The organism is Streptosporangium subroseum, from assembly GCF_900188345.1.
GTDB classification, from domain to species: Bacteria; Actinomycetota; Actinomycetes; order Streptosporangiales; family Streptosporangiaceae; genus Streptosporangium; species Streptosporangium subroseum.
The window spans coordinates 1-45,519 of record NZ_FZOD01000076.1 but is presented as its reverse complement, the minus strand read 5'-3'; the positions used below and the strand labels follow the sequence as shown (position 1 = coordinate 45,519).

The window sequence follows — 45,519 nt, the reverse complement described above, 5'->3', positions numbered from 1 at the left end:
CCCATCTGGAACTGGATCGGGTCGCCGTAGCCGGGCGGGACGATGATCGATCCCCAGTGGTAGAAGGTGTTGTTCAGCGCGACGATCGTCGTCTCCTGCCCGCCGTGCGACGTGGCGCTGGCAGCGAACGACGAGACGATCTTGTCGACCAGCTTGCCCTGCGCCCACAGGCCGCCGGCGGTGTCGATGAACTGCTTGAGCTGCGCCGACGGCAGCCCGAAGCGGGTAGGCGTACCAAAAATGATCGCGTCGGCCCACTCCAGGTCGGCCAGGGACGCCTCCACGATGTGCTGCGTGGCGCCGACGTGGTCACTCCAGCCCCGGTTGGTGGCGATGGCCTCGGCGGGGGCCAGCTCGCGCACCTTGCGCAGCCGGACCTCGGCGCCCGCCTTCTCCGCGGCGGTGGCGGCGGCCTTGGCGAGCTCGAAGACGGTTCCCGTCGCCGAGTAATAGACGACGGCTACCCGGACATTCTCATTCAGGGACATGGCTGATCTCTCTCGTTTCCGGTCTGGACCAAAAAGAGAACCTATGCCGGGCCATCGGAGCGCACATCGGTCATCGCATCGGTCATCGCATCGGTCGGCGTCGGCTCTCAGCGACCGAGCGCCGCCAAGCGAACGCAGCAGGCGGGCCGGTCACTCACTCCGCGTCGCGTGGTGGTAGTCCGCGGCCAGTCGAGGGCGTAGCGCCGCGGCCAGCAGCAGGTCATCCGTCGAACTCGCATAGACAACAGGCGCGGTGGGGGTCGCACGTTGGGTCGGCCCACCGGGGAGTGAGCTTGTGCCGCCCCGGCGGGCACCATCGTTGTGGCGGTTCGGCCGCTGCGGCGGCCTCGTAGTCGGCAGAACCACTGCAGCCCAGATTGCTGCGCGCAGCTGCGCAGGTCGTACCAGCCGAGATTCGCTCGAAGATCGCGACGTGGGGGCCGCTCACTGCATTTGAGGACGGCGAAGTACGTCGCGGGAGCGGAAGCCTCCGCCGATCCCCCGTGGAATCCTTGACCCGCGGTCAAAGGGCGCCGGCCGCGCCGGAGCCAGACGATCGTGGTCCCCAAATGCAGTCAGGGCTGACCCGATTCCTCGGATCAGCCCTCCGACATGCGTCGGGACGACAGGATTTGAACCTGCGACCCCTTGACCCCCAGTCAAGTGCGCTACCAAGCTGCGCTACGTCCCGGTCTGTCCTGCGCCCTATCGGGCTGGACGTCACTAACCTTAGCGCAGATCGGAGGGACCTGTGCACGCCACAACGTCCGCCGAAACATGCGATCAGGCGAAGGGGCTGGGAGACGTGGGGCGTAAGGCACTGATCGACCCGGAGGAGCTGCGACGACTGGCGGAGCGAGGATTGACGAACGCGGAGCTGGCCGCGCGGTTCGGAGTGAGCGAGTCCGGGATCTTGCAGGCGAAACGGGCCGCGGGGCTCTCCAAACCGATGCTCGACCACTCCCGGGCGATCCCGTGGAAGCTGAACCGCGCGCACAACCAGTCTGGTCCCGCGACGAACCTGCGCAATCTGTCGTCCGTCGCGCAGGGGCGTGCGATCTCCGCCGAGAAGCTCAACACGGCGCTGCGCTGGGCCGGCCGGCTGGTCTCCGGCGAGCTGGACATCGCCTACGAGCCCGAGCGGGGGTTCTTCGAGATTCCCGCCTCCCCCGACGGGTCGCTTGTCGCGACGGTCCTGGCCGAGGCCCGGAGAGCGTTGGAGCCCGCCCAGGACTAGGCACGGACGGTCATCACAGGGCTTGGGACCCGCCCACGGGTCGCGACCCGTGGGCATCGAACGCCGGGTAAAGAAGAATCTAAAAAAGCATTCGTTCCTTGATAAGGACCGACAAAAGGCGACATGCGGTTTGCCTAGCGAAAAATCACGGACGTGGATAGGCGGTTTCGAGCCCTGACCCTGGGGCAGCGCACGGAAACAACCGCTTACACAACCGGAGGCAGACATGTCCACCGTGATCTGGGTGGCCGTCGTCGTGGCCGCGGTGGTGGCGATCATCGCAGTCGGCTATTTCGTACTGCAGCAACAACGCCGGCACCGACTTCGCGACCGATTCGGCCCCGAGTACGAACGTACCGTGCAGGAGCGTGACACCCGGCGAGAGGCCGAGCAGGAGCTCGCCGCCCGTGAGCAGCGTGTCAACTCGCTCGACATCCGCCCGCTCGACTCCGAAACGCGCGAGGCCTATGCCAAGAAGTGGATGGAGGTCCAGGAGCGCTTCGTGGACGCCCCGGGCTTTGCGGTGACCGAAGCCGACCAGCTCGTGACCTCCGTGATGGCTGAGCGAGGTTACCCGACCGAGGACTTCGAGCAGCGGCTCTCCGACCTTTCGGTCGTGCACGGCCGCACCCTCGGCCACTACCGGCAGGCCCATGAGATCAGCAGTCGCGCCGCCCATCAGGAGGCTTCCACCGAGGAGCTCAGGCAGGCCATGGTGCACTACCGCGCCCTGTTCGAGGAGCTGCTCGCGGACTCCGGGGGCGCCGTCACCGGTGACCAGTCCCCCAGGCACGCCGCCGACGCCGATCACCAGGAACCCATCAACGACGACGAGCGAGCTGCCCGCCGCGATGCGCAAGGACGGTAACCAAAATGAACGATCGAATTGGACGAGACAACGATCACCTTCTTAACAAGCAGGACGAGGACGATCTGAACGTGCCGTCGCAGCGCACCGACGTGACCCCTGGATTCGAGGAGCACCACGGTGACACCCTCCCGAATCGGACAAGTGATCTGGACGACCGACGCGACGATCTGGGTGACGACCGCTCGGGCGACAGCCTCGTGGCCGGTCGCGTGGACGACCCTCGCCCGGGGCACGACGACCTGGGTGACAAGCTGGACGACGACCTGAACGACGGCAGGCCCGGCGACGTGCTCGACCAGGAGCCGCCGGTGATCGACTCCACACGCCACGACGACGGGCTCGACGACAGCGCCCCGGCGGTCATCGCCGACCCGCCCGGTGACGGGCTCGACCAGGACGTGACCGTCATCGATTCCGACCGGCAGGGCTCGGCGCCCGCCGCGTACCAGCCCGCCGCGAGCACCTCCCTGTTCGATCACGACCCGGACGAGGTGCGGAGGCGCTGGCAGGAGGTTCAGGCGGGTTTCGTGGACGATCCCCGCGACTCGGTGGAGCGGGCGGACTCCCTGCTCGACGAGATCACGACCTCGCTGCGAACCGCGCTGGAGACCCGGACCGCCGAACTCCAGGGCCGCTGGAAGAACAGCGACCAGAACGACACCGAAGAACTCCGCACCGCTCTGCGTGACTATCGGGCGATGCTGGAGCAGCTCCTGACCACTTCTTCTGCTGGGACAAGGTGACCCATGCTCGCAATCGCTGCAGCAATCGTATTCGGCCTCGGCCTTTTACTTGATCTGATCGGCACCAGCATCGCCGGCATCAGCGGCACCACCTTCCTGCTCCTCGGCCTGCTTCTCCTCGCGCTGCACCAGGCCGGGATCGGTACGGCCGGCGCCACGCGGAGCGGGAACTGGCGCCGTACCCGGCGCTGATCGGCCGCACCAACGACATACCAAGAACGACCCCATGAAAAGGGGCGCCATCCACCCGGACGGCGCTCCTTTCACGGTCGGTCACCCCAGGGGTGAGACGTATCCAAAAGGGCCTGTTCGCACGAGAAGGAGCGCCGTCCACCCGGACGGCGCTCCTTTTGTGGTCGGTCACCCCAGGGGTGGGACGTATCCAGAAGGGCGTATTCGCATAAGAAAGGAGTGCCATCCACCCGGATGGCACTCCTTCTCATGGTCGGTCACCTCATGGGTGAGGCGTATTCAGAAGAGCCCGTTCAGACCTTGAAGAACATCGTGATGAACGTGCCGGACGCACCGGTCTCGAAGGTGATGTCCGAGCTGACCATCCGGGCCACCCACAGCCCCATGCCACTGGTCGCGTGGGGAGCGGGCGGCGTCTCGCCGGGAGCGGGGCCGGGATCCCACCGGCCCTCGTCGTGGATCTCCACCGCGAGGGTCCGTCCGACGTTCCACATCCGCAGCACGGCCTTGGCGGTGGGATGACCGTGCGTGACCGCGTTGGTGGCCACCTCGTTCACCGCGACCAGGAAGTCGGCCAGATCCTCCTCCGGCATCCCCCCGCGCACAGCCCGTGCGGCGGCGAAATCGCGCACGTCAGGCAGGTCGGGGAGGAAGAAGGCGAGCTCGGCGACGGCGGTTCCGGCGAGGGAGGATCGGGAACGATCGGCGCTCGGCAAGAAGCGAGCCGGACGAGCACCGTCCTCGTTCACCCGAAATCCGCCTCCCCTGGTCCATCGCGGCGTTGTCCTCAACATCTGGGGATCATTTCAACGCACCCTATGTCACGTCGCAGTCACGTCGCATGGTCACAGTCATGTCGTACCGTCTCGCATCGTCTCAGTCACGTCGTATCGTCGCCGACTGAGGTGCCCGATGGCGAGCGGTGTAATCAGCATTCGGCGACCAGTTCCTCACGGAGCTGGTCGAGCACCTTCCGCAGGATACGAGAGACGTGCATCTGCGAGATACCGAACTCCGCCGCGATCTCGGCCTGGGTAAGGTTGCCGAAGAAGCGCAGGAGGAGGATGTTCTTCTCCCGCGTCGGCAGCTTGTCGATCAGCGGCTTGACCGCCTCGCGGTCCACGAGCACATCCAGCGCGTCGTCCTCGTCGGGGATGACGTCTCCCAGTGCCCCCGCGTCGTCGTCGGCGCCCATCGGGGCGTCGAGCGAGAGGGCGCTGTACGCGGCCGAGGCGTCGAGGGTGAGCAGGACGTCCTCTTCGGTGATGTTCATCTTCACGGCGAGCTCGGCGACCGTCGGGGCGCGGCCGAGATCCTGGCTGAGGTCGGCGACCAGCCGGTTCAGCTCGGCCCTGCGCTCCTGGTAGACGCGGGGAACGCGGATGGCCCAGGTGCGGTCGCGGAAGTGTCGCTTGACCTCACCGGTCATGGTGACCACGGCGTAACCGCGGAAGGCGTGTCCGAGGGTCGGGTCGAAGCCGTTGATGGCCTTCATGAGCCCGACGTAGGCGGCCTGGAGGAGGTCCTCCAGCGGCTCGCCACGGTAGCGGTAGCGGCGGGCGATCTCCATGGCGAGCGGGCGGTGCATTTCAACGATGCGCTCACGCAGACGCTCGGCGCGGTATTCGGAGACCTCAGGCAGGACCATCTCGGCGAGGAGGTCCTCGGCGGTCATGTCGGTGATTTCGAGTGCCTGAACAGACATTGCTGCTCCCTGGTATTACTGTCGGGCGAAACCGACCCACGGAGCAATTCCGGGCAGACGGCATCGCCTCGACCACTTTTCGAGGCGAGGCCCTCTGCTGGACCTCTGCTTCGAGTATTCCCCGGATTCCCGGAGTATTACTCGCACTCAGGTAACAGTAGGGTTGCTAATCGAACGGCGAGGAGGCTCTGAGTGACGGTGTCGGAGAACGGCGAGAGATCGGCAGCCCTGACTCTGACGTCGGTGCGGGTCGGCGGGATCAACGTGGTCCGGGTGATCGGTCTGCTGGATGCGACGACCAGGGATCAGTTTGCCGACTACCTGGCGGCCGAGACAGGCGAGCACGGCCCTGACATGGCCCTGGACCTGGGCGGGGTGACCTTCATGGACTCCCGGGCGCTCGGGCTCATCGTCCACCACTGGCAGCTCAGCACCACCGCCAAGGCCAAGTTCGCCCTCATCGGGGTGGAGTACGCCAAGACCAAGGTGATGTGGATCACTGGTCTGGCCCAGCGTCTGCCCCTCTACGACACGATCGACGACGCGCTCGCCGCGTTCGACCAGCCGGACCAGCCCGACCGGCTTGGCTGAGCCGACCGGCCCGGCCGGAGGCTCGACCCGTCCGGCCGGGGGCTCCTCGCTCCTCAGGCCTCTTTTTTCGTCTCCTGGTTGCGCTGGTGTTCATCGACCAGCAGCCGGGCCAGGTCGGCCACCTTCACCTGGTGATGCTGGGAGATCCTGCGCAGCTCGTCGAAGGCCGCTTCGGCCGAGCATCCGCTGGATTTCATGATGATGCCCTTGGCCTGGTCGATGATCGCCCGGCCGGCCAGCGCCTCCTGCATCTGGGCGGCGTCGGTCCGGACCTCGTCGTAGTCCCACATGTTGGCCAGCACCACGTTCACCTGCTCGGCCAGCATGTCGGCCAGCGGGGGGACGTTCCTGGCCGCGAAGACGCCGGGGCGCACGCCGTACAGTCCCAGGACCAGGACGGCGCGCTCGACGGTGATCGGCATGGCCAGGACCGAGCGGACACCGCAGCGGACCGCCATACCGACGTAGTCTGGCCAGCGGGGCTCGTGGAGCACGTCCTGGACGATCACGGGGCGACCCGTGGCGCGGGCCTCGGCCGACGGACCTTCGCCGAGTTCGCCCTCGCTGTTGACGAGCACGATGAGTTCGCTGTGCGAGGCTGAGACGACCATCCGCTCCTCGCGCCAGAGTTCGGCGGAACCACCGGCACAACCGGGCACACCGCTCGCAAGGGTGACGGTGAGCCCGCGCAGCACGCTCTCGCTCGAGGTTTCCTCGCTGACCCTGCCCAGGGCCGCGAGGTCACGGGCAAGAACGGGAGTGACCATATCCATATCGCGAGATCCCTTCCCGGTTTCGCTAGCTTAATCACTATCTGACCGCGCATCGATTTGATCCACCGGGTGGCGTACCGTCTACGACGGGACCAGCCCCATCCCGGCCGCCGACGAGGACGAGCATTGACCGACATCATTGGCCTTCAGGCCCTGGAACAAGCGCTGACGGCGCTCACCACCAGGGTCTCCTCCCTGCGGGAGGCCAAATCCGCCTACCCCGCAGACCCCCGGTCCACACTTGACGCGGCGCTCGCCGAGCTCGACACCGCCCGCGAACTGCTGGAGGCGTCCCTGCGCGAGCTGCGCAAGACGCCCAAGCGGTCCGGTGAGCGAGAGAGCGGATCACAGAGAGAGCTCAAACTACTACGGCAGGTGTTCCGCACCTTCCCGGTCCCCGTGGTGGTGCTGGACGGTTCGGGGGTGGTCCGGCGGATCAGCGCTGAAACCTCCCAGATGCTGGGCAGCCCGGCGGGCTACCTGATCGGCCGCTCGTTCCCGCTGTTCGTCGACGTCTCCCGGCGGGCGGCGTTCCGCTCGCATCTGACGGCGGTTCAGCAGGGCGGGCAGACCGCGACATTCCAGACCCGGCTGGCCCACCAGGGCCGTGCGCACACGGTGCAGCTGGCCATCACCCGGCTGACGATGCCGGGTGAGCCGCAGGAGATGATCGCGATCATGATCCTCCCTCTGGAGGCTCAGGTCGCGGGGACGTCCCCCGGACCGGTCGACCGGTCGGACGCCGCGCTGGTCCTCGCCTCCGCCCGGCGGCAGGAGCTGCTGTCCAGGATGACCCGCCTGCTGCTCGACGAGGAGAGTCTGCGTCAGCCGGTGACCGTCACCAGGGCCGCGCGGCTGCTGGCCGCCGAGTCCGCCGACTGGGTGATCGCCGACGTGGTCCGCGACGGCGTGCCCAGGCGGGCCTGCGCGCTCGGCCCGAGCGACAAACCGGTGACCCAGCTCGTCCGCCTGATCGAGGGGATGAACCCGCTGACCGCACCGGCCATCGCCAACGTGCTGACCGGCGGTTCGGGCGTGGTGCACGAGATGCTGGAGGAGGACACGCTGCTCGGCGATGTCCCCGGCGGGCCGCCGCTGCTGCGCGTCATGGGCGCGGCCTCGGTGCTGATCGTGCCGATCGGCGGCGAGAGCGGCGTCCTCGGCGCTCTCACGCTGGTACGGCTGCGCGACCGCGAGCCGTTCTCCCTCGCCGACCTGGGCCTGATGGAGGAGATCGGCGTCCATCTCGGGCTCGCCCTGCGCGCCCGGCGCAGCTTCCAGACCCGCTCCCAGGCCGCCGACGCGCTGCGCACCAGCGTGGTGCCCCGGAGCCTGCCGAACATCCCCGGGTTCGAGGCGGCGGCGATCTATCACGCGGGCTCCAGCCCGGTCGGCGCCGAGTTCTACGACGTCTTCCCCGTCCAGGACGGCTGGGGTTTCGCCCTCGGGGGCGCCGCGGGCAAGGGCGAGGAGGCCGCGTCTGTCAGCGCCATGGTGCGTAACGGGCTGCGCGTGCTCAGCGTCTGGGAGTCCGATCCGGGCGAGGCGCTCCGCAAGCTGAACCAGGCACTGATCGCCCAGCGCAACGGCATGTTCGTGATGGCCGTGGCGGGGTTCGTGCGGTCACGCAAGATCAGGCTGGCCAGCGCGGGGCACCATCCCGCCGCGCTGCTGCAGCCCGACGGCGGGGTACGGTTCACCGCCGGAGGCGGCGTGCCGCTGGGCATCGCGCCCGAGGCCGAGATGTTCGACGAGGAGCTCACGCTGACCTCCGGCCAGACCCTGGTCTTCTACTCCGACGGGCTGGTGGCCTCGCAGAACGAGCTGGGCGAGTCATACGGTGAGAGCCGGCTCGCCGACGTGCTGGCGCGATGTGTGACGCAGTCTCCGGCGGCGGTGGTCAAGACGCTGGAGGAGGACCGGCACGCGTTCTCCGGCGGACGGGTATGGGACGAGATCGTGATACTCGCCCTACGTGTCGTGTAACTTGGCGTAGCTTAGTGGTCTCGCCGCGCGACGAGCGCTCGTGTCCAGCAGTGCGGAGACGAAGGATGACATCACCCGAGGACGATGATCAGCGCTCTCCCGGTTGGATCCGGCCGGGAGAGCATCTCTGTCTCACCTTCGACGACGACGAGGAGCGCGAGCCGGTGCTCGCCGCGTTCGTCTCCGACGGGCTGGCGCGGGGGGATCAGGTCATCTACCACACCGACATGACCCACCCGGCGGTTCTGATCGGGCTGCTCCGGGGCTGGGGCGTGGATCCGGATCCTTTCCTGGCCCGGGGCCAGTTGCGGATCGACGGCGCGGAGGAGACCTACTTCAGCGGCGGGTGTTTCGATCCCGATCTGGCGGTCGAGTCCCTGGCCAAGGCCGCCGCCGGCGCGTTGCGCCAGGGTTACCGGGCGCTGCGCGTCACCGGTGAGATGAGCTGCGCCCTGCGCTCCGGCCCGGAACGGCTCGCCGAGTACGAATCCCGGATAAAGCCAATCCTGGACACCGGCACGGCGATGGCGGTGTGCCAGTACGACCGGCGCCTGTTCGCCCCAGAGCAGCTCCCCCGCCTGCGGGGAATCCACGACCGTGAGGTGAGCATGGGCCTGCGCTTCGACGGCGGGCTCCTCAAGATCAGGCCCATGGTCAACCCCCACGGATTGAGGGTCGAGGGCGAGGTGGACGCCGCCACCCTGCCGGTGTTCACGACGGCGCTGCAGGAGGCCGCGCGGCGGATGTCCGGCGACATCCACGTGGATGTCGGCAAACTGGCCTTCGTCGACCTCGCCGGGCTCCGGGCGATCATCGACCTGGCCGCCGGGCTCGAGGCGCCGAGGTCCCTGCGCCTGTCGCCGGAGTCCTCGCACGTCCACCAACTGATCAAGATGATCGGCTGGGACACGACGCCCGGCCTGCGCCTGAGCGGGGACGACCTGACATGACCTCAATACACCAGGCGGCGGTCTACGACTCCGACCGCCGGTTCCTGGCGGTCGCGCTGCCGTTCATCCAGGATGGGCTGGCCAAGGGCGACCCGGTGATGGTCGCGACCACCTCGGCCAACCTGGAACTTCTCGGAGACGCCCTCGGCAGGGACGGCCGCCTGATCGACTACGCCGAGAGCGGCTTTCTCGGCCGCCGGACGGTGGAGCGCGCCACGGCGTTCCACCGCTACTGGCAGCGGCGCGCCCCGGAGGCTCCGCACGGCGGGCATGTGCGGATCATCGCCGAGCCCGTGTGGACCGGGCGGGCGGCCGGCGAGGTCCGGGCCTGGCAGCGCATGGAGGCGGGCCTCAACCTGCTGCTGCGTGGCACCAACGTCTGGATGCTCTGCCCCTACGACGAGAGGGTCCTGGACCCGGAGGTGATGAGGTCCGCCCGGCGTACCCACCCCGCGATGTCGGCGGACGGTTACACGGCGCTGGGCTGCTCCGAGTACATCGATCCCGTGGAGTTCATCCGCGAGTGCGACTCCGTCCTGCCCCTCGAACCGCCGGAGGACGCGGCCGCCGTCCACGCGGACACCCTGCACTCCCTGCGGGCGTTCATCATCGGGCAGGCGTCCTTCCTCGGGCTGAGCCCCGACCGGGCGACTTTGCTCGCCGTCGTCGTCAACGAGATCGCCGCCCTGCTGGAGGTGCCCGTCACGGTCCGGCTCTGGGAACGGCTGGGCGCGATCACCTGCCACGTCCACCGCGAGGGCGGACGCGTCGCCGACCCGGTCGCCGGCTTCCTTCCCCCGGGACCCCCTGGCGCCACAGCCAAGCCCGGCGACGGACTCTGGATCGCCAGGCAGCTCTGCGACCGCCTTGACATCCATCATGACCTGGGCGGATGCACGATTCAGCTGCACGTGCCGAGCGCCCGGGCCGAAGAGCTGAGGCAGAGCAGGAAGTATTGAGGTTTGCCTTCGGCGCGGATCCGGGTATGGTTTGAGTCATACAGACGTGTGCCTAAGACGCAGGCACCCCTGAAGGAATCACAGGCTTTTTATGCCTATCTCCTCCCAGAGGTGTGCCGTGAACATTGCATTCGTTTCTTCCGAGGCTCTCTCCTCCACCCAGGACCAGTCCGACCTCGCCGCCCAGCGCGCCCACCTTCTGTCCATCGCCCGCGAATTGGGCCGGGACCACAAGGTGACCATCTACACCCGCAGAAACTCCGACGCCGGCAAGGCTCGGGTCCGGGTGTCCCAGGGCGTCACGCTGGAGAACCTGTCGGCCGGTCCCGCCCAGGACCTGCCCGAGGACGGCATGCTGCCCTACCTGTCCGACCTCGGCGAGCAGCTCATGCACCGCTGGGGGCAGGACCGTCCCGACGTCATCCACGCGCACTCCTGGACCGGTGGTCTGGCCGCCATCGCCGGCGCCAATGGCCTCGACGTGCCGTTCACCCAGACCTTCAGCACCGAGAACTCCCACGACGTCAAGAAGGTCCGGCTGCAGCGCGCGATCGGCCTCCGGGCCAGCGCGGTCATCGCCGGGTGCGGAGACGAGGAGTCCTCGCTGATCCGGCTGGGCGTGCCGCGCCGCAACATCTCCGTGATCCCCTGCGGCGTCGACATCGAGCGCTTCCGGCGCCAGGGCCCGGCCGCGGCACGCGGCACCCGGCCCCGGCTGCTGCACGTCGGGCCGCTGACCCAGGACAAGGGCGTCTACACCGCGGTTCGCGCGCTGGAGGGCATCCCCGAGGCCGAGCTGCTCATCGCCGGTGGGCCCGCCCACACGAACCTGGCGCAGGACGCCGACGCGCACCGGATCATGCTGCTGGCCAAGGAGATCGGGGTGGAGGACCGGGTGACCCTGCTCGGGCACATCCCGCACGCCTCGGTGGCCAAGCTGATGCGCAGCGCCGACGTGGTCCTCTCGCTGCCGCGCGAGGCCCCCGCCGGTGTCGTCGCCCTGGAGGCCATGGCGTGCGGCGTGCCGATCATCGCCTCGGCGGTGGGCGCCCACCTCGACTCCGTCGTGGACGGGGTGACCGGCCTGCTGATCCCGGCCGACCGTCCGGCGCAGGCCTCCCGCCTCACCCGCGAGCTGCTCGCCGACCCGACCCGGCGCACCGCCATCGGTTTCGCCGGCGCCGACCGCGCCCGGTCCCGTTACTCGTGGGAGCGGATCAGCCAGGAGCTCGTCCAGGTCTACGAGAACGCCCTCGCCACCGCCGTCCAGCACTGATCTGCGGCAGCCGACCAGGCCGAAGGAGCGGGGTCCCCAGGGTGGGGACCCCGCTCCTCTCATGTGGTCTCCGAGTCTCATGTGGCCTCCGGACCCTCGGGTCTCGGCCTGTCGTCGAGGAAGCCGTCAGCAAGTACGCGTGGTGTCAGTCCACGTAAAGGTGCTTGAGGTGCTTGAGGTGCTGAGCGTCGGAGTCCTTGACGGTCAGGACGGCCGGCTCCCGCGGAACCGCAAGCCGTCGATCAGGCCGATGGGGCCCGCTTCTAGGGCCGTTCGAGGTCGTAGGTGACGTCCGCTACGCGGACCGTCTGGACCAGCGGATCCTCGATGACCTTCCGCAGTTTCCCGATCGTGGCCAGCGAGTCCACGTAGGCGTAGGCCAGGCCGTCGTTCGCGGCCTTTCGCAGGCGGGCCAGGCTCAGATCGAAGTCGTGCAGGTTGTCGTCGTCGTAGTCCTTGAGGATGCCCACCCAGCGGCGGAAGTTCGAGAGATCCAGCTTGATCGCCTCACCGGGCTCGATCTCATGGTCCTCTCCGGTCTTGATTGCCGGCATCGGGGCTCGGTCCCACATCGTCATCCCTCCCCATGTGATGGGGATCGACCTGGGACGCCGTTCATATACCACTTTTTCGGCATATGACTTGTATTTGGCGGTGAAGGCGGTTAGCTCCTCGGTGGTGAGCGGCTTGACGAACTCGACCACCGCCAGCGCGTTGAGCTCCTCCGGGAGCCTGGCCAGGACCTTGCGGCTGTCCTGCTTGGGCTGGTTGCCGGTGCTCACGTTGACGAGCGCCCTGCTCAGGGTGGTGTTGGCGCCGTTGCCGAGCGGCTGCCGGCCGACATGGCCGAAGAAGTCCTGGGTGATGACGTGCTCCGCGCCTCCGTAGCCGGCGACGAACCCGCCGATGGCCCGCATCGGGTTTACGGCCACGGTGAACGACATCGACAGCGGCGTGGTGGCGCCCCAGTCTCGGACTTCGATGTTGTAACCGGGGTTGTAGATCTTGAAGGCGGTGCCGAGCACACTCGTCATGCGCTCTTCCCGATCACCGCGCCGCTGGATCAGGCTGGAGCCGACCGTCGCCACCAGGGCAAGGACGACCAGCGCCGCCAGCACCATGATCGCGGTACGGGTGAGACCCCGCCGGACCGCCCGGCGGGTCGCCCTGGGGTCGAAGTCGGGCATGGGCGGCAGTTCATCTTCAGTCATGGGGAACTCCGTAGATGTCGGCGAAGGCTGCTCTGGCCCGCCACACGGCGGTCTTGATCGTGGCGTGCTTCCTCCCGGTCATCGCGGCCACCTCGACCAGCGAGAAGCCCTCGAGATAGACCAGGGTGAGCAGCCTGCGGTGCTGCTCGGGCAGCCGATCCAGGACGTCGCGCACGTCCAGCGACTCGACGTGCAGCGCGGGCACACCAAGCTCGTCGGAGTCGGGCAGGGCCAGCTCACGGCGGTGGCGCCGGACGTGGTCGACCAGAACATTGCGGGCGATGGTGAGCAGCCACGCGGCCGCGTTCTCGCCGCGCCAGCCAAGCAGCGCCCTGGTCGCTTTGACGAACGTCTCCTGGGCCAGGTCCTCGGCGAGGTGGGGATCGCGGGTGCGGCGTAACAGGAACCCGCACACGAGCGCCCAGTGCTCGCGGTAAAGCTCCTCGATGATGATGCCCTCCGCGTTCTTGCGATTGTCACAACAGACCAGACGCGATCCGGGCGGGAATGGTCACACGGCTTCCCGGTTGATGTCCTGAATGCACGACTGCGCAGCTGATCCAGGGCCGACGCCGCCAGGGCGGCGATCGCCTGCCCGAAGCTGGGCGCGCAAAGGCGACGATCACTCGTACGGCCTTCGATCTCAGGTCTCGTGAGGCCTCCGGCCCCTCAGGCGGCTCCCGGCCGTCACAGCAGGCGGGCCGCCTTCAGGCCGAGGTGGATCAGCAGCCGGTCCTCACCGTCGGCGAGATCGCGGCCGGTGAGCCGCTCGGCCTTGCCCAGCCGGTAGTAGAGCGTCTGGCGGTGCACCCCGAGCGCGGACGCGGTCTCCTGGACGTGGCCGGCACGGTCGAGGTAGCCCTCCACCGTCCTGGCGAGCTCCGGATCCTCCGCCAGGTGGCCGATCTCGCCTGCCAGCTCCCGCAGCTCGGCCTCGGGCAGCCGGACGAGCAGCCGGTAGACGCCGAGGTCGGACCAGGCGGCGACGGGCGCGAGCTCGGGCACCCGATCGGCCACTCTGAGCGCCTGTACGGCCTCCCGCCAGCTCCGCCAGGCCTGCGCGGGCTCGGGGCGGGCGCCGCCGACCCCGGCGGCCGTGCCGTACATGGCCTGGATCCGGCAGGCCAGCTCCCAGTCCTGGCCCGCCGGGACGAGCAGCGCGACCAGCGACTCGTCCTGGGTGGTGAGCGCGGAGTCGGCGAGCACGCCGCGCGGGAGCGTCCAGAGCGCGGCGACCCGGTCCGGTGAGCTCCGGACGGCGATCGCCGCCACCGGGCCGCGCACATCCAGCTCCGACAGCGCCCAGGAGCGCTCCTCGGCGTCGGTCGAGAACAGCTCTCGGAGGTTCCTGCCCAGGTCCTGACGGCGATGGACCTCCTGGGCGAGGACCGCGGCCACCCGGGCGACCGGGCCGGCCACGGAGGCGAGCGCGGCGTTGCCGAGCGTGCCGTCGTCCAGCAGCCAGAGATAGCCGTACGTCACATCGTGATGACGCAGCGGCACGCACACCCGGGCGAGCACCCCGAGATCGGCGTCGGCGGGGATCCGGACGGGGCCGCGGGCGGTCGCGATGCCGTACCCCTCGAAGTAGGCCCGCACCTCCTCCGTCGCGCGGCGCCGGAGGATGGACTCCTGCCGCACCATGTCGATGTCGCCGCTCTGCGCGGCGTAGGCCAGGAGCTGGAACGAGCGGTCTTCCAGGGTGGCGGAGGCACCGAGCCTGGCGGCGATCTCGTCGACGGTCTCCTGCAACACCCCACCATTGTCATACATATGTATGAACACTCTTCACACCGGTCGTGACAGATGCACATAATGGATATTTGAGCTGGGGTTTTAGGGTGGGGACATGCTTGGTTCCCTTCTTCTCGCCGGATCCCGGCTGCCGCTGGTCCGGCGCGCGGTGTCCGGCGTCCCGCTGACACGCAAGGTCGTCGACCGCTTCGTCGCGGGCGAGGCGACCCAGGACGCGGTCGGGGCGGTCCACCGCCTGACCGACGCCGGTCTCACCGTCACCATCGACCATCTGGGCGAGGAGACGCGTGACGCCAAGGCCGCCGCGCAGAAGGCCGGGGCCTACGTCGAGTTGCTCGACGCGCTGCGCGAGCTGAATCTCGGCGACCGCGCCGAGGTGTCGGTGAAGCTCTCGGCGGTCGGCCAGGCTCTCGGAGCGGACGGCGACAAGATCGCTCTGGAGAACGCCCGCCAGATCGGTGAGGCCGCCCGCGCCGCCGGGGCGAACGTGACCCTCGACATGGAGGACCACACCACGGTCGACTCCACGCTGGGCATCCTGCGGGCGCTGCGCGAGGACTTTCCCTCCACCGGCGTCGCCATCCAGGCCTACCTGTTCCGCAGCGAGGCCGACTGCCGTGACCTGTCGCGGCGCGGTTCCCGGGTCCGCCTGGTCAAGGGCGCCTACGCCGAGCCCGCCTCGGTCGCCCACCAGAACAAGAACGAGGTCGACAAGGCCTACGTCCGCTGCCTGCGCATCCTCATGGCGGGCGAGGGCTACCCCATGGTGGGGACGCACGACGACCGGTTGATCTCGATCACCGAGACCCTCGCCGACCGTTTCGGGCGCTCCCTGGGCGACTACGAGTACCAGATGCTCTACGGCATCCGCACCGACAAGCAGCAGGCCCTGGCGGGTGCCGGTCACACGGTGCGCGTCTACATCCCCTACGGCGACGACTGGTACGGCTACTTCATGCGCCGCCTCGCCGAGCGCCCCGCGAACATCGCCTTCTTTCTTCGTGCCCTTGGAGGCAAGTGATGGATGCCAACTTCACCGTTCCCAGCCCGGTCAACGAGCCGGTGCTCGGCTACGCCCCCGGCAGCGCGGAGCGCACCGCGCTCGAGAACCGCGTCAAGGAACTGACCGGCGCCCAGCTCGACCTGACCATGACGATCGGCGGCGAGCAGCGGATGGGCGGCGGCGCCTCGATCGACGTCGTCCAGCCGCACAACCACGCCTCCGTGCTCGGCCGTACGGCTGACGCCACCGCCGACGACGTGCGGGCCGCGATCGACGCGGCGCTGAAGGCCGCGCCCGCGTGGCGCGCGCTGTCGTTCGACGAGCGGGCCGCCATCTTCCTGCGGGCCGCCGACCTGCTGGCCGGGCCGTACCGGCAGACGCTGAACGGCGCCACCATCCTGGGCCAGTCCAAGTCCGCGCAGCAGGCGGAGATCGACGCCGCCTGCGAGCTGATCGACTTCCTGCGCTTCAACGTGGACTACGCGCGCCGGCTCTACGACAACCAGCCGGTGTCCGGGGCCGGCGTGTGGAACCGGATGGAGTACCGGCCGCTGGAGGGCTTCGTCCTGGCGATCACGCCGTTCAACTTCACCGCCATCGCCGGGAACCTGCCCTCGTCGGCGGCCCTGATGGGCAACGTCGTCGTCTGGAAGCCCTCCCCCACCCAGCAGTTCGCCGCGCACTTCACCATGCGGCTGCTGGAGGAGGCCGGGCTCCCCGCGGGCGTCATCAACATGGTGACCGGCAACGGCTCGGCCGTCTCCGAGGTCGCGATGACCCACCCGGAGCTGGCGGGCATCCACTTCACGGGCTCCACCGCGACCTTCCAGCACCTGTGGTCGACGGTCGGCGCGAACATCGGCTCGTACAAGTCCTATCCGCGCCTGGTCGGCGAGACCGGCGGCAAGGACTTCGTGCTGGCCCACCCCTCCGCCGACCCCGCGGTGCTGACCACCGCGCTGATCCGCGGCGCGTTCGAGTACCAGGGCCAGAAGTGCTCGGCCGCCTCGCGCGCCTACGTGCCGCGCTCGATCTGGTCGCTGATCCGCGACGAGCTCGTCGGCACCGCCGAGTCGCTGACCGTCGGCGACGTGGCCGCGGACCTGTCCACCTTCATGGGCGCGGTCATCGACGACCGGGCGTTCGCCAAGCACAAGGTGGCGATCGACCGGGCCCGCTCGCTCGACTCGATCAACGTGCTGACCGGCTCCTACGACGACTCCGTCGGCTACTTCGTGAAGCCGACCATCCTGGAGTCGTCCGACCCGACGGACGAGATCTTCGCCAAGGAGTACTTCGGGCCGATCCTCGGCGTGCACGTCTACGACGACGCGGACTTCGACGCGGTGATGGACCAGATGGAGAACGTCTCCCAGTACGCGCTGACCGGATCGATCATCGCCCGGGACCGCGGCGCGATCGCCTCGGCGTCGGAGCGGCTGCGCTTCGCGGCGGGCAACTTCTACATCAACGACAAGCCCACCGGCGCGGTCGTCGGCCAGCAGCCCTTCGGCGGCGCCCGCGCCTCGGGCACCAACGACAAGGCCGGCTCGATCTTCAACCTGATCCGGTGGGTGAACGCCCGGACGATCAAGGAGACGTTCGTCCCGGCGACCGACCACCGCTACCCGCACATGGGCTGACATCCCGCGGTCCAGCTGGCAGCAGCCCGGTCTCAAGAGCCTCGGCTATTCCGAATAGGCCGTGAAATGGGTGACGCCCAGGTCGCGAATGCGAAACCCGGGCGTCACCCATTTCACGGCATTTCCCGTTACAACCAGGGCATCGACCCGACCCATGCCGTGCCGCCGTCCGCCCCGCTCGTCCGAACTGCCGCTGGGCTCGCTGGGCCTGCGGCGTGGCGCTGCTGCGGGTGCCATTGACAAACGGTGTCACCAGCCCTGAACGAGGGTCGACGGTCCAGTGATCTCGGTAGGTGGCTGCACGGCCTCCATGCGGCGGGCTCCAGCAGCGTGCCGCCGGAACGGGTTCAGGGCGAGGGGGTGACGTCGATGAGGATCTTGCCCACGGCATCGTTTTCTACTGCGGCGTGGGCTTCACCGGTGCGTTCGATGGGGAATCGGTGCAGGGGCAGGCCCGCGTCTTCACCCACGCGCAGGGCGCCGTCGGCGATCGCCGCGCAGACACCGGCGATCGCGTCGTCCTTGGCCGTCTCGGGAATGGTGTAGACGAAGATGCCCTGCCAGCGCACGTTCGCCCTCATGGCCACCCAGATCGGGAACGTGAAGTCGAGTCCGCCGTTGATGTCGTAGAAGGCGATGACGGCATTCGGGGCGGCCACCGCATGGTCAAGGGCGGCGTTCACGGCGGGTGCGACCTCCACGATGATGTCCACGCCATGGGGCGCGATCTCCCGGATCACGACGGCGGCATCGTCAGTGCGGTAGTTCACGACATGGTGGGCACCGGCGGCTTCGGCCAGTTCTGCCTTGCGGGGCCCGCTCACCGTGGTGATCACACGCGCTCCAGCCCACCGGGCGAGTTGGATCGCGGCGTTACCGACCGCTCCGGCACCGCCCGCGACCAGCACGGTCTTCCCGACCAGTACGCCGGGCGCGAGCCGGCCGGGGCCGCCCTCCGAGACGGTCAGCGCCCGGTGCGCGGTGAGTGCCCGGATGCCCAGCGCCGCGCCGAGGTCGAACGACGCCCGATCGGGCAGCGCGACGGCCTGCCGCTCCGGCAGGACCACGTACTCCTGGGCGGTGCCGTCGGCCCGCCGCCATGCTGCCTCCCACATCCACACCCGCTCACCGACCCGTGCCGCATCCACTCCGGGGCCGACCGCGTCGATGACCCCCGCACCGTCCTGGTTGGGGACCTGTTCGGAGATGCCTTCGCTCACGCCGCCCGCGCGCATCTTCCAGTCCGTCGGATTGACCCCGGACACATGAACCTGCACTCGAACCTCGCCCGGCCCGGGGTCGGGTACCGGCCGTTCAGTCAGGGTGAGGACTTCGGGGCCACCCGCATCGCTGTACACAATCGCCTTCATGCAGATATGAAGCCACATCGTCCGACACTTGATTCCCACCGCTCAGCGAAGCGAAGGACCGGCTGACCGAGTTGGCCGACCGGGCTGCTCGCGAGCACGATCACTTCACGCTCACCCGGAACGGGCGGCCTCATGCCGTCATCGTGTCCGTGGCCGAGTGGGAGTCCCCGCAGGAGACGCTGGAACTCCTCGCTGACCCTGAAATGCGGGCCGACCTGGTCGAGGCCGCTGCCGCCGAGGCAAGCGGCGACGTGACCACCGAGGAGGAGATGGCCGCCATCATGGCGGCCCGCCTCGGCAAGGCGAGCGCGTGAGCGACCGATACACCGTCCTCCTGGATCCGCCTGCCCGCCGCGCGCTCGCCTCGGGCCTGCCCGAGACCGTGGCGGCCGCTGCCTGGGAGTTGATCACCGGTGCCGTCGCACGCGAGCCGTGGCGTGTCGGCAAACCCCTCCAAGAGCCGTATGAGGGACTGCATGTCGCCCGACGTGGAACGTATCGCGTGGTCCACCGCATCGACGAGGACAAGCACACCGTGACGATCCAGACGATCAAACACCGCCGAGACGCCTACCACCCATAACAGCTGATGGGCCGCACTCGTCGTGCGGTGACCACCGTCCCGGCGACCGACCACCGCTACCCGCACATGGGCTGACCTTCGCAGGGAGGTCAGGACCGGTCCGGCCTGAGGAAGCTCGGCCGTTCCGGGCAACTCGCGACAGATGGCGACGCCCGGGTCTCGCATTCGAGACCCGGGCGTCGCATCGTGCAAGTGTGAGACCTGGTCGGCCACAGCAGATCGGCGAACCCCTCTTGCGGAGGGGGCTAGAGACGATCTACATCAGCGGGGGCGGATAGCGGTGGATCTCCGCCCGGTGCCCTGTTGATCCGGCGAACTTGGCGTCATCGGTGAGCAGGGGCACCCTCAGCAGTTTGCAGTCTTGAGAAGTGGAGTCGAGCGACGTCATCGTCCAGGACCAACGATCGCCCCTCAACCCCAGGCCGACCCCCGGCCCCAACGCCATCGTCGCTCGCGAGCGCGATCACTTCACGGTCGGCGGGACTCGCCGGGAAAAGCGCGGAGGGCGATGTCGACCACCTCGGCCAGCTCCTGGCGGGTGGCGCCGGCGGCGGCGTGGACGGAGAGCCCCTCCGACACGGTCATGATGTAGCGGGCGAGCCCGTCGGGGTCGTTCTCGGGGGCCAGGTCGCCTTCCTGGATCGCGCGGCGGAGGCGGTCGCGCATCGCGAGCTCTCCGCCCTTGCGCGCGCGGGCCAGCGCCGCGCTCACATCGGCGTTCTCAACGCCACAGGACAGGCCGCTCTGGATGGAGAAGCATCCGGGCGGACGATCCGGCGCCGTCACCGCCTTGATGTTTCCGTCCAGAAAGGTCTCGACGACCTCCCTGGCGGTGGGAGCGGCCAGGGCGTCACGGACATAGGCCATGTCAATCGTCGCGTACCGGGCGAGCGCCTTGTCGAACAGCTCGCGCTTGTTGCCGAAGGCGGCGTACATGCTGGTCCTGTTGATGCCCATGGCCGCGGTGAGATCGCTGAGCGAGGCGCCCTCGTAGCCCTGGCGCCAGAACACCTCCACCGCTCGATCCAGCGCCTGGTCGGCGTCGAAGCCACGAGGACGTCCGATGGTGGATTGCCTGACGGTGCTCATGCCGCCCATCGTAGCCAATTCAAACCGATCGATACATAAGTCGTCCCACTTGTGCTAGCGTCCATTTCGGTACCGATCGATACGGAAGAGATCGACCGAACAAGCATGCGTATTGGGCCTGTTGCGGCTTCAGAGCGACTCTGAGGCGGGCACTGCCGCTGCCGTCAACGTGGCATCCAATGTCCTTCAGAAAGGTTTTTCCGTCATGAACCACAACGGTGAAGAGTTCAGCGAGCCCGAAAACGCCGGGAAGGTCAGCCGGCGATGGCTGCTCAGGACGGCGACGGTCGGCGCCGCGGCTGTGCCGCTCCTTGCCGGAGGTACGTCGCAGGCGGCCACCCGGTCGGCGCCTGGGAAGGGTGCCACGGCCGCCACCCGCCTGCCGGGCCTGCCGAAGGACTTCTGGAAGACGTTCACCAGCCGATACGTCGACGTCGACAAAATGCGGCTCCACGCGGTGACCGGCGGAGACGGCCCTCCCATTCTGTTCATCGGCGGATGGCCCCAGACCTGGTACGCCTGGCGGCACGTGATGCCCGCCTTCGCGCGGGACTTCAGCATCGTCGCGATCGACTCACGCGGCGTGGGCCTGTCGTCCAAACCCGCTTCGGGCTATGACTCGCGCACCCTCGCAGGCGACGCGGTGAAGCTCATGAAGGCCCTGGGACACGATCGCTTCGCCCTGGTGACCCACGATGTGGGGTCATGGACGGGTTACGCGCTCGCCTCGGACCACCCACAATCCGTGGAGCGGTACGTGGCGATGGAGACGATCACTCCCGGGCTCACCGAACCCGGGGCCCTGTTCCTGCCGGGACAGCTGAACAGCCTGCTGTGGCACTTCCCGTTCAACCGCCTCGAGGGCATCAACGAGCAGCTGGTGCGGGGCCGGGAGGACATCTACTTCAGATACCAGTTCGCCACCAAGGGCACGACTCCCACCTCGATGCCGGCCACGGCCGTTCAGGTGTACGTCGACGCGCTCACGTCGAGCCCCCAGGCGCTGCGGAGCAGCTTCGAGTTCTACCGGGCGATCGATGAGATCATCGCCCAGAACACCGAGCGCAGGAAGACCAAGCTCAAGATGCCGGTCCTGACCATCGCGGGCGAGATCGCCGTCGGCACCGGCATGGAAACGGAGATGCGAGCCGTCGCCGAGAACGTGCGCAGCGTGCTCATCCCGAAGGCCGGCCACTTCCTGATGGACGAGAATCCCACGCAGGTGATCGACGCCCTCAAGCCCTTCCTCGCTCCCTACCGAGGCTGACCGGTCGTCCCCGGCCTCTCACCCAGGAGGCGGTCGCGGACAGATCCGAAGGCATTCCCCGGGGACGGTCGTCCGGCGACGCGCCGGTCAGGGCCTCGGTGAACGACCGCACGCTCTGCGGGCGCAACCGGGCGACCGTCCCGTAGAGGAACGTGCGCTAGCGCGGCCCGCTGTGGGGTGCGCGGGCGAGGCCGAGCAGCAGGCCGTCGGCGGACACGGCGGGGCTGGTCGTCAGGAACAGCGGTGTGCCGGCCTCGGGCGCGCGCACCTCGGCGAACACGTCGCCCCACACATCGCTCATGGTTCCGAGCAGCCCACCGGCCGGCACCGATTCCCCCGTCGTCACAGCGGGCTGCCACCAGCCGGCCCGGTCGGTGCGCAGCCAGTGCCATCCCTCATGCCGGTGAGCGTCGCGCACCGGCCACGGATCACCGTCGAGCACACCGACGGACCTGGCGATGTTGCCCAGCCCGGCCAGGTGCGTGTCGATCGCGGACCGGTCGAGCAGGCCGTTCTGACCGGCCTCCGCGATGATCGCCGGGATGCCGATGTCCGCCGCGGCGGCGCAGGTGCTGCCCGCCACCGTCCGTGCCACCGCGGCCTGCCGGACGATGTGCCCGGCGCCGTAGGCCACGGCGAGATCGAGCGACGCCGCCTCGACCGGGGACTCCTCGAAGATCGTGAACGGCTCGAGCGCCTCGGGTATGTCACCGGCGTGCAGATCGACCACGTAGTCGGCGCCGGCGACAAACGAGGTGAACAGGTGGTGGGCGAGCACCTCGGAGAAGGTGCCGTCCGGATCACCGGGAAAGCTCCGGTTCAGGTTCTTGCCGTCGGCGGGGACGATGAACGGGGTTCTGGCCCAGAATCCCGGCACGTTCGCCACCGGAACGGCGACGATCCGGCCCGAGACGGCGCCGTCATCGAGATTCCGTACGAACTCGCGGACGGCCGCGATCGAGGCGTACTCCGCTCCGTGCACGCCCGCGAGCACCGTGAGCTGTGGCCCGTCCCCGCGACCGCGAATGTCGAAATACGGTATGTCGAGTCCGTCCGGACCGAGCTCAGGGACGCTCAGCGTCCGCCGCGTGATCATCGCGCGACGGTCCCGAGTTCCGGCAGCGCCTCGGCGAGGAAGTCGCGCATCGTCTGCTGGAACAGCTCGGCCTCCTCGAACTGCGGGGAGTGGCCGGACTTCTCGAAGATGACCAGCTTCGAGTTCGGGATCAGCGACGCGATCGTCTCCGCCGACGACACCGGGGTGATCCAGTCGACGCGGCCCACGGTGACCAGGGTCGGGCAGGTGATCGAGGGGAGCTGCGGCTTGACGTCATAGATCGGCGCGTTGTGCTGGAAGCACCAGTTGTGCGCCTCGTGGCGGTAGATGCCGGCCTCCACCCGCGCAGCGGCCGCCACCGGGTCGTATTCGAAGTCGTACAGCGGGATCAGCTCGGCCCAGCAGGCCTTCAGGTCGGCGTCGTCGCGGATGTTGCCGCTCCAGTAGCGGTCGTAGTTCTCCCAGTTGAGTTTCACCCGGGTCTGCGTGCGCGCGCTCTCGATGGCGGAGGTCAGGTTCTCGCGGTCCGGTGAGGTGTCCCGCAGGATCATCGCGCTCACCCGGTCGGGATAGGCGATGGCGTATTCCATGGCGATGAACCCGCCGTAGGAGCCGCCCGTGACCACGATCTTCTCCGCGCCGGCCCACTCGCGCAGCCCGTCGACGTCCGCGGCCCACTGGGCGTGCGAGTAGGGCGGCGCGGCCTCGCTCAGGCCACAGCCGCGCGCGTCGAAAACGATGACGCGGAACAGGTCGGCGAGCGGGCCGAACGTCGACTTCGGCTCGGCGAGGGAGCCGATGCCTCCGCCGCCGTGGTGGGCGATCAGCACCGGCGCGCCCTCGTCGCCGAGGACCTCGACGTTGAGCTGAGCTCCATTGATCTCTACGAACATGTGCACTCCTCATTCAGGTGAAGCATGCGGGGGACGGAGGGCCGTGAGACATACGGGGGATGGGGGGGTGTGCGAGTGTCCGACAGGCCTCAGGGTCGGAGGGACCTCTCAGAGGGACGTCAGAGGGACGCGGTGTCGATCCAGCCGGTGACGATCTGGTCGAGGACGCCGAGCGGAACGGCGCCGTTGCCGAGAACCGCGCCGTGGAAGCCGCGGATGTCGAAGCGGGCACCGAGCCGGTCCTCGGCCACCGCGCGCAGGCGGCGGATCTCGCGGCGGCCGATCATGTACGCCAGCGCCTGACCGGGCCACGAGATGTAGCGGTCGATCTCATTGCGGACGTTGGCGCGCGTGGTCGCGGTGTTGTCCCACATGAACTCCATGGCCTGCTGCCGCGACCAGCCCAGGTGGTGCATGCCGGTGTCGACCACCAGGCGGCAGGCTCGCAGCGCGTCGAACGAGAGCATTCCCAACCGGGAGATGTCCGAGGTGTACAGCCCCATCTCGTCGGCCAGGCGTTCGCTGTACAGGCCCCAGCCCTCGACGTAGCCGCATACCTCGGCGTCGAGGAAGCGCCGGTAGTCCGGCAGATCCGTCAGCGTCTGCGCGGAGGCGATCTGGAGGTGATGGCCGGGCGTGCTCTCGTGGAAGGCCAGCGCCTCGTACTCGTAGACGAACCGCTCCTGCGGGTCGGTCGTGAGCACGCAGTGCGCGCCGGGACGGGACCCGTCGCCCGCCGGTGGCCGGTAGTGCGCGAGCGCCGCGTTGCCCGCCTCGATCGGGTTGATCTCCTCGATGACGCAGTCGGCGATGTCGTACGCGGGGAACCACTTGTCGCGGACCTCCTCCGCGCGGCGCAGCGCGTCGGCGACCGTGGCGACGATCTGCGAGCCGTCGCCGAACCGCAGCGAACGGTCGTCCCGCAGCCGGGACATGACCTCGGCCACGTCGCTCGTGCCGAGCGCCCGTCCGCCCAGCTCGGCCCACTCCTGCCGCAGGTCCGCGAGAGCGTCCAGGCCTATCTGGTGGATCTCCTCGGGGCTGAGATCGGTGGTGGTGTGCCGCCGTACCGCGTCGCGGTACCCTTCCTCGCCACCCGGGACGAACCGGACGCCGACCCGGTCATCGGCGCGGGCCACGGGCAGGAGTTCGTCCTCGATGCCGGCGAGCAGGCGCCGCAGGGCGGGACGGACGGACTCGGAGACGATGTCGGACGCGCGGGCCCTGACCCGGTCGTGGTCGACGTCTCCCGGTAGCCGCAGGCCGAGCAGGGTGTCGTCGGCCAGGCTCAGCGACAGGTGCCCGGTGAGCTGGTCCATCGCCTGGCCGACCCCGACGCGGGTCGGGATCCGCCCGTCCGCCTTGGCCTCCCGGTAACGGTCGAGGATCGCGTCGAGGAACGGGGGCAGGGCGGTCAGCCGCTGGATGTACTGCTCGACGGCCGCCGCGTCGGTGAGGGAGGCGGCCGGGAGTGACATGAACATCATCGCCTGCGGCGCGGAGTAGCCGTCGGCGGACGCTCCCGTCTCCCACAGCGCGTGCTCCAGGTCGGACCGCACGCCCCAGGCGAGGCGGCCGAGCACCGCGTGGTTGATCCGGTCGGCCGGGTTCAGGCCGTCGGGGTCGATGTCCCGGAGCCGCCGTTCGATGTCGGAGATCTTCGCGGCATCGGCCTGGGAGCCGGCCCGGCTGGGATCGGGCACCAGGCCGTCGAAGCCCGAGACGCCCAGCATCGTGGCGCTGAACGGGTCGGCCGTGTGCTTTACCTGGAAGAACTCCGCGCTGAGCCGGGCGAGCTGTTCGTTCGGCTCTGCGGTCGCCTGAGCCGAGCTCTGGTCGTCAACGGACATCGTTGTCCTCTTTCTTGTCGCAACTCATCACTAGGCCCAGATCTGCTCGAGTGCCCGCAGGATGTTGCCGCCCAGCACGGCGGCGATCTCGCTGTCGGAGAACCCTTCCCGCACCAGCCATCCGCAGATGTTGGCGAAGTTCTCGGTCGGGTTCTCCAGCCCGTCCACGTACTCCACCTTGTCGAAGGAGGGACCCCCGGGGGCGGCGGCCCCCACCTTGAGCAGGTGCCCGAAGACGGTGTGCAGGCCGACGTGATCGCCGTAGAGGGTGTCGGGTCCGAACGCGACGTGCTCGATGCCGACCAGGTCCAGGCAGTACCGGAAGTGGTCCATCACCGACAGGATGGTGTGCCGGGGATGGGCGTGGGACAGCGTCGTGTGCGGCGCCGCGGACATTCCGATCACCCCGCCCGTTTCGGCCACCGCGCGCAGGACGTCGTCGGACTTCATCCGCGGGGTGTCCCAGACCGCACGCGCTCCGGCGTGCGTCATGAAGACGGGGCGCTCGCTGACGGAGCAGGTGTCGATGCCGGTCCGGTCGGAGGAGTGCGAGATGTCGACGGCCAGGCCCAGCTGGTTCATCCGGGCGACCGCCCGCCTGCCGAAGTCGGTCAGGCCGCCGTCGACGGTCTCGTTCAGGCCGCTGCCGAGCGCGTTCGCGTCGGAGTAGGCGATGCCGATCTGCCGCAGGCCGAGGCCGTACAGCACGTCGAGCCGGTCGATCTCGTTCTCGATCGGCGTCGCGGCCTCCAGGCCGAACAGCAGCCCCACCTTGCCCGCCCGGTGGGCGTCGTGGATGTCGGCCAGCGTCCGGATCACGACGACGTCGCTCTGGTGCGCGATGTCGGCCTGCCGCATGCCGAGGTCGGTGATGATGTCCAGCCACCGCCACGGCGCGTTGCCGGTGACGCAGGCGGTGCCGTCCATCATGTTGTCGAACACCACGGTCATGCCGGAGGCGGCGAGCCCGGCGAACGCCGTGTGCTGGCGTCCCGTCCGGTTGTACTCCGGGGTCTGCCGCATGTCGTCGGGGAACCGCACCGGGTGGTCGTGCAGGCTGACGACGATGTTGTCGCGCAGCAGCCGCTCCGCCCGCGACCGATCCTCCGCGCCGAGCCCGTCGGCGTACGGCGGAACACGGTCGAACTCCGGGGCCAGCTCGAAAACGGGAAGGTCGACGCCCGGGGTGAGGTAACCGTAGGACCGGTACGGCTCGCCGGTCATCACGCGGCCCCGCCGCCGCGGACCGGAGCCAGCCGGTGCGGTCCGTCGGCGAGCAGCCGCCACAGCTGTTCCCAGGCGCGCATGCCCTCGCGCAGGCGGGAGATGCGCATGAACTCGTTCGGCGCGTGCAGGTTCTCGTCCGCCGTGGAGAAGGAGAAGAAGAGCGTCTTGGCGCCCAGCACCTCCTCGAACAGCGCCGTGGCCGGCAGCGTCCCGGCGATGACCGCCAGCAGGACGTCCTGGCCCGGGTAGACATGTTCGAGCGCCGCGCTCGCCGCCCGGATCGCCGGGTGGTCGGCGGGGATCGTGTACGCGGGCACGCCGGCCTCGTCGGGGCGCACCGCGACGCGGACGCCGGGGATCTTCTGCGCGAGCACGTGGTCGGTGATCGCCGCCAGGACCCGTTCCGGGCGCTGGCCCGGTACCAGCCGGCAGGAGATGTGACCGGTCGCGATGTGCGGGATGACGGTGTACTTGCCGCCGGCCCGGAGCCCGTTGATCTCGAGCGTGGGACGCTCCCACAGCCGTTCCAGCGTGCTGTAGCCGGCTTCGCCGAAGACCTCGTCGAGGCCGAGGCCCTCCCGGTAGCGGTCCTCGTCGAAGGGCACCGCCGCGATGTCGGCACGGCGCTCGTCGCTCAGCTCGGGTATCCCGTCGTAGAAGCCGTCGGCCGCGACCCGCCCGTCGGCCGTGTGCAGTCCGGCCAGGATCTCGCTCAGGGCGTGCACGGGGTTGGCCACCGTGCCGCCGAACCGTCCGGAGTGCAGGTCCGCGTCCGCTCCGGTGACCTCGATGTCCAGGGTCACCAGGCCCTTGGAGGCGATCGACAGCGACGGCTCGCTCGGGCGCCACATCGCTCCGTCGGCGGAGATCACCAGGTCGGCCGCGAGTTCGTCCGCGTGCTCACGCACGTAGGCCGGAAGGTGGGGGCTGCCGATCTCCTCCTCTCCTTCGAGGAGGAACTTGATGTTCAACGGCAGCGCGCCCTCCTGCTCGATGAACGCCTGCGCCACCTTGAGCACGATGAAGACCGGGCCCTTGTCGTCGGTGACCCCGCGTCCACGGATCACGTCGCCGTCGACGACGAGCTCGAAGGGCGGAGTGTGCCACTCGGCGAGGTCTCCCGTCGGCTGCACGTCGTAATGGCCGTAGACGAGGATGGTGGGAGCGCCGGGCGCCCCGAGCCACTCGCCCCGTACCAGCGGGTGACCCTCCGTCGCGACGACACGGGCGCCCGCGAAGGACAGCTGGGCCGCGAGCCATTCGGCGGCGGACCGCATGGTTTCCTCGGTCGCGTCCCGGCTCACGCTGGGCACCGCGACGTAACCGGCGAGCTCTTCGAGATACTCGGCGTCGGTCGAATTAAAAGAGAGCATGTCCGCCATCAATCGAGAGAGTCTGACCGGTGATCCAGGACGAGGCCTCGGAGACGAAGAACCGGACACCGTGGGCGATGTCCTCGGCCGCGCCGAGCCGGCGTACCGCGATGCCCTCGACGAGCTCGGCCTGGCCCTGCTCGCCGTAGCTCTCCCACTGCTTGATGGTCGAGGGGTTGGACAGTACGAACCCCGGCGCGATGCAGTTGACCGTGACGCCGAACCGGCCCAGCTCGTGAGCCATCTGGCGGGTGAAGCCGATCTGCCCGGCCTTCGAGCTGGCGTAGGCCTGGATGCCGGTGAGGCTGACGCTGCGGCCCGCGCCGGACGAGATGTTGACGATGCGGCCCGAGCCTCGCCGTTTCATGCCCGGCACCGCCGCCCTGGTGCACAGGAAGGTGCTGGTCAGGTTGGCCGCGACCACGGCGGCCCAGCCCTCGTCGGTGATCTCCTCGATCGGGTGGTGCACCTGGCCGACGACGCCGCCCGCGTTGTTGACCAGGACGTCGACGTCACCGATCTCGGCGAAGAAGGCGTTGACCGCGGACGAGTCGGTCACGTCCACGGTGTCCTTGTCGACGCCGTGCACCCGGATCCCGTCCGCCTCGAGTGCGGCCGCGATGGCCGCCCCGATCCCGTGTGCCGTGCCGGTGACCACGGCGGTCCTGCCGTTACCTGTTGTCACTGGTCGAGCCATCCCTTCTCGAGCAGCTCGCGGACCTCGGCCACGCCGGCGTCCCAGACGATCTGCATGTCTTCATCACTGCGTTGGTAGGCCCCGCCCAGGCTTCCGTCTGGAGAGAGCTCCTTCATCTCCCGCGCGGTCACGTCGTTCGCCATCGACCGCGGGATGACCGGTGCGCTGCCACTGGGGATCTCGACTCCGGCGACCCTGGTCCAGGCGAAGTTCTCCAGCCAGGAGCCGTGGAACTGGTCGTCGTCGAACCGGGAGGCGGCCTCCGCCGTCTTCGGCGCGTTGTACCAGCTGTGGAACAGGACCTGCACCCGGTGCTCCCGCGGCCGGCAGACCCATTCGCGGATGAGGCCGGCGATGGGTGAGTTCCCCCCGTGGCCGTTGACCACCGCGATGCGCCGGAATCCCTGGGAGGCCAGGCCGTCCAGCAGGTCGCGCATCACCTCGATGTAGGTGCTGATCCGCAGGCTCATGCTGCCCGGGTACTCGGTGAAGTACGGCGCCATGCCGAACGGCAGGACCGGCAGGACCGGCACGCCGAGTGGCTCCGCCGCCTCCACCGACACCCGCTCGGCCAGCAGCGCGTCCGTTCCCAGCGAGAGGTACGCGTGCTGCTCCGTCGAGCCGATCGGAAGCACGATGCGATCGTCGCGTTCGAGATAGTCGGCGATCTGCATCCAGTTGCTGTCGAAGACCCGCACCGGCCCTCACGCTCCGTTCTGGTGATTCACGCACCGTCCGCGTCGGCGGCGCGCTAAGTGAAACCCAACTCGACCCACGAAATAGTCATCCGTAAGGAGATCCGAGCCAATACTATCCATTCGCCCGCTAATTGCCAGTCCGTACCTCTTTGTTGTATTTGATCACTCAACCGTCACCCTGCGAACGGTCCTCACCCAGGGCAGCCGACCGAGGACTTTTGCACTGTGGTGTTCCCCATATGGGTGACTTCGGGTTGAAGTACGCTTTCGACGCATCCGGCCCGGTAGCCTTCCCACCATGCCCCCACGCCGCCGCGCCGCCACACCCAACTCCTCGACCGCTCCGCTGCGAGATCTGGCCATGCCGGCGCAGTCGCCGCCGGTCCCGCTCGACGACGTGGACAGGCAGATACTCGTGTTGCTCAGCAAGGACTCCCGGCGCTCCCAACGGGCGCTGGCCCGTGAGCTGGGGATGTCCGCCCCCGCGGTCGGAGAGCGCATCGCACGCCTGGAACGCCTCGGGGTGATCCGTGGGTACGGCGTCCACCTGGACTGGAGCGCGGCGGGTTTCCCCATGACGGTGTATCTGACGATCACCGCCGTTCAGGGCTACCAGCAGAGGGACCTCGTCGACAAGCTCGCCCTCATCCCCGAGTTGGAGGGGCTCGACATCGTCACCGGCGCGATCGACCTGCTCGCCCGGCTCCGGGTCCGTGATCACCTGCATCTGCGGCAGCTGCTCATGGAACGCATCTGGCAGATCGAGGGCGTGCAACGTACCGAGACGTCGCTGAGCCTGGTGGAGATCGGGCCGAAGAACCTGGTGGCCGAGTTGCTGTCGGACCACTCCGGCGACCTGGCCCGAGAGGGCGACCCGGCCTGAGAGGTCCGGACCGACCGGCGGTCATCCGCCGGTCATCGGTCCCTGTACGGGTCCGAAGCCTCGCCGGTAGACCATCACCGTCCGGCTGAAGGTGATGACGACCGTCCCGTCCTGATTGGTGCCCGTGGTCCGCACGGTGACGATTCCGACCTCCGGCCGGGAACGCGACTCCCTGAGCGTGAGCACCTCGGACGACGAGTAGACCGTGTCGCCCTCGAACAGGGGGTTCGGCAGTCGCACCTCGTCCCAGCCCAGGTTCGCCATCACGTTGTAGGAGACGTCGTTGACGGACTGCCCGGTCACGAGCGCGATTGTGAAGGCGGAGTTGACGAGCGGCCGCCCGAACTCGGTCTGCGCCGCGTAGTGCGCGTCGAAGTGGACCCGGGCGGTGTTCTGCGTGAGCAGGGTGAACCAGATGTTGTCCGCCTGCGTGACCGTGCGCCCGAGCCCGTGCCGGTACACGTCACCGACCTCGAAGTCCTCGAAGTAACGGCCCTGCCATCCCTCGCGTACGGTCATCTCAACCCTCCCCCTCACGCAGCCGCTTGATGCGCTCCGCGTCGTAACCGAGCACCTCGGTGAGGACGTAGTCGGCGTCCTCGTCGCGTCGGGGACCGCGTCTGTAACTGCGCTCGTCCGAACCCACCCGCAGCGGGCTCGCCACCTGCCGCACGGTTCCGAAATAGGGATGTTCGGTCTCGACGACCATGCCCCGGGCGATCGTGTGCGGGTCCCGCAGGGCCTGCGCCACGGTGTTCACGGGCCCGCACGGCACCCCGGCCGCCCGGAGGAGGCCCAGCCAGTGCTCGCTCGTGCCGGAGGCGAACACCGCCTCCAGCTCGGCCAGCAGGGTCGCGGCGTTCTCCCTGCGGGCGGCGAAGTCGCGGTATCGGGGGTCGTCCGGCCACTCCGGATGCCCGAGCGTCTCGGCGAGCCGCCGGAAGAACTTCTCCTTCGGGCAGGCCACCACCAGCCAGCCGTCCCCCGTGGGGAAGGCCTGGAAGGGAACGAGCGACGGGTGAGCCGAATGGCGGGTCCGCTTGGGCTCGAAGTCGCCGTTGAGCTGCCAGGCGGCCGGATAGGTCAGCATCGAGATCGCCGTGTCGAACAGGCTGATGTCGCAGTCGGCGCCGACACCGTCGCGCCGCGCGGCGTGCAGTGCGGCCAGAATCGACGCCGCCGCCACCAGCCCGCCCGAATAGTCCACCAGTGAGAGGCCGGATTTTGTGGGCGGTCCACCGGGCTCGCCGGTGATGTCCATCCAGCCGGCCATGCCCTGCAGCACGTAGTCGTATCCGGGCTCCGCGCTGCGCGGCCCCGTCATCCCGAAGCCGCTGAGCGAGCTGCACACGATCGCGGGGTTGAGGTGTTTGAGGTCGTCGTAGCGGATCCTCAGCTTGGCGGGGACGTCCCCCCGCAGGTTTGAGTGCACCACGTCGCTGACCCTCACCAGGTCCTCGAACACGGCACGACCCTCCGGGGTGGAGATGTCGAGGCCGAGGCTCCGCTTGTTGCGGTTGAACGTCTCGAAGAACAGGCTGTCCTCGCCGTGCTGTTCGGGAACCACGTAACGCCCGACGTCCCCGCCTGTCGAGGGATCCTCGATCTTGATGACCTCGGCGCCGAGGTCCGCCAGGTGCACGCTGCCGAACGGCCCGGCACCATACTGCTCGATCGCGATGATCCGGACATCCGACAACGGCGTCACGGCAGCACCATCTCCCTGGGCCGGCGTGCCGCCGCGATCGCCGCCACCCGTGCCATCTCGTTCCCCACGATCATCAGTCCTTCGTCCACTCCCATGCCGGGCTTGGCGAGCACCTGCCCGGCCGCGCACGCCATGGCCACGTTGGCGCTGACCTGCGCCGAGCGGTCCGTCTCGTTACATGTTCCTCCGCAGTACGCGACGAGACCCCGGTCGCGGACCAGCAGCAGCGCCTCGATGATGTTGTTGACCCCGCCGAGGTCCGGCGTCTTGACGTGGATCACGTCGGCGGCGCCCCGGTCGACGAACATCTCGATGTCCTCAAGGGTGTTGCACCACTCGTCGACGGCGATCTTCACCCGCGAGCCCGTCCGCCGGAGGGCGGTCCGCAGGCGCACGTAGGTCTCGATCTGGGCCTCCCGGCCCCCGGCGTCGATCGGATGCTCGACGACCAGCTCGTACAGGCCGGCGATCTCTCCGAGACGGGCGAGGTAACCGGCGACCGCGTCGACGTCACCGCCGAAGGCCCGCCCCACGGTGCCGTAGGTGTCGAAATGCAGCCTGGGGACGTACGCGCTGTCAGGGCGCAGCTGACCGATCCTGGCCACCAGCCACCGCAGATAGTCCTCGAGAAGCTCTCCCCGGTCTCCCAGCTTGGCGTCGTTGTTGAACAGGCCGTGCGGAAGCACGTCCACCTGTTTGAGGATCATCTTCTCCGCGTTGCCGTACCGGTCGTCGCCGGTCTGCGCGAACATCGGCACCGGCTTGAGGTCCACCCCGGTCGAGTATTCGTCCCGCACGACCTCGGCCATCGTGAGCCGCCGGCTCTGCGCGACCGCGTCGAGCACCGCCTGGGTCACGCCGTACCGGATGGCCGTGTGCAGCGGGCCGGAGGCGCCATGGCAGGCGTCCACCCGCCCGGCCAGCTCGCGGAACGAGCCGAGTTCGGCGCCGACCAGCAACGGCGTCAGGTATTCCTCGACGTCGCGGCGAGCCGCCTCCGCGCTGAAAAGCGGGTCGCGACCACCGGCGCCGCTGTACTGCACCGCGGCGCAGTCACCGTAGGCGACAGAGCCGTCTTCGAGCAGCAGCATCACCGACAACGCCTCACCGGCCTGCCGGATCGCCGAGAAACCCGGAGTGACGGGACTGCCCGCGTAGGCGAACCCGTCGTGTTCGGCACCTGCCCTGATCGCCGCCTGGTCGTCGGCGAAGAATCCGGTGCGAACCGGTTGGGTGAGAACTTCAATGATTTTCATTCGACAAGACCTCGGCACAGCAGGACGACGGTGATGAATGTCTGATAGATCCGCAGCGGATCGTCGCCGGTGATGGTGGCCGACAGGTCACCCGTTCGCTCGACCCCGGCGACCCTGCATGCCAGCTCGCAGTAGTCGCTGCTGCGGAAGGAGATGCCCAGGGTGGCGGGGAGGCTGACAGCCGTCTGCCTCGCGCTGGAGAGGTCCTCGATGGCGGATCGGGCCTGCTCACGGATCAGGTCCCTGGCCGCCGCCGGGTGCAACGACTCCGCGGAGAACCGGGAGACCGACCTCTTCACGACCGCGGCCTTGATGCCCGGGCAGAACCGCTCGGTCTCCTCGGCGGTCGTCGCGTCGCCGGTGACCAGCACGATCGGCACCTGGTAGGCGGCGGACACCAGGGAGTTGATGCCGGCCTCACCCGCGACGACGCCGTTGACGGTGACCTCGGCGAACGCGAGCGGGAAGTAGGTGTGCGACAGAACCGAGCCCTTGCTGCCCATCGAGCCGTGATAGGACACCAGGAAGATCGCGTCGAAGCTCGCGTCGAGCCCCTGCATCATGTACATCGGCTTGTACCGGCCGGACAGATAACCGGCCCGCCCGGCGAGCGCGTCCGGCTTCAGGTTGGCCATCTTCGAATGCGCGTCGTTGACCAGGAACTCGGTGGCGCCGGCCTGCATCGCGCCTTCGATGGCGGCGTTGATCTCACCGGTCAGCAGCTCGGTGTAGTACGGGTACTGCGACCCGCCGATGACGCACTGGTCCCAGTCGACGACGCCGGCGGTGCCCTCCATGTCGGAGGAGATGTAGACCTTCACAGCATGCTCCTCGGATGGAACTCGGGCTCGGTCGAGGACTCGGTCATCACCACGTAGACGGAACCGCTCTGGCCCGCCGCCGCGCCGTGCCGCCCGTCCGGGGTGAGGGCCAGGCAGCGCAGTTCGGCGCGGTATTCGTCCGGCAGGGTCGCCGCGTCGGTCAGCATCGCCAGGCACGCCTCGGCGGGGTCGAGCCCGCGTGCCAGGTCGGCGACGATGCCGCGGGCTCCGAGGGCGCGCATGCTCAGCTCCCCGCGGCCGGTGCAGGCCGCGCCTCCGTAACGCACGTCGGCGTAGTTGCCCGCGCCGGGAAGAGCCGAGTCCCCCACCCTTCCCGGATACTTCCAGGGATAGCCGCTGGTGGACACGCCCACGACCAGTTCGCCCGAGGCGTCCAGGGCCAGGATGTTGATGGTCCCCCACGGCCCGTCGTGCGGGGCGAAGTGGTTGACCAGGTCCAGCGCGGTCTTCCTGTACAGCTCGTCACCGGCCTGGGCCGCGGTCCGCTCGCCCTCGACGGACTCGTCCGACGGTTGCAGGGCCGCCAGGAACAGCTTCCTGGACTCCTCCGTCAGCAGTTCCGCCCGTTCGAAACCGTTCTCCTCGGCGAACAACTCGGCTCCCGGGCCGACGAGCAGGTTGTGCTGCGGCAGTCGTTCCAGCACGGCCCGCGCGATCGAGATGGGATTGGGAAAACCCTTCACCGCTCCCACCGCGCCGAAGGCCCTGCTCGAACCGATCATCAGCGACGCGTCGAGCTCCACCACGCCCTGCGCGTTCGGCAGTCCGCCGGTCCCGACGTAGTGGTCGTCCAGGTTGTCCTCGCACCGTCGTAACCCCGCCTCGACGGCGTCCAGGGCGGAACCCCCGCGGGCGAGGATCTCCATCGCCGCGGGAAGACCCGCCTCGCTACGCTCGCTGCCGATGACGATGGCGCCGCTCACGCGACCACTCCTTTGCGTTCGGCCACGTGGACGCAGGCGGCCGACCGGCCGCTGTCACGTGGATCGACTATCAGGGACGGCTCGACGGCGCACGCGGCGACGACGGCCGGACAACGGTCCGCGTAGCGGCACGGGCTGGTTCCGCCGCGTGCCGCCGACCCGATGATCTCCGCCAGCATCGGGTTCTCGCCGGCCGCTTCGACGCCGCTCTCGGCGGCCACCGCATCCGGCTCGACGACGTCGCCGGCTTCGGCGAGCCGCGGGACCGAGCTGATGAGCAGCTTGGTGTACGGATGGACGGGGTCGTCGAAAAGGGTCTCGGTCTCACCGGTCTCGACGATGCGGCCCCGGTACATCACCGCGGTCCGGTCGCTGATCTGCCGCACGACCGCCATGTTGTGCGAGACGAAGATGACCGACAGGTGGAGTCTTTCCTGGAGATCGGTGAGCAGATTGATGATGTTGGCCTGCACCGAGACGTCGAGCGCCGACACCGGTTCGTCGGCGATCAGCACCGTCGGCTCGAGCGCCAGCGCGCGGGCGATGCCCACCCGCTGGCGCTGCCCGCCGGAGAACTGCCGCGGCCGCTGCTTCAGGGCCCGCTCGGGCAGGCCGACCAGGTCCATCAGCTCCCGGTTGCGCTCGCCCACCTTGTTCCGCGGGACCAGTTTGTGGAACCGGAGCAGCTCCGACAGCGTCTGCTCGACGGTCATCCGGGGGTTGAGCGAGCTGAACGGATCCTGGAACACCATCTGTATGGCGAGCCGCTGGGCACGTGTCCGCTTCGCCTGCACGAGCTCGCCGTCATAGCGGATCGCGCCGGCGGTGAGACCGTACAGACCGACGATGGAGCGCGCCAGCGTGGACTTGCCACAGCCCGACTCGCCGACCAGCCCGAGCGTCTCCCCCTTGTGCAGGACGAGGTCCACGCCGTCGACGGCGCGGTTCACCACCGGCTTCTTGCCGAAGAGCCGGTCGGTGACCGACACGGGAGGGGTGAAGTGCCGGGCCAGGCCTTCGACCGTGAGGATCTCGTTTCCCGCCATCACTGCTGACCCACCGTTTCCTCCGAGACCATCGCGGTCCACCGCTCCGCGGTGTCGACGCGCAGGCAGGCGCTCTTGCGGATCACCGTACCCGGCGCCGATCCGACGGGTTCCAGCACCGGTTCCTCCTGGCGGCAGCGCTCTTCCGCGAACGGGCACCGGGCGGCGAAGGAACATCCGACGATGGCGTCGGTGAGGTCGGGCGGTTGCCCGTGGATCGTCAGCAGCCGGGCGACACGATGCCCCGGATCGGGCACCGACCGCAGCAACGAGAACGTGTACGGGTGCTTGGGCGCGGTGATCAGGTCGAGCAGGGTGCCCGACTCCACGACCTTGCCGGCGTACATGACGTAGAGCCGCGAACAGGTCTGACTGACCACGGCGAGGTCATGACTCACCAGCAGAAGCCCGACGTTCTCATCCTGCTTGAGCCGGCGCAGCACGCCGAGGACCTGAGCCTGGATCGTCACGTCGAGCGCGGTGGTCGGCTCGTCGGCGAGGATCAGCCGCGGCTTGGTCGACAGCGCGATCGCGATGCAGATTCGCTGGCGCATCCCGCCGGACAGTTCGTGGGGATACAGCTGGTAACGGCGCTCGGGATCGGGGATGCCGACCTCCGTCATGAGGTCGATCGCCACGGCCTTCGCCTCGCTGCGCGACTTGCCCAGCTTGCGCAGGGGCGCCTCGGCGATCTGGTCGCCGACGCGCATGACCGGGTTCAGCGCCGTCAGGGCGTCCTGGAAGACCATGCCCATCGTGTCGGTCAACCGGCGGTGCAGCTGCTTGGCCGGCAACCCGGTGACGTCCTCGCCGTCGATGAGCACCGATCCGGAGACGATCCTGGCCGGACGCGGCAGCAGTCCGAGCAGCGCGCGCAGCGTCAGGCTTTTGCCCGAGCCCGATTCACCCACCAGCCCGACCGACTCCGCGACGCCGACCGAGAGCGACACCCCGCGGACCGCGTGCAACCGTCCATGCGGCATCGGGATGTCCACGTGCAGGTCGCGGACCTCTAGCAATGGCGCCGTCATTTGTTCGCCTTCTCCACGATGCCGTCCGCGATCAGCGCCAGTGCCAGACCGGTCAGAACGACCGCCAGGCCGGGAATCGTGGACATGTACCACTTATCCAAGATGAACTGCTGACCTTCCTGGATCATCGTTCCCCAGTCGGGGGTGGGCGGCGGCACCCCGAGGCCGAGGAAGCCCAAGGTCACGATCGCCAGCAGGGTCAGCACGATGTCGCTCATCGAGAAGACGAACGCCTGCAGGACGACGTTGGGCAGGAGGTGCCGCAGCAGGATCCGCCAGGTCGGCAGGCCGCTGGCCCTGGCCGCCATCGCGTACTCCTGCTCCTTGGCGATCAGCACCTGGCCGCGCACGATGCGGCAGTACGCCACCCAGCCGACCAGCGTGATCGCCGTGTAGATGCTCGTCGTACCGGGGCCCATCGCGAACACCAGCGCGATCACCAGCACCAGGAAGGGGAAGGCGATCACCATGTCGACGATGCGGCTGATGACGGCGTCGACCCACCCGCCGAACCAACCCGCGATCAGGCCGAGCAGGCTGCCGATCACGAACGGTGAGATGACCGCCAGCACGCCGACCCTGAGGTCGACGCGCGCGCCGTAGAGCAACCTGGAGAACACGTCGCGCCCGAACGCGTCGGTGCCGAGAAGGTGGCCCTTCGCGCCGGGTGCGAGAAACGCGTCCGTGAGGTTCTGCTTGATCGGGTCGTAGCTCGTCAGCAGGGGCGCGCAGACCGCGCACAGCACGATGAGGGCGAACAGCGTCAGCCCCGCCACCAGGGGAACGTTCCACCGCCCGCGTCTGCGCCGGGGCGTGCCGGTGACCGCCGGCAGAGCGGGACCGATACTCGTCGCCGCGCTCATGTGAGCTTGACCCGGGGGTCGAGAGCGGCGTGCGTCACGTCGGTCAACAGGTTCACGACCACCACCATGATCGCGAAAGTAAGCGTGATTCCCTGCACGGTGGGGAAATCCCTTCCGAGAATGGAATTGATCATCTGCTGTCCGATGCCGGGCAGCGAGAAGACGCGTTCGACCACGAGCGTCGATCCGGTGAGATAGGCGATGTTCACGCCGAGCACCGTGACCGACGAGACCGCGGCGTTGCGCAGGGCATGGCCGAGCACCACCCGTGAGGTGCTGATCCCCTTGGCACGAGCCGTCACGATGTAGTCGCTGCTCAGCACGTCGATCATGCTGGCCCGCAGGCTGCGGATCAGGATCGGCGAGAGGGTCAGGGCGATCGTGATACCCGGCAGCACGATCCCGCGCAGATGGTCGGCGATGCTGACGCCGTATCCGGCGACCGGGAACCAGCCCAGTTTCAGCCCGAAGACCAGGATCAGCATGATGCCGAGCCAGAACGCCGGCAGTCCCAGTCCCACGACCGGCACCGCACGGATGATGTTGTCGGCGATCCCGTTGCGCCGTGCCGCGGCCAGGACGGCCAGCGGCACGGCGATCAGGAGCGTGAAGACGGTGCCCGCCACCAGCAGCCAGATCGTCACCGGCAGGCTGACCTTGATCAGATCCACGGTCGGGCTGTTGTACACGTAGGAGTAACCGAGGTTGCCCTGCAGCAGGTGGCCGAGAAACGTCAGGTACTGCTTCCACACCGGCTCGGTGAGCCCCAGCTGGGTGCGCAGTTCGTTGATCGCAGCCGGAGTGGCGTGCGACCCGAGCAACGTGGCCGCCGGATCCCCTGGTATCAGGCGGATGAGGAAGAACACGATGAACGAGATCCCCAGCAAAACGGGGATCAGGGACACCAGCCGTTTGAGAATGTAGACCAGATACTTCATCGACTCTGCCGTTCCATGGATTCGGTCGCCGTTCTCCGGATCAGAGCGAGACGTCTTCCATGTGGTAGGAGCCGGTGGGCAGGACCTTGAAGCCCTTCACGCTGCTGCTGCTCGCGTACGGGAACGGCGTGTAGAACAGGAACGCCATGAACGCGGACTCGGCGGCCTTCACCTGGAGCTGGCTGTACAGCGCCTGGCGCTTGGTCTTGTCGAACTCCTTCTGCGCCTGGTGCACCAGCTCGATGATCTCCTTGTCGTCGAACCCGGTGTTGAAGGAGTGCCCGCCCGTCGTCGGGTCGAGCGCGAACTGCGCCAGCTCGTCGGGGTCGGCGAGGTCCATCGTCCAGTACGAGTGCGCGATCTCGAACTGCAGCTTGCCCGTCAGGTCGTGCTGCGCGCTCGGGTCCACGTTCTGGATGTCCATGGTGATGCCGAGCTCTTTCAGGGACGCCTGCAGGATCTGCGCGATCGACGCGTCCACCGCGTCGCCGGACATGGCCAGCCAGGTGGTCTTGAAGCCCTGCGGCACGCTCGACTGGGCCAGCTCTTCCTTGGCCTTGGCCATGTCGTACTGCAGGCCCGGCGCGTCCTTGTCGTAGTACGGCGTGGACGGCATCATGAACGAGTTCGCCACGGTGCCGTTGCCGAACAGGACGCTCTTGACCAGCGACTCCCGGTCGATGGCGTAGGAGATGGCGCGGCGCACGTGGATGTCGTCGAACGGCTTCTTGGTGTTGTTCATCATGATGTAGTCCGTCCTGGTGGACGGGAACAGGTCGACCTTCAGGTTCGGCGTGCTCTTGAGCTGGGTGAGGCTGGAGAACGGCGGAGCCTCGTTGATGTGCGCCTGCCCGCCCTGCAGCTGGATCGCGCGGGCGTTGCTGTCCGCGACCACCTTCCAGGTGACCGAGTCCAGGTACGGCTTGCCCGCCTGCCAGTAGGACGGGTTCTTCTTCAGGGTGAGGGCGCTGCCCTTCTGCCAGGTGCCCCACACGAACGGGCCGGTCGCGATCGGGGCGGCGTAGAACTCGTCCTTGGTCTTGCCCGCGTAGTCCTTGGGGATGATGCCGTTGTTCGGGCAGCTCAGGTCGGCCAGCAGCGGCGCCCACGGATACTTGGTGGTCACCACGACGGTGTAGTCGTCCGGCGTGGTCACCTCCTTGATCGCGGAGTTGATGAACTCCCATCCGCCCTTGGTCTTGCTCGACTCGTCGATGGAGAACTTCACGTCGGCCGAAGTCATCGGCTGGCCGTTGTGGAACTTCACGTCTTTCCTGAGCTTCAGCGTGCAGGAGAGGTTGTCCGCCGACATCTCGTAGCTCTCCGCGAGCCAGGGCTTCACCCCCTGGCCGTCGTCCGTCATGGCCACCAGCGGCTCGTACATCTGGTTGTAGACCCAGATCGAGCCGTTGCTGAACACCGTCGTCTTGTCCATGTTCACCGCGTCGTGGTCGCGGACGATGACGAGGTCGCCTCCCTTCTTGGCCGCCCCGCCCGAGGAGGCGGCCTGCGTGGAGGTCGAGTCGGCCCCGCAGGCGGCCAGCAGCGGCGCGACGGAGAAGGCTCCCACGCCGAGGGCGCTCAGCTGGAGCAGCCGGCGTCTGCTGATCGCGGGGACCCTGATGCCGTCGGGGATGCGGGAGGCCGGGTTCAACGCGTCATGGCTCTGGTCAGACATGCCTATCCTTCATGGGTTTCGCGGTCGTGCTCTGTAGGTCAGACGGTTCGGAGAGGCCCGAGGGGATCCGCTCAGAAGCGCGGATCGGTCCGGCTGTGACGCATTCGAGCATCGCTACGTTTCGCAAAGGTTACGTGCAGATAAGCTGTCATACGTAAGGTCGCCGTCCCGAGTTCACCAGCAGATGCAGACTAGAGCATTCAAATCGGTTCAGGTAGTGTCCGACGGCAAAGCTACCCAAGCGCTACCAAACCAGGCGGATCTCTCATGCAATTGACCATCATCGGTGCGGGCGCGATCGGCGGAACGATCGGCGCGCATCTGATCCGCGCCGGACACGACGTGCTGTTCTGCGACGCCGACCCGGCACACGTCGAGGCGATCAACCGAGAAGGACTGACCATCGAGGGGCCGGTCGAGAACTTCACCGTGGCCGCGCGAGCGGTCACACCCGAGGATCTGCCGGACCGCCTGGACCGTGTCGCGATCGCCGTCAAGAGCCATCACACCGCCCAGGCCGCCGAAATCGTCCGTGATCGGCTGGCCCCCGACGGCTACCTGGTCAGCTTCCAGAACGGCCTGACCGCCGACACGCTCTCGGCCGCGGTCGGCGCTGATCGGCTCCTCGTGAGCTTCGTGAACTTCGGCGCGGACGTGCTGGCCCCCGGGCGCATCATGCAGGGCAACATCGGCACGTTCCGCGTCGGCGAGTCGACCGGCAACGAGATCACACCGCGAGTGCGCGAACTCGTCGAGGCCCTCCCCTACGCCGTGGCCACCGACAACATCATGGGATTCCTCTGGGGCAAGGAGGCCTACGGCGCGATGCTCTACGCCGGCGCGGTCTCCGACCTGTCGATCGCCGACTCCCTGGAGGCGCCGGAGTGGCGTCCTCTCATGCTCGGCATCGCCAGGGAGGTGCTGGCACAGTCGCCGGTGAAGCCGGAGGGATTCGACGGGTTCGAACCCGACGACCTCGAAGGCTCGCTCGCCCGGCTGGTCACCTTCAACCGGAACAGCGCCAAGTCCCACAGCGGCATCTACCGCGACCTGATGGTCCGCAAGCGCAAGACCGAGGTCGACGACCTGCTGAACGATCTCGCAGGCCCGCTGACGACGTACACGGGCGAGCTCATCAAGGCGATCGAGCGGGGTGAGCGCACCTGCGAGGTGGCCAACCTGGAGCTTCTCGCCGCCTACGAGCGATCCGAACGACTCGGCCGACCGCTGAACGCCGTGGTCACGCTGTTCCACGCGCCCCTGCGCGCGCCCGACGGCCCGCTGCACGGTGTGCAGATCGCGGTCAAGGACCTGATCGACATCGCCGGCCACCCGCGCGGCAACGGCAATCCCCAGGCGATGCGCGCCGAACCGGCCGCGGCCGACGCCCCGATCATCGCGACGCTGCGCGCCACCGGGGCGGACGTCTTCGCGGCCACCTCGCTGCTCGAGTACGCGGCCGGCGCGACCCACCCGGACGTGCCCGAGGCGATGAACCCCTACAACCCCAAGCGGACCGCCGGCGGGTCCAGCGGCGGCTCGGCCGCCCTGGTCGGCGTCGGCGCCTGCGCGGTCGCCCTGGGCACGGACACCGGCGGCTCGATCCGGCTCCCGGCGCATTACTGCGCCACCGTCGGGTTCAAGCCGAGCTACGGCGCGCTGCCCCTGGACGGTGTCGAGGCACTCGCGCCGACGCTTGATCATGTGGGCCTCCTCGCCCGCGATGTCCAGGTCACGACCGAGGTCTTCTCGGCTCTGACGGGCGCCGTGCCGGAGACCGCGAGCCGTACGGCGCTGCGGATCGGTGTCATCCCCGGCCAGCTCGAACGCGCCGAGGTCGAGCCGGACGTGGCGACCGCGGTGCGCGACGCGATCGGCGTTCTGCGCGACGCCGGCTGTTCGATCGTCGAGGTCGACGGCTCCGCCTTCGGCGAGCTGGAGGAGACGTTCTCCGACATCCTGCTGTTCGAGGCCTGGCAGGTCCACGGCGAGCGGGCGACGGCCGACCCCGGCCACTACGGCCCGGAGACCCTGCGGCTGGTGCGCTCCGCCTCCGAGGTGAGCGAGGCCGACTACCGCAGGGCCCTTGCCGCACGGGAGCGGCTGCTGCCCGCCGCGGCCGAGGTCTACGCCGGGATCGACGTCCTGCTGACTCCCGCCGCGCCCTTCGTCGCGCCGGTCACCACGCCTCCGGTCGACACCCCGGAGGGCGCCGCGGAGGGACTGTTCACCGGCATCCAGAACCTCACCGGAGCGCCGGCGCTGGTGCTGCCCTGCGGCTGGAGCGCGGACGGCCTTCCGATCGGGCTTCAGCTGTCGTCCCCGCTCGGCACCGACATGGGACTGCTCGCCGCGGCCCGGTACGTGGAGTCGACGCTGAGCGTCGAGGTCCGCACCCCCGCCGTGCACTGACCCCTCTCCACCCGCCTCGCACCCCCCTCCTTACCCCCCGAAACTCCCCCCGAACGACCCGAACCACCCGAACGAAGGCGATCTTCTCCATGCGTGCCGCTCTCTACCTGTCCGCCGGAAACGTCATCGTCGACGACGTGCCCGACGCCTCCCTGTCCCAGCCCACCGATGCCGTGGTGCGGGTTCTCCGTTCCTGCGTCTGCGGTTCGGACCTCTGGTCCTATCGCGGGATCATCAACCGCGCGGAGCGATCCCGGCTGGGCCACGAGTTCATCGGCCTCGTCGAGGAAGTCGGCAGCGAGGTCAGCACCCTCCGGGTCGGCGATCTTGTCGTCGCGCCGTTCATGTGGTCCGACAACACCTGCCCGGCCTGCGTGGACGGGATCCAGAGCTCATGCAGCAACGGCGGCACCTTCGGCGCGGTGGGCACCGACGGCGGCCAGGGCGAAGCCGTGCGGGTTCCCCAGGCCGACGGAACCCTCGTGGCCGTACCGGGCGGCATGAGCGGTGTCGACGAGTCGCTGTACGCCGCGCTTCTGGCCACCTCCGACGTGATGGCCACCGGGCTGCACGGAGCCGTTCTGGCCGGCGTCACCGAGGGTTCGGCGGTGGCCGTCATCGGCGACGGGGCGGTCGGACTGTGCGCGGTGCTGGGGGCGAAGGCCATCCTCGGCGCCGAGCGGATCTTCCTGATGAGCCGGCACGAGGACCGCGCCGCGATCGGCAGGTCCTTCGGAGCGACGGATGTCATCGCCGAGCGAGGCGACGAGGGCATCGCGGCCGTCCGCGAAAGGACCGGCGGCCTGGGCGTACGCCATGTGGTGGAAGCGGTCGGCACTCCGGAGTCCTGGGCGATGGCGGTCGGCATGGCCCGCGAGGGAGGCTCGATCGGCGCGGTCGGCATCCCCCACACGGCGCCGAATCTGCCGTTGTTCCAGCCGCTCAGCCACCACCTGAGCCTGAATCTCGGGATCGCCCCCGTACGTCGTTACCTCCCCGACCTGGTCTCGCGGATCATGGCAGGGACGCTCGACCCCGGCTCGGTCTTCGACACCGAGCTTCCGCTCGCCGACGTGGCTCAGGGTTATGCCGCGATGGCGGCCCGAGAGTCGATCAAAGTCATGCTCAAGTGAATGATCATTTGAGGAGCCGGCAGGGTAACCCCTCGAAATGAGCGAAAATGTTGATGCCCGCCCGTCCGTGACGGTGGATATACCCGCAGCTCGCTCCTGGCTGTTTGTCCCCGGTGACCGCGGCGACCGATTCGCCAAGGCCGCCGCGAGCGGCGCCGACGTCGTGATCTGCGACCTGGAGGACGCCGTCGCCGTGAACGCCAAGGAGCCGGCCCGCGCCGAGGTCACGCGCTGGCTCGGCGCGGGCGGGGTCGCGTGCGTGCGGATCAACGCCCAGAACACGCCGTTCCACGACGCCGACGTCTCCGCGCTGTCCGGGGTGCCGGGCCCGCGCGCCGTCATGCTGCCCAAGGCCGAGGACCCGCGGGCCCTGAGCCAGCTGAGCGACGCCCTGGGCCCGGACACGGTCGTGATCGCGCTGGTCGAGACGGCGCTGGGCCTGCACCGCGCCTATGACCTGGCCTCAGCACCCGGCGTGGCTCGCCTGGCCTTCGGCTCGATCGACTTCGCTCTCGACCTCGGCGCCTCCGAAACCCCGACCTCGATGCTGTTCGCGCGTTCCTGCCTGGTGGTGGCCTCGCGCGCGGCGCGCGTGGCCGCTCCGATCGACGGTGTCACCGTCGCCCTGGACGACCTTTCCGTCGTCGAGGCGGAGGCGGCCACCGCGGCCGGCCTGGGCTTCGGAGGCAAACTATGCGTCCACCCGCGCCAGGTGAGCGCCGTCAACGCCGCGTTCAGCCCCAGCCAGGAGCAGGTGCGCCGCGCCCGGCAGATCCTGGACAGCGTCACCGGCGGCGGCGCGGGACGGCTGGACGGGCAGATGATCGACCGGCCGGTTGTGGAACGCGCCCGGCTGGTCCTGCGACGGGCCGGTGTGGAGCCCACCCCCGACGACCGAAGGAGGTCTTGATGCTCCCGTTGCAGGGCATCACCGTCATCGCGCTGGAACAGGCCGTGGCGGCCCCGTTCGCCACCCGCCAGCTGGCCGACCTCGGCGCACGCGTGATCAAGATCGAGCGTACGGGCGGCGGGGACTTCGCCCGTGGCTACGACGAGACGGTCAAGGGCATGTCGAGCTACTTCGTGTGGCTCAACCGGGGCAAGGAGAGCATCACCCTCGACATCAAGGACCCCGCAGACCGCGCGGTCCTGGACGCGATGCTCGCGCGGGCGGATGTGTTCGTGCAGAACCTCCTGCCGGGGGCGGTGCAGCGGCTGGGCCTGGATGAGGAGAGCCTGCGCGCCAAGCATCCGCGGCTGATCACCTGCTCGATCTCCGGCTACGGCTCGAAGGGCCCCTACCGCGGCAAGAAGGCCTA

45 protein-coding genes, 1 tRNA gene and 1 pseudogene are annotated in these 45,519 nt (G+C 68.7%); 19 read left to right on the top strand and 28 right to left on the bottom strand.

Annotation, left to right across the window (positions count from 1 at the left end):
- On the bottom strand, positions 1–488 hold a 488-nt coding region (gene wrbA / locus CHC08_RS41505; protein WP_089212879.1), incomplete at its 3' end, for an NAD(P)H:quinone oxidoreductase.
- A 617-nt stretch (positions 489–1,105) separates the two neighbouring features.
- Positions 1,106–1,179 (bottom strand) — tRNA-Pro (locus tag CHC08_RS41500).
- 114 nt (positions 1,180–1,293) lie between these two features.
- Between CHC08_RS41500 and CHC08_RS41495 the strand changes: the two genes are divergently transcribed.
- From CHC08_RS41495 to CHC08_RS41480, 4 genes are all read left to right on the top strand, one after another.
- Complete coding sequence (locus CHC08_RS41495; protein ID WP_089212878.1) at positions 1,294–1,725, top strand: hypothetical protein; 432 nt, start codon at positions 1,294–1,296, stop codon at positions 1,723–1,725.
- A gap of 226 nt (positions 1,726–1,951) precedes the next feature.
- Positions 1,952–2,593, top strand: coding sequence for a hypothetical protein (locus CHC08_RS41490; protein ID WP_089212877.1), 642 nt, complete (start codon positions 1,952–1,954; stop codon positions 2,591–2,593).
- A 5-nt stretch (positions 2,594–2,598) separates the two neighbouring features.
- The gene (locus CHC08_RS41485) at positions 2,599–3,339 is read left to right on the top strand and encodes a hypothetical protein (protein ID WP_089212876.1); all 741 of its coding nucleotides are present in this window, start codon (positions 2,599–2,601) and stop codon (positions 3,337–3,339) included.
- Between the two features lie 3 nt (positions 3,340–3,342).
- On the top strand, positions 3,343–3,531 hold the full coding sequence (locus CHC08_RS41480) for a hypothetical protein (RefSeq protein ID WP_089212875.1): 189 nt from the start codon (positions 3,343–3,345) through the stop codon (positions 3,529–3,531).
- Positions 3,532–3,824: 293 nt separating this feature from the next.
- Here the strand turns inward: CHC08_RS41480 and CHC08_RS41475 are convergent, their stop codons facing one another.
- Positions 3,825–4,280 (bottom strand): ATP-binding protein, encoded by a 456-nt coding sequence (locus tag CHC08_RS41475; RefSeq protein ID WP_089212874.1) that lies wholly within the window; start codon positions 4,278–4,280, stop codon positions 3,825–3,827.
- Positions 4,281–4,459: 179 nt separating this feature from the next.
- A complete protein-coding gene (locus CHC08_RS41470; RefSeq protein WP_089212873.1) occupies positions 4,460–5,236 on the bottom strand; it encodes a SigB/SigF/SigG family RNA polymerase sigma factor in 777 nt (258 codons plus the stop codon).
- A 192-nt stretch (positions 5,237–5,428) separates the two neighbouring features.
- Here CHC08_RS41470 and CHC08_RS41465 point away from each other — a divergent pair, with 192 nt between their 5' ends.
- The gene (locus CHC08_RS41465) at positions 5,429–5,827 is read left to right on the top strand and encodes an STAS domain-containing protein (RefSeq protein WP_089212872.1); all 399 of its coding nucleotides are present in this window, start codon (positions 5,429–5,431) and stop codon (positions 5,825–5,827) included.
- Between the two features lie 53 nt (positions 5,828–5,880).
- Here the strand turns inward: CHC08_RS41465 and CHC08_RS41460 are convergent, their stop codons facing one another.
- Complete coding sequence (locus CHC08_RS41460) at positions 5,881–6,600, bottom strand: ANTAR domain-containing response regulator (RefSeq protein WP_089212871.1); 720 nt, start codon at positions 6,598–6,600, stop codon at positions 5,881–5,883.
- A gap of 126 nt (positions 6,601–6,726) precedes the next feature.
- Here CHC08_RS41460 and CHC08_RS41455 point away from each other — a divergent pair, with 126 nt between their 5' ends.
- The 4 genes from CHC08_RS41455 (at position 6,727) to CHC08_RS41440 (ending at position 11,771) form a co-directional block, all read left to right on the top strand.
- Entirely contained in the window at positions 6,727–8,586 is a 1,860-nt protein-coding gene (locus tag CHC08_RS41455; protein WP_089212870.1) for a SpoIIE family protein phosphatase, read from the top strand.
- Between the two features lie 65 nt (positions 8,587–8,651).
- Positions 8,652–9,536: an MEDS domain-containing protein gene (locus CHC08_RS41450; protein ID WP_179282511.1), complete on the top strand. Its 885-nt coding sequence runs from the start codon at positions 8,652–8,654 to the stop codon at positions 9,534–9,536.
- Positions 9,533–10,495: a sensor histidine kinase gene (locus CHC08_RS41445; RefSeq protein ID WP_089212868.1), complete on the top strand. Its 963-nt coding sequence runs from the start codon at positions 9,533–9,535 to the stop codon at positions 10,493–10,495. The genes CHC08_RS41450 and CHC08_RS41445 overlap by 4 nt, the downstream gene beginning before the upstream one ends.
- A 118-nt stretch (positions 10,496–10,613) precedes the next feature.
- Entirely contained in the window at positions 10,614–11,771 is a 1,158-nt protein-coding gene (locus tag CHC08_RS41440; protein WP_245878893.1) for a glycosyltransferase, read from the top strand.
- Positions 11,772–12,034: 263 nt separating this feature from the next.
- Here CHC08_RS41440 and CHC08_RS41435 read toward each other — a convergent pair whose 3' ends face one another.
- From CHC08_RS41435 to CHC08_RS41425, 3 genes are all read right to left on the bottom strand, one after another.
- Positions 12,035–12,982 carry a hypothetical protein gene (locus CHC08_RS41435; protein ID WP_143653567.1) on the bottom strand — a complete coding sequence of 316 codons (948 nt, stop codon included), beginning with the start codon at positions 12,980–12,982 and terminating at the stop codon, positions 12,035–12,037.
- Entirely contained in the window at positions 12,975–13,430 is a 456-nt protein-coding gene (locus CHC08_RS41430) for an RNA polymerase sigma factor (RefSeq protein ID WP_275937244.1), read from the bottom strand. The genes CHC08_RS41435 and CHC08_RS41430 overlap by 8 nt, the downstream gene beginning before the upstream one ends.
- A gap of 239 nt (positions 13,431–13,669) precedes the next feature.
- Positions 13,670–14,737 carry a PucR family transcriptional regulator gene (locus CHC08_RS41425; RefSeq protein WP_245878892.1) on the bottom strand — a complete coding sequence of 356 codons (1,068 nt, stop codon included), beginning with the start codon at positions 14,735–14,737 and terminating at the stop codon, positions 13,670–13,672.
- 94 nt (positions 14,738–14,831) lie between these two features.
- Here CHC08_RS41425 and CHC08_RS41420 point away from each other — a divergent pair, with 94 nt between their 5' ends.
- Complete coding sequence (locus CHC08_RS41420; protein ID WP_089212863.1) at positions 14,832–15,758, top strand: proline dehydrogenase family protein; 927 nt, start codon at positions 14,832–14,834, stop codon at positions 15,756–15,758.
- Entirely contained in the window at positions 15,758–17,383 is a 1,626-nt protein-coding gene (pruA, locus tag CHC08_RS41415) for an L-glutamate gamma-semialdehyde dehydrogenase (RefSeq protein WP_089212862.1), read from the top strand. Before CHC08_RS41420 ends, pruA begins: the two co-directional genes overlap by 1 nt.
- Positions 17,384–17,730: 347 nt before the next feature.
- Here the strand turns inward: pruA and CHC08_RS41410 are convergent, their stop codons facing one another.
- On the bottom strand, positions 17,731–18,753 hold the full coding sequence (locus CHC08_RS41410; protein WP_089212861.1) for an NADPH:quinone reductase: 1,023 nt from the start codon (positions 18,751–18,753) through the stop codon (positions 17,731–17,733).
- Between the two features lie 50 nt (positions 18,754–18,803).
- Between CHC08_RS41410 and CHC08_RS41405 the strand changes: the two are divergent.
- Positions 18,804–19,067: pseudogene (locus CHC08_RS41405) on the top strand (type II toxin-antitoxin system Phd/YefM family antitoxin); the annotation flags it as partial.
- Complete coding sequence (locus CHC08_RS41400) at positions 19,064–19,336, top strand: type II toxin-antitoxin system RelE family toxin (RefSeq protein ID WP_089212859.1); 273 nt, start codon at positions 19,064–19,066, stop codon at positions 19,334–19,336. The pseudogene CHC08_RS41405 and the gene CHC08_RS41400, both read left to right, overlap by 4 nt.
- Before the next feature lie 256 nt (positions 19,337–19,592).
- Here the strand turns inward: CHC08_RS41400 and CHC08_RS52635 are convergent, their stop codons facing one another.
- A complete protein-coding gene (locus tag CHC08_RS52635; protein ID WP_275937243.1) occupies positions 19,593–19,724 on the bottom strand; it encodes a hypothetical protein in 132 nt (43 codons plus the stop codon).
- Between the two features lie 80 nt (positions 19,725–19,804).
- On the bottom strand, positions 19,805–20,425 hold the full coding sequence (locus CHC08_RS41390; protein ID WP_089212882.1) for a TetR/AcrR family transcriptional regulator: 621 nt from the start codon (positions 20,423–20,425) through the stop codon (positions 19,805–19,807).
- A gap of 205 nt (positions 20,426–20,630) precedes the next feature.
- Here CHC08_RS41390 and CHC08_RS41385 point away from each other — a divergent pair, with 205 nt between their 5' ends.
- Complete coding sequence (locus CHC08_RS41385) at positions 20,631–21,692, top strand: alpha/beta fold hydrolase (RefSeq protein ID WP_089212857.1); 1,062 nt, start codon at positions 20,631–20,633, stop codon at positions 21,690–21,692.
- Between the two features lie 157 nt (positions 21,693–21,849).
- On the opposite strand, the gene CHC08_RS41380 is transcribed toward CHC08_RS41385, so the two are convergent.
- The 7 genes from CHC08_RS41380 to CHC08_RS41350 all read right to left on the bottom strand — a co-directional run bounded on the left by CHC08_RS41380 (position 21,850) and on the right by CHC08_RS41350 (position 29,487).
- The gene (locus tag CHC08_RS41380; protein ID WP_089212856.1) at positions 21,850–22,788 is read right to left on the bottom strand and encodes a succinylglutamate desuccinylase/aspartoacylase family protein; all 939 of its coding nucleotides are present in this window, start codon (positions 22,786–22,788) and stop codon (positions 21,850–21,852) included.
- The gene (locus CHC08_RS41375) at positions 22,785–23,642 is read right to left on the bottom strand and encodes an alpha/beta fold hydrolase (RefSeq protein ID WP_089212855.1); all 858 of its coding nucleotides are present in this window, start codon (positions 23,640–23,642) and stop codon (positions 22,785–22,787) included. Before CHC08_RS41375 ends, CHC08_RS41380 begins: the two co-directional genes overlap by 4 nt.
- A gap of 119 nt (positions 23,643–23,761) precedes the next feature.
- On the bottom strand, positions 23,762–25,492 hold the full coding sequence (locus tag CHC08_RS41370) for a DUF885 domain-containing protein (RefSeq protein WP_089212854.1): 1,731 nt from the start codon (positions 25,490–25,492) through the stop codon (positions 23,762–23,764).
- Positions 25,493–25,522: 30 nt separating this feature from the next.
- The gene (locus tag CHC08_RS41365) at positions 25,523–26,716 is read right to left on the bottom strand and encodes a dipeptidase (protein ID WP_089212881.1); all 1,194 of its coding nucleotides are present in this window, start codon (positions 26,714–26,716) and stop codon (positions 25,523–25,525) included.
- Positions 26,716–28,092, bottom strand: coding sequence for a dipeptidase (locus CHC08_RS41360; protein WP_218825738.1), 1,377 nt, complete (start codon positions 28,090–28,092; stop codon positions 26,716–26,718). Before CHC08_RS41360 ends, CHC08_RS41365 begins: the two co-directional genes overlap by 1 nt.
- The gene (locus tag CHC08_RS41355; RefSeq protein ID WP_218825737.1) at positions 28,079–28,777 is read right to left on the bottom strand and encodes an SDR family NAD(P)-dependent oxidoreductase; all 699 of its coding nucleotides are present in this window, start codon (positions 28,775–28,777) and stop codon (positions 28,079–28,081) included. Before CHC08_RS41355 ends, CHC08_RS41360 begins: the two co-directional genes overlap by 14 nt.
- Entirely contained in the window at positions 28,774–29,487 is a 714-nt protein-coding gene (locus tag CHC08_RS41350) for a creatininase family protein (RefSeq protein WP_089212851.1), read from the bottom strand. The genes CHC08_RS41355 and CHC08_RS41350 overlap by 4 nt, the downstream gene beginning before the upstream one ends.
- A 298-nt stretch (positions 29,488–29,785) precedes the next feature.
- On the opposite strand from CHC08_RS41350, the gene CHC08_RS41345 reads away from it, so the two are divergent.
- On the top strand, positions 29,786–30,370 hold the full coding sequence (locus tag CHC08_RS41345; protein WP_089212850.1) for an Lrp/AsnC family transcriptional regulator: 585 nt from the start codon (positions 29,786–29,788) through the stop codon (positions 30,368–30,370).
- A 21-nt stretch (positions 30,371–30,391) separates the two neighbouring features.
- Here CHC08_RS41345 and CHC08_RS41340 read toward each other — a convergent pair whose 3' ends face one another.
- The 10 genes from CHC08_RS41340 to CHC08_RS41295 are packed head-to-tail and all read right to left on the bottom strand — an operon-like array spanning position 30,392 to position 40,655.
- Positions 30,392–30,889 carry a MaoC family dehydratase gene (locus tag CHC08_RS41340; protein WP_089212849.1) on the bottom strand — a complete coding sequence of 166 codons (498 nt, stop codon included), beginning with the start codon at positions 30,887–30,889 and terminating at the stop codon, positions 30,392–30,394.
- Position 30,890: 1 nt separating this feature from the next.
- Complete coding sequence (locus tag CHC08_RS41335; RefSeq protein WP_089212848.1) at positions 30,891–32,078, bottom strand: CaiB/BaiF CoA transferase family protein; 1,188 nt, start codon at positions 32,076–32,078, stop codon at positions 30,891–30,893.
- Positions 32,075–33,334 carry a methylaspartate ammonia-lyase gene (locus CHC08_RS41330; protein ID WP_089212847.1) on the bottom strand — a complete coding sequence of 420 codons (1,260 nt, stop codon included), beginning with the start codon at positions 33,332–33,334 and terminating at the stop codon, positions 32,075–32,077. The genes CHC08_RS41335 and CHC08_RS41330 overlap by 4 nt, the downstream gene beginning before the upstream one ends.
- A complete protein-coding gene (locus tag CHC08_RS41325; protein WP_089212846.1) occupies positions 33,331–34,155 on the bottom strand; it encodes a M55 family metallopeptidase in 825 nt (274 codons plus the stop codon). Before CHC08_RS41325 ends, CHC08_RS41330 begins: the two co-directional genes overlap by 4 nt.
- Positions 34,152–35,099 carry a glycosylasparaginase gene (locus CHC08_RS41320; protein ID WP_089212845.1) on the bottom strand — a complete coding sequence of 316 codons (948 nt, stop codon included), beginning with the start codon at positions 35,097–35,099 and terminating at the stop codon, positions 34,152–34,154. The genes CHC08_RS41325 and CHC08_RS41320 overlap by 4 nt, the downstream gene beginning before the upstream one ends.
- Positions 35,096–36,145, bottom strand: a complete 1,050-nt coding sequence (locus CHC08_RS41315; RefSeq protein ID WP_089212844.1) for an oligopeptide/dipeptide ABC transporter ATP-binding protein — start codon at positions 36,143–36,145, stop codon at positions 35,096–35,098. The genes CHC08_RS41320 and CHC08_RS41315 overlap by 4 nt, the downstream gene beginning before the upstream one ends.
- Entirely contained in the window at positions 36,145–37,176 is a 1,032-nt protein-coding gene (locus tag CHC08_RS41310; RefSeq protein WP_218825736.1) for an ABC transporter ATP-binding protein, read from the bottom strand. Before CHC08_RS41310 ends, CHC08_RS41315 begins: the two co-directional genes overlap by 1 nt.
- A complete protein-coding gene (locus CHC08_RS41305; protein ID WP_089212843.1) occupies positions 37,173–38,039 on the bottom strand; it encodes an ABC transporter permease in 867 nt (288 codons plus the stop codon). Before CHC08_RS41305 ends, CHC08_RS41310 begins: the two co-directional genes overlap by 4 nt.
- Positions 38,036–38,977: an ABC transporter permease gene (locus CHC08_RS41300; protein WP_089212842.1), complete on the bottom strand. Its 942-nt coding sequence runs from the start codon at positions 38,975–38,977 to the stop codon at positions 38,036–38,038. Before CHC08_RS41300 ends, CHC08_RS41305 begins: the two co-directional genes overlap by 4 nt.
- 40 nt (positions 38,978–39,017) lie before the next feature.
- Positions 39,018–40,655 (bottom strand): ABC transporter substrate-binding protein, encoded by a 1,638-nt coding sequence (locus tag CHC08_RS41295; protein WP_089212841.1) that lies wholly within the window; start codon positions 40,653–40,655, stop codon positions 39,018–39,020.
- 267 nt (positions 40,656–40,922) lie between these two features.
- Here CHC08_RS41295 and CHC08_RS41290 point away from each other — a divergent pair, with 267 nt between their 5' ends.
- The 4 genes from CHC08_RS41290 to CHC08_RS41275 form a co-directional block, all read left to right on the top strand.
- The gene (locus CHC08_RS41290) at positions 40,923–43,067 is read left to right on the top strand and encodes an amidase family protein (RefSeq protein ID WP_089212840.1); all 2,145 of its coding nucleotides are present in this window, start codon (positions 40,923–40,925) and stop codon (positions 43,065–43,067) included.
- 89 nt (positions 43,068–43,156) lie between these two features.
- Positions 43,157–44,200, top strand: coding sequence for a zinc-binding dehydrogenase (locus CHC08_RS41285; protein ID WP_089212839.1), 1,044 nt, complete (start codon positions 43,157–43,159; stop codon positions 44,198–44,200).
- 37 nt (positions 44,201–44,237) lie between these two features.
- Positions 44,238–45,110, top strand: a complete 873-nt coding sequence (locus tag CHC08_RS41280) for an HpcH/HpaI aldolase/citrate lyase family protein (protein WP_089211794.1) — start codon at positions 44,238–44,240, stop codon at positions 45,108–45,110.
- Positions 45,110–45,519 (top strand): CoA transferase (locus CHC08_RS41275; protein ID WP_179282393.1); only part of this gene is annotated, 410 nt, incomplete at its 3' end. The genes CHC08_RS41280 and CHC08_RS41275, both read left to right, overlap by 1 nt.

Bases quoted from the DNA above. Each gene is read 5' to 3' on its own strand.
- CHC08_RS41490 (WP_089212877.1), top strand. From the start codon at position 1,952: ATGTCCACCGTGATCTGGGTGGCCGTCGTCGTGGCCGCGGTGGTGGCG.
- CHC08_RS41485 (WP_089212876.1), top strand. From the start codon at position 2,599: ATGAACGATCGAATTGGACGAGACAACGATCACCTTCTTAACAAGCAG.
- CHC08_RS41480 (WP_089212875.1), top strand. From the start codon at position 3,343: ATGCTCGCAATCGCTGCAGCAATCGTATTCGGCCTCGGCCTTTTACTT.
- CHC08_RS41470 (WP_089212873.1), bottom strand. From the start codon at position 5,236: ATGTCTGTTCAGGCACTCGAAATCACCGACATGACCGCCGAGGACCTC.
- CHC08_RS41460 (WP_089212871.1), bottom strand. From the start codon at position 6,600: ATGGATATGGTCACTCCCGTTCTTGCCCGTGACCTCGCGGCCCTGGGC.
- CHC08_RS41450 (WP_179282511.1), top strand. From the start codon at position 8,652: ATGACATCACCCGAGGACGATGATCAGCGCTCTCCCGGTTGGATCCGG.
- CHC08_RS41445 (WP_089212868.1), top strand. From the start codon at position 9,533: ATGACCTCAATACACCAGGCGGCGGTCTACGACTCCGACCGCCGGTTC.
- CHC08_RS41435 (WP_143653567.1), bottom strand. From the start codon at position 12,982: ATGACTGAAGATGAACTGCCGCCCATGCCCGACTTCGACCCCAGGGCG.
- CHC08_RS41420 (WP_089212863.1), top strand. From the start codon at position 14,832: ATGCTTGGTTCCCTTCTTCTCGCCGGATCCCGGCTGCCGCTGGTCCGG.
- pruA (WP_089212862.1), top strand. From the start codon at position 15,758: ATGGATGCCAACTTCACCGTTCCCAGCCCGGTCAACGAGCCGGTGCTC.
- CHC08_RS41410 (WP_089212861.1), bottom strand. From the start codon at position 18,753: ATGAAGGCGATTGTGTACAGCGATGCGGGTGGCCCCGAAGTCCTCACC.
- CHC08_RS52635 (WP_275937243.1), bottom strand. From the start codon at position 19,724: ATGACGTCGCTCGACTCCACTTCTCAAGACTGCAAACTGCTGAGGGTG.
- CHC08_RS41390 (WP_089212882.1), bottom strand. From the start codon at position 20,425: ATGAGCACCGTCAGGCAATCCACCATCGGACGTCCTCGTGGCTTCGAC.
- CHC08_RS41385 (WP_089212857.1), top strand. From the start codon at position 20,631: ATGAACCACAACGGTGAAGAGTTCAGCGAGCCCGAAAACGCCGGGAAG.
- CHC08_RS41380 (WP_089212856.1), bottom strand. From the start codon at position 22,788: ATGATCACGCGGCGGACGCTGAGCGTCCCTGAGCTCGGTCCGGACGGA.
- CHC08_RS41375 (WP_089212855.1), bottom strand. From the start codon at position 23,642: ATGTTCGTAGAGATCAATGGAGCTCAGCTCAACGTCGAGGTCCTCGGC.
- CHC08_RS41370 (WP_089212854.1), bottom strand. From the start codon at position 25,492: ATGTCCGTTGACGACCAGAGCTCGGCTCAGGCGACCGCAGAGCCGAAC.
- CHC08_RS41365 (WP_089212881.1), bottom strand. From the start codon at position 26,716: ATGACCGGCGAGCCGTACCGGTCCTACGGTTACCTCACCCCGGGCGTC.
- CHC08_RS41360 (WP_218825738.1), bottom strand. From the start codon at position 28,092: ATGCTCTCTTTTAATTCGACCGACGCCGAGTATCTCGAAGAGCTCGCC.
- CHC08_RS41345 (WP_089212850.1), top strand. From the start codon at position 29,786: ATGCCCCCACGCCGCCGCGCCGCCACACCCAACTCCTCGACCGCTCCG.
- CHC08_RS41340 (WP_089212849.1), bottom strand. From the start codon at position 30,889: ATGACCGTACGCGAGGGATGGCAGGGCCGTTACTTCGAGGACTTCGAG.
- CHC08_RS41330 (WP_089212847.1), bottom strand. From the start codon at position 33,334: ATGAAAATCATTGAAGTTCTCACCCAACCGGTTCGCACCGGATTCTTC.
- CHC08_RS41315 (WP_089212844.1), bottom strand. From the start codon at position 36,145: ATGGCGGGAAACGAGATCCTCACGGTCGAAGGCCTGGCCCGGCACTTC.
- CHC08_RS41310 (WP_218825736.1), bottom strand. From the start codon at position 37,176: ATGACGGCGCCATTGCTAGAGGTCCGCGACCTGCACGTGGACATCCCG.
- CHC08_RS41305 (WP_089212843.1), bottom strand. From the start codon at position 38,039: ATGAGCGCGGCGACGAGTATCGGTCCCGCTCTGCCGGCGGTCACCGGC.
- CHC08_RS41300 (WP_089212842.1), bottom strand. From the start codon at position 38,977: ATGAAGTATCTGGTCTACATTCTCAAACGGCTGGTGTCCCTGATCCCC.
- CHC08_RS41295 (WP_089212841.1), bottom strand. From the start codon at position 40,655: ATGTCTGACCAGAGCCATGACGCGTTGAACCCGGCCTCCCGCATCCCC.
- CHC08_RS41290 (WP_089212840.1), top strand. From the start codon at position 40,923: ATGCAATTGACCATCATCGGTGCGGGCGCGATCGGCGGAACGATCGGC.
- CHC08_RS41285 (WP_089212839.1), top strand. From the start codon at position 43,157: ATGCGTGCCGCTCTCTACCTGTCCGCCGGAAACGTCATCGTCGACGAC.
- CHC08_RS41280 (WP_089211794.1), top strand. From the start codon at position 44,238: ATGAGCGAAAATGTTGATGCCCGCCCGTCCGTGACGGTGGATATACCC.